General features: G+C 70.4%; 56 protein-coding genes and 1 pseudogene (2 of these 57 only partly in view). 27 read left to right on the top strand and 30 right to left on the bottom strand.

Going from position 1 to position 54,833, the window contains the following annotated elements; translation table 11 throughout:
* Window positions 1-8, bottom strand: the 5' end (the start) of a protein-coding gene (locus ACWGKJ_RS01295; protein ID WP_385020432.1) for a type III effector protein. It extends 655 nt beyond the left edge of the window; the window shows 8 of its 663 coding nt (coding positions 1-8); it begins with the start codon at window positions 6-8; the stop codon falls past the left edge of the window.
* Between the two features lie 127 nt (window positions 9-135).
* Here ACWGKJ_RS01295 and ACWGKJ_RS01290 point away from each other — a divergent pair, with 127 nt between their 5' ends.
* Complete coding sequence (locus ACWGKJ_RS01290; protein WP_385020430.1) at window positions 136-573, top strand: Hsp20/alpha crystallin family protein; 438 nt, start codon at window positions 136-138, stop codon at window positions 571-573.
* A 399-nt stretch (window positions 574-972) separates the two neighbouring features.
* On the top strand, window positions 973-1,368 hold the full coding sequence (locus ACWGKJ_RS01285) for a DUF2267 domain-containing protein (RefSeq protein WP_385020427.1): 396 nt from the start codon (window positions 973-975) through the stop codon (window positions 1,366-1,368).
* 103 nt (window positions 1,369-1,471) lie between these two features.
* Here ACWGKJ_RS01285 and rocD read toward each other — a convergent pair whose 3' ends face one another.
* Window positions 1,472-2,677 (bottom strand): ornithine--oxo-acid transaminase, encoded by a 1,206-nt coding sequence (gene rocD, locus ACWGKJ_RS01280; RefSeq protein WP_385020424.1) that lies wholly within the window; start codon window positions 2,675-2,677, stop codon window positions 1,472-1,474.
* 753 nt (window positions 2,678-3,430) lie between these two features.
* Window positions 3,431-4,282, bottom strand: a complete 852-nt coding sequence (locus ACWGKJ_RS01275; RefSeq protein ID WP_453315651.1) for an RNA polymerase sigma factor — start codon at window positions 4,280-4,282, stop codon at window positions 3,431-3,433.
* On the opposite strand from ACWGKJ_RS01275, the gene trpS reads away from it, so the two are divergent.
* Both trpS and ACWGKJ_RS01265 read left to right on the top strand, forming a co-directional pair.
* Complete coding sequence (trpS, locus tag ACWGKJ_RS01270) at window positions 4,281-5,294, top strand: tryptophan--tRNA ligase (RefSeq protein ID WP_385031890.1); 1,014 nt, start codon at window positions 4,281-4,283, stop codon at window positions 5,292-5,294. The two genes, ACWGKJ_RS01275 and trpS, sit on opposite strands and share 2 nt — an antisense overlap.
* A gap of 122 nt (window positions 5,295-5,416) precedes the next feature.
* Window positions 5,417-6,004: a 2'-5' RNA ligase family protein gene (locus ACWGKJ_RS01265; RefSeq protein WP_385031893.1), complete on the top strand. Its 588-nt coding sequence runs from the start codon at window positions 5,417-5,419 to the stop codon at window positions 6,002-6,004.
* A 62-nt stretch (window positions 6,005-6,066) separates the two neighbouring features.
* Here ACWGKJ_RS01265 and ACWGKJ_RS01260 read toward each other — a convergent pair whose 3' ends face one another.
* A complete protein-coding gene (locus tag ACWGKJ_RS01260; protein WP_385031896.1) occupies window positions 6,067-6,822 on the bottom strand; it encodes a decaprenylphospho-beta-D-erythro-pentofuranosid-2-ulose 2-reductase in 756 nt (251 codons plus the stop codon).
* A gap of 120 nt (window positions 6,823-6,942) precedes the next feature.
* On the bottom strand, window positions 6,943-8,289 hold the full coding sequence (locus ACWGKJ_RS01255) for an FAD-binding protein (protein WP_385031957.1): 1,347 nt from the start codon (window positions 8,287-8,289) through the stop codon (window positions 6,943-6,945).
* A gap of 318 nt (window positions 8,290-8,607) precedes the next feature.
* Here ACWGKJ_RS01255 and ACWGKJ_RS01250 point away from each other — a divergent pair, with 318 nt between their 5' ends.
* The 4 genes from ACWGKJ_RS01250 to ACWGKJ_RS01235 all read left to right on the top strand — a co-directional run bounded on the left by ACWGKJ_RS01250 (window position 8,608) and on the right by ACWGKJ_RS01235 (window position 11,660).
* Entirely contained in the window at window positions 8,608-9,138 is a 531-nt protein-coding gene (locus tag ACWGKJ_RS01250; RefSeq protein WP_385031899.1) for a phosphatase PAP2 family protein, read from the top strand.
* Entirely contained in the window at window positions 9,122-10,219 is a 1,098-nt protein-coding gene (locus ACWGKJ_RS01245; RefSeq protein ID WP_385031902.1) for a decaprenyl-phosphate phosphoribosyltransferase, read from the top strand. The genes ACWGKJ_RS01250 and ACWGKJ_RS01245 overlap by 17 nt, the downstream gene beginning before the upstream one ends.
* Before the next feature lie 71 nt (window positions 10,220-10,290).
* The gene (locus ACWGKJ_RS01240) at window positions 10,291-10,713 is read left to right on the top strand and encodes a GtrA family protein (protein WP_385031905.1); all 423 of its coding nucleotides are present in this window, start codon (window positions 10,291-10,293) and stop codon (window positions 10,711-10,713) included.
* Window positions 10,701-11,660: a YihY/virulence factor BrkB family protein gene (locus tag ACWGKJ_RS01235; RefSeq protein WP_385031908.1), complete on the top strand. Its 960-nt coding sequence runs from the start codon at window positions 10,701-10,703 to the stop codon at window positions 11,658-11,660. The genes ACWGKJ_RS01240 and ACWGKJ_RS01235 overlap by 13 nt, the downstream gene beginning before the upstream one ends.
* Here ACWGKJ_RS01235 and ACWGKJ_RS01230 read toward each other — a convergent pair.
* The gene (locus ACWGKJ_RS01230; RefSeq protein ID WP_385031911.1) at window positions 11,563-12,951 is read right to left on the bottom strand and encodes a D-alanyl-D-alanine carboxypeptidase family protein; all 1,389 of its coding nucleotides are present in this window, start codon (window positions 12,949-12,951) and stop codon (window positions 11,563-11,565) included. The two genes, ACWGKJ_RS01235 and ACWGKJ_RS01230, sit on opposite strands and share 98 nt — an antisense overlap.
* Window positions 12,952-13,025: 74 nt before the next feature.
* A complete protein-coding gene (locus ACWGKJ_RS01225) occupies window positions 13,026-13,268 on the bottom strand; it encodes an SCO4848 family membrane protein (RefSeq protein ID WP_385031914.1) in 243 nt (80 codons plus the stop codon).
* Between the two features lie 282 nt (window positions 13,269-13,550).
* Between ACWGKJ_RS01225 and ACWGKJ_RS01220 the strand changes: the two genes are divergently transcribed.
* Entirely contained in the window at window positions 13,551-15,104 is a 1,554-nt protein-coding gene (locus ACWGKJ_RS01220) for an ABC transporter substrate-binding protein (protein WP_385031917.1), read from the top strand.
* 21 nt (window positions 15,105-15,125) lie between these two features.
* On the opposite strand, the gene ACWGKJ_RS01215 is transcribed toward ACWGKJ_RS01220, so the two are convergent.
* The 8 genes from ACWGKJ_RS01215 to ACWGKJ_RS01180 form a co-directional block, all read right to left on the bottom strand.
* Window positions 15,126-15,830 (bottom strand): TetR family transcriptional regulator, encoded by a 705-nt coding sequence (locus ACWGKJ_RS01215; RefSeq protein ID WP_385031919.1) that lies wholly within the window; start codon window positions 15,828-15,830, stop codon window positions 15,126-15,128.
* Window positions 15,831-15,841: 11 nt separating this feature from the next.
* The gene (locus ACWGKJ_RS01210; protein ID WP_385031922.1) at window positions 15,842-16,243 is read right to left on the bottom strand and encodes a thiol-disulfide oxidoreductase DCC family protein; all 402 of its coding nucleotides are present in this window, start codon (window positions 16,241-16,243) and stop codon (window positions 15,842-15,844) included.
* Between the two features lie 6 nt (window positions 16,244-16,249).
* Complete coding sequence (locus ACWGKJ_RS01205) at window positions 16,250-16,657, bottom strand: hypothetical protein (protein WP_385031925.1); 408 nt, start codon at window positions 16,655-16,657, stop codon at window positions 16,250-16,252.
* A 268-nt stretch (window positions 16,658-16,925) separates the two neighbouring features.
* On the bottom strand, window positions 16,926-17,702 hold the full coding sequence (locus ACWGKJ_RS01200; RefSeq protein ID WP_385031928.1) for a succinate dehydrogenase iron-sulfur subunit: 777 nt from the start codon (window positions 17,700-17,702) through the stop codon (window positions 16,926-16,928).
* On the bottom strand, window positions 17,702-19,456 hold the full coding sequence (gene sdhA, locus ACWGKJ_RS01195; protein ID WP_385031931.1) for a succinate dehydrogenase flavoprotein subunit: 1,755 nt from the start codon (window positions 19,454-19,456) through the stop codon (window positions 17,702-17,704). Before sdhA ends, ACWGKJ_RS01200 begins: the two co-directional genes overlap by 1 nt.
* A gap of 26 nt (window positions 19,457-19,482) precedes the next feature.
* Complete coding sequence (locus ACWGKJ_RS01190) at window positions 19,483-19,959, bottom strand: succinate dehydrogenase hydrophobic membrane anchor subunit (protein ID WP_385031934.1); 477 nt, start codon at window positions 19,957-19,959, stop codon at window positions 19,483-19,485.
* A 7-nt stretch (window positions 19,960-19,966) separates the two neighbouring features.
* Window positions 19,967-20,347 carry a succinate dehydrogenase, cytochrome b556 subunit gene (gene sdhC, locus ACWGKJ_RS01185; protein WP_385031936.1) on the bottom strand — a complete coding sequence of 127 codons (381 nt, stop codon included), beginning with the start codon at window positions 20,345-20,347 and terminating at the stop codon, window positions 19,967-19,969.
* A gap of 167 nt (window positions 20,348-20,514) precedes the next feature.
* Window positions 20,515-21,129, bottom strand: coding sequence for a 2-oxo-4-hydroxy-4-carboxy-5-ureidoimidazoline decarboxylase (locus ACWGKJ_RS01180; RefSeq protein ID WP_385031938.1), 615 nt, complete (start codon window positions 21,127-21,129; stop codon window positions 20,515-20,517).
* A gap of 172 nt (window positions 21,130-21,301) precedes the next feature.
* On the opposite strand from ACWGKJ_RS01180, the gene ACWGKJ_RS01175 reads away from it, so the two are divergent.
* Both ACWGKJ_RS01175 and ACWGKJ_RS01170 read left to right on the top strand, forming a co-directional pair.
* Complete coding sequence (locus tag ACWGKJ_RS01175; protein WP_385031940.1) at window positions 21,302-22,915, top strand: beta-N-acetylhexosaminidase; 1,614 nt, start codon at window positions 21,302-21,304, stop codon at window positions 22,913-22,915.
* Between the two features lie 60 nt (window positions 22,916-22,975).
* Entirely contained in the window at window positions 22,976-23,230 is a 255-nt protein-coding gene (locus ACWGKJ_RS01170) for a hypothetical protein (protein WP_385031942.1), read from the top strand.
* 62 nt (window positions 23,231-23,292) lie between these two features.
* On the opposite strand, the gene ACWGKJ_RS01165 is transcribed toward ACWGKJ_RS01170, so the two are convergent.
* Window positions 23,293-23,529, bottom strand: a complete 237-nt coding sequence (locus tag ACWGKJ_RS01165; protein WP_385031945.1) for a hypothetical protein — start codon at window positions 23,527-23,529, stop codon at window positions 23,293-23,295.
* An 8-nt stretch (window positions 23,530-23,537) separates the two neighbouring features.
* Window positions 23,538-24,233 (bottom strand): TNT domain-containing protein, encoded by a 696-nt coding sequence (locus ACWGKJ_RS01160; protein WP_385031948.1) that lies wholly within the window; start codon window positions 24,231-24,233, stop codon window positions 23,538-23,540.
* Window positions 24,234-24,605: 372 nt separating this feature from the next.
* Between ACWGKJ_RS01160 and ACWGKJ_RS01155 the strand changes: the two genes are divergently transcribed.
* Window positions 24,606-25,082 (top strand): lamin tail domain-containing protein, encoded by a 477-nt coding sequence (locus ACWGKJ_RS01155; RefSeq protein ID WP_385031951.1) that lies wholly within the window; start codon window positions 24,606-24,608, stop codon window positions 25,080-25,082.
* A 349-nt stretch (window positions 25,083-25,431) separates the two neighbouring features.
* Here the strand turns inward: ACWGKJ_RS01155 and ACWGKJ_RS01150 are convergent, their stop codons facing one another.
* The 4 genes from ACWGKJ_RS01150 to ACWGKJ_RS01135 all read right to left on the bottom strand — a co-directional run bounded on the left by ACWGKJ_RS01150 (window position 25,432) and on the right by ACWGKJ_RS01135 (window position 28,313).
* Window positions 25,432-25,587 (bottom strand): DUF6131 family protein, encoded by a 156-nt coding sequence (locus tag ACWGKJ_RS01150; protein ID WP_385025283.1) that lies wholly within the window; start codon window positions 25,585-25,587, stop codon window positions 25,432-25,434.
* Between the two features lie 260 nt (window positions 25,588-25,847).
* Window positions 25,848-26,198, bottom strand: coding sequence for an STAS domain-containing protein (locus ACWGKJ_RS01145; RefSeq protein WP_385025286.1), 351 nt, complete (start codon window positions 26,196-26,198; stop codon window positions 25,848-25,850).
* A 1-nt stretch (window position 26,199) separates the two neighbouring features.
* Window positions 26,200-27,510 carry a PP2C family protein-serine/threonine phosphatase gene (locus tag ACWGKJ_RS01140; protein WP_385025138.1) on the bottom strand — a complete coding sequence of 437 codons (1,311 nt, stop codon included), beginning with the start codon at window positions 27,508-27,510 and terminating at the stop codon, window positions 26,200-26,202.
* Complete coding sequence (locus tag ACWGKJ_RS01135) at window positions 27,510-28,313, bottom strand: alpha/beta fold hydrolase (RefSeq protein ID WP_385025141.1); 804 nt, start codon at window positions 28,311-28,313, stop codon at window positions 27,510-27,512. The genes ACWGKJ_RS01140 and ACWGKJ_RS01135 overlap by 1 nt, the downstream gene beginning before the upstream one ends.
* A 167-nt stretch (window positions 28,314-28,480) precedes the next feature.
* Here ACWGKJ_RS01135 and ACWGKJ_RS01130 point away from each other — a divergent pair, with 167 nt between their 5' ends.
* Complete coding sequence (locus tag ACWGKJ_RS01130; RefSeq protein WP_385025144.1) at window positions 28,481-28,723, top strand: DUF5133 domain-containing protein; 243 nt, start codon at window positions 28,481-28,483, stop codon at window positions 28,721-28,723.
* Window positions 28,724-28,841: 118 nt separating this feature from the next.
* Here ACWGKJ_RS01130 and ACWGKJ_RS01125 read toward each other — a convergent pair whose 3' ends face one another.
* Window positions 28,842-29,420 (bottom strand): GNAT family N-acetyltransferase, encoded by a 579-nt coding sequence (locus tag ACWGKJ_RS01125; protein ID WP_385025147.1) that lies wholly within the window; start codon window positions 29,418-29,420, stop codon window positions 28,842-28,844.
* 355 nt (window positions 29,421-29,775) lie between these two features.
* Here ACWGKJ_RS01125 and ACWGKJ_RS01120 point away from each other — a divergent pair, with 355 nt between their 5' ends.
* From ACWGKJ_RS01120 to leuE, 4 genes are all read left to right on the top strand, one after another.
* A complete protein-coding gene (locus tag ACWGKJ_RS01120) occupies window positions 29,776-31,281 on the top strand; it encodes an AAA family ATPase (protein ID WP_385025150.1) in 1,506 nt (501 codons plus the stop codon).
* 476 nt (window positions 31,282-31,757) lie between these two features.
* Window positions 31,758-32,414, top strand: coding sequence for an RNA polymerase sigma factor (locus ACWGKJ_RS01115; RefSeq protein ID WP_385025153.1), 657 nt, complete (start codon window positions 31,758-31,760; stop codon window positions 32,412-32,414).
* A complete protein-coding gene (locus ACWGKJ_RS01110; RefSeq protein ID WP_385025156.1) occupies window positions 32,414-33,589 on the top strand; it encodes a hypothetical protein in 1,176 nt (391 codons plus the stop codon). Before ACWGKJ_RS01115 ends, ACWGKJ_RS01110 begins: the two co-directional genes overlap by 1 nt.
* A 366-nt stretch (window positions 33,590-33,955) precedes the next feature.
* Window positions 33,956-34,678: a leucine efflux protein LeuE gene (gene leuE / locus ACWGKJ_RS01105; RefSeq protein ID WP_385025158.1), complete on the top strand. Its 723-nt coding sequence runs from the start codon at window positions 33,956-33,958 to the stop codon at window positions 34,676-34,678.
* Here the strand turns inward: leuE and ACWGKJ_RS01100 are convergent.
* Window positions 34,665-36,098, bottom strand: a complete 1,434-nt coding sequence (locus ACWGKJ_RS01100; RefSeq protein WP_453315656.1) for an FAD-dependent oxidoreductase — start codon at window positions 36,096-36,098, stop codon at window positions 34,665-34,667. The two genes, leuE and ACWGKJ_RS01100, sit on opposite strands and share 14 nt — an antisense overlap.
* 74 nt (window positions 36,099-36,172) lie before the next feature.
* Here ACWGKJ_RS01100 and ACWGKJ_RS01095 point away from each other — a divergent pair, with 74 nt between their 5' ends.
* Window positions 36,173-36,835 carry a TetR/AcrR family transcriptional regulator C-terminal domain-containing protein gene (locus ACWGKJ_RS01095; RefSeq protein ID WP_385025164.1) on the top strand — a complete coding sequence of 221 codons (663 nt, stop codon included), beginning with the start codon at window positions 36,173-36,175 and terminating at the stop codon, window positions 36,833-36,835.
* A gap of 336 nt (window positions 36,836-37,171) precedes the next feature.
* Here the strand turns inward: ACWGKJ_RS01095 and ACWGKJ_RS01090 are convergent, their stop codons facing one another.
* The 4 genes from ACWGKJ_RS01090 to ACWGKJ_RS01075 form a co-directional block, all read right to left on the bottom strand.
* The gene (locus tag ACWGKJ_RS01090) at window positions 37,172-38,290 is read right to left on the bottom strand and encodes a hypothetical protein (protein ID WP_385025168.1); all 1,119 of its coding nucleotides are present in this window, start codon (window positions 38,288-38,290) and stop codon (window positions 37,172-37,174) included.
* A gap of 289 nt (window positions 38,291-38,579) precedes the next feature.
* Window positions 38,580-39,923, bottom strand: a complete 1,344-nt coding sequence (locus ACWGKJ_RS01085; protein ID WP_385025171.1) for an acyltransferase family protein — start codon at window positions 39,921-39,923, stop codon at window positions 38,580-38,582.
* Complete coding sequence (locus ACWGKJ_RS01080; RefSeq protein ID WP_385025174.1) at window positions 39,920-41,308, bottom strand: alpha-2,8-polysialyltransferase family protein; 1,389 nt, start codon at window positions 41,306-41,308, stop codon at window positions 39,920-39,922. The genes ACWGKJ_RS01085 and ACWGKJ_RS01080 overlap by 4 nt, the downstream gene beginning before the upstream one ends.
* The gene (locus ACWGKJ_RS01075; RefSeq protein WP_385025177.1) at window positions 41,305-42,288 is read right to left on the bottom strand and encodes a glycosyltransferase family 2 protein; all 984 of its coding nucleotides are present in this window, start codon (window positions 42,286-42,288) and stop codon (window positions 41,305-41,307) included. The genes ACWGKJ_RS01080 and ACWGKJ_RS01075 overlap by 4 nt, the downstream gene beginning before the upstream one ends.
* A 187-nt stretch (window positions 42,289-42,475) precedes the next feature.
* On the opposite strand from ACWGKJ_RS01075, the gene ACWGKJ_RS01070 reads away from it, so the two are divergent.
* The 6 genes from ACWGKJ_RS01070 to ACWGKJ_RS01045 all read left to right on the top strand — a co-directional run bounded on the left by ACWGKJ_RS01070 (window position 42,476) and on the right by ACWGKJ_RS01045 (window position 50,177).
* Entirely contained in the window at window positions 42,476-43,822 is a 1,347-nt protein-coding gene (locus ACWGKJ_RS01070; RefSeq protein ID WP_385025180.1) for a DUF6716 putative glycosyltransferase, read from the top strand.
* Entirely contained in the window at window positions 43,822-45,114 is a 1,293-nt protein-coding gene (locus ACWGKJ_RS01065; RefSeq protein WP_385025183.1) for a cytidylyltransferase domain-containing protein, read from the top strand. The genes ACWGKJ_RS01070 and ACWGKJ_RS01065 overlap by 1 nt, the downstream gene beginning before the upstream one ends.
* 11 nt (window positions 45,115-45,125) lie before the next feature.
* Window positions 45,126-46,049 carry an N-acetylneuraminate synthase family protein gene (locus ACWGKJ_RS01060; protein WP_385025186.1) on the top strand — a complete coding sequence of 308 codons (924 nt, stop codon included), beginning with the start codon at window positions 45,126-45,128 and terminating at the stop codon, window positions 46,047-46,049.
* 192 nt (window positions 46,050-46,241) lie between these two features.
* A complete protein-coding gene (locus tag ACWGKJ_RS01055) occupies window positions 46,242-47,276 on the top strand; it encodes a hypothetical protein (protein ID WP_385025188.1) in 1,035 nt (344 codons plus the stop codon).
* 233 nt (window positions 47,277-47,509) lie between these two features.
* Complete coding sequence (locus tag ACWGKJ_RS01050; RefSeq protein WP_385025191.1) at window positions 47,510-49,321, top strand: LamG domain-containing protein; 1,812 nt, start codon at window positions 47,510-47,512, stop codon at window positions 49,319-49,321.
* A 256-nt stretch (window positions 49,322-49,577) separates the two neighbouring features.
* Window positions 49,578-50,177, top strand: coding sequence for an RDD family protein (locus tag ACWGKJ_RS01045; protein WP_385025194.1), 600 nt, complete (start codon window positions 49,578-49,580; stop codon window positions 50,175-50,177).
* A gap of 109 nt (window positions 50,178-50,286) precedes the next feature.
* Here ACWGKJ_RS01045 and lspA read toward each other — a convergent pair whose 3' ends face one another.
* The 3 genes from lspA to ACWGKJ_RS01030 form a co-directional block, all read right to left on the bottom strand.
* Window positions 50,287-50,898, bottom strand: a complete 612-nt coding sequence (gene lspA, locus ACWGKJ_RS01040) for a signal peptidase II (RefSeq protein ID WP_385025197.1) — start codon at window positions 50,896-50,898, stop codon at window positions 50,287-50,289.
* A gap of 70 nt (window positions 50,899-50,968) precedes the next feature.
* Entirely contained in the window at window positions 50,969-51,274 is a 306-nt protein-coding gene (locus ACWGKJ_RS01035; protein ID WP_385025200.1) for a helix-turn-helix domain-containing protein, read from the bottom strand.
* Window positions 51,271-51,624, bottom strand: a complete 354-nt coding sequence (locus ACWGKJ_RS01030) for a type II toxin-antitoxin system RelE/ParE family toxin (protein WP_385025203.1) — start codon at window positions 51,622-51,624, stop codon at window positions 51,271-51,273. Before ACWGKJ_RS01030 ends, ACWGKJ_RS01035 begins: the two co-directional genes overlap by 4 nt.
* A gap of 277 nt (window positions 51,625-51,901) precedes the next feature.
* On the opposite strand from ACWGKJ_RS01030, the gene ACWGKJ_RS01025 reads away from it, so the two are divergent.
* From ACWGKJ_RS01025 to ACWGKJ_RS01015, 3 genes and pseudogenes are all read left to right on the top strand, one after another.
* A complete protein-coding gene (locus ACWGKJ_RS01025; protein ID WP_385025289.1) occupies window positions 51,902-53,224 on the top strand; it encodes an amidohydrolase in 1,323 nt (440 codons plus the stop codon).
* 151 nt (window positions 53,225-53,375) lie between these two features.
* On the top strand, window positions 53,376-54,434 hold the full coding sequence (locus ACWGKJ_RS01020; protein WP_385025206.1) for a BMP family lipoprotein: 1,059 nt from the start codon (window positions 53,376-53,378) through the stop codon (window positions 54,432-54,434).
* A gap of 221 nt (window positions 54,435-54,655) precedes the next feature.
* Window positions 54,656-54,833: pseudogene (locus tag ACWGKJ_RS01015) on the top strand (ABC transporter ATP-binding protein) (its annotated part continues 1,385 nt past the right edge of the window); the annotation flags it as partial.

The raw sequence follows: 54,833 nt of genomic DNA, 5'->3' as shown, positions 1-54,833 counted from the left end.
GCTGTCACGAGAACCCCTTCCGGGTTGTCATCCTTTCGACGACACTTTGTTTGTCATCCATTGGATGACATGTTACAACAGTGTCAGTGAAGCGCATTGGCGGGTACAACCCGAACCTTCTGGAGGTGTTTCGCGATGTTGATGCGCACCGACCCTTTCCGCGAACTCGACCGTCTCGCCCAGCAGCTGACCGGCACCGGCAGCGGCACCTGGACGCGGCCCTCCGCGATGGCGATGGACGCCTACCGCGAGGGTGACGAGTACGTAGTGGCCTTCGACCTCCCCGGTGTCGACGCGGAGGCGATCGACATCGACGTCGAGCGGAACATGCTGACCGTCAAGGCCGAGCGGCGGCCCATGGCGAAGAGCGACGACGTGCAGATGGAACTGTCGGAACGGCCTCTGGGCGTCTTCTCCCGCCAGCTCGTGCTGGCCGACACATTGGACACCGAACGCATCGCGGCCGACTACGACGCCGGAGTGCTGACTCTGCGCATCCCGATCGCCGAGCGCGCCAAGCCCCGGAAGATCTCCGTCGGCGGGGAGTCCTCCCGCAAGGAGATCTCCGGCTGAGCAGCCGGCGACCCGAGCCGGCCTACGGCGCAGAACGGGCCCCGATCCCCCTCCGCCCGTTCTGCGCCCGCCGGACAGCACATCTGAAGCAAGCTCAAGCGGCCCCTCGTAAGGCGGAATCGGCTTCAGCCACCCGCAGGCCACGGTTTCCTCTCCGGCCCGCGCGCACCTGACTGCCTGTCCGACCGGCCCACTCGCTTGGCCCACTCGCTTGGCCCGCTCGCTTGGTCCACTTGCCTGGCCCACTCACCTGTCCATCCAACCTGGCCATCCAACCTGGCCCACCCAACCTGGTGTGCGCTCGGCCTTGCCGGGCACACGCACGATGTGCTCAAGACGAGAGAGGCGACTTTCGCAGTGATGTCCGACCCGCGTGAACCGCTCCCGCACCTTCGAGCGATGACTTTCGATCAGATGCTGGAGAAGGTCCGCTACGAAGCGGCCTATCCGACCCGGGAACGGGCTGAGGAAACTGTCCGGCTGGTCCTCTCCGGACTCGGACGCCAGCTGACCGGTGACGAACGGGTCGAACTGGCGGCCCGCCTGCCCTTCGAGGCCGCCCGCATCCTCACCGGACAGGCCCCCGCCATCGAGCCCCTCACCGGCTGGGCCTTCGTCAAGGACCTCGCTGCCCGCAACGGTGCCTCCCTGGCCACCACGCGCTGGGACACGGGCGCCGCCCTGTCCGCCGTCGCCGCCATCGCCGGCCCCGACCTCCTCACCCGCATCCTGGACCAACTCCCCACCGGCTACGCCCTCCTGTTCGGCCGCGCCGAACTCACCCAAGCCGCCTGAGGCCCCCGCACAGCACCCGGTGCGCACGTCACCGGGTGCTGTGCGGCACCCAGCCACCCCTGGCCGTACAGCGGTCCATCGGTTCAGGGGTTCAGAGGTTCAGTCAGGGGTTCAGGACGCTCCGGAGCTGAGTGAGCCCCCAGTCCAGGTCCTCTTTGCTGATCACCAGCGGCGGGGCGATCCGGATGGTCGATCCATGGGTGTCCTTCACCAGCACTCCGAGATCCATCAGCCGCTCCGAGATCTCCCGGCCGGTGCCGAGCGCCGGGGCGATGTCCACACCGGCCCACAGCCCCCGTCCGCGTACGGCCTGCACCGCGCCGCCGCCCGCCAACAGCCCCAGTTCGTGGTGGAGATGGTCACCCAGCTCGGTCGCCCGCTGCTGGAACTCGCCGGACCGCAGCATCGCCATGACCTCCAGGGCCACGGCGCACGCCAGCGGGTTCCCACCGAAGGTCGAACCGTGCTCGCCGGGGCGGAAGACGCCGAGCACCTCCGCCGACGACACCACCGCCGACACCGGAACCACCCCGCCGCCGAGTGCCTTGCCCAGGATGTACATGTCGGGCACAACACCCTCGTGCTCACAGGCGAACGTCTTCCCGGTCCTGCCCAGTCCGGACTGGATCTCGTCGGCGATGAACAGCACGTTCCGGGCGCGGGTCAGCTCCCGTACGCCCGGCAGATAGCCGGCCGGTGGCACCAGCACGCCGGCCTCGCCCTGGATGGGTTCGAGCAGCACCGCCACCGTGTTGGCGTCGACGGCCGCTTCCATCGCGGCCAGATCCCCGTACGGCACGATCTCGAATCCGGGGGTGTACGGGCCGAAGTCCGCGCGGGCCTCGGTGTCCGTCGAGAAGCTGACGATCGTCGTCGTCCGGCCGTGGAAGTTGTTCTCGGCGACGACGATCTTCGCCTGCCCGGCCGGTACGCCCTTGACCTGGTAGCCCCACTTACGGGCGGTCTTCACCGCTGTCTCGACCGCCTCGGCCCCGGTGTTCATCGGCAAGACCATCTCCATGCCGCACAGGTCGGCGAGCTGAGTGGAGAAGTCGGCGAACCGGTCGTGGTGGAAGGCCCGGGAGGTGAGTGTGACCCGCTCCAGCTGGGCCCTGGCCGCGTCGATCAGCCGGCGGTTGCCGTGGCCGAAGTTGAGTGCCGAGTAACCGGCGAGCATGTCGAGGTAGCGGCGCCCCTCGACGTCGGTCATCCACGCCCCGTCCGCAGATGCGACGACCACGGGCAGAGGGTGGTAGTTGTGCGCGCTGTGCGCTTCGGCGGACGAGATCGATGTTTCCGTAACTGACACGGGTTCTCCGTTCATACGGCGTACGGCTTTTACGGCGTACCGGCCTTACCGGCGCGGGTCCTACGGCGTTCGGCTCATCGGGTGCTCATTCCTATCGTCGGCCACGGCGGGCTGGAAGAAACCTGGTGGACCGGCGCGCCGGGTGGGTGTGAGGCGCCGGGGCGTACCGCACGTCGATTCCGTCGGTGCCGGCGCCAGGCCCGCCCGGCCCGTCGAACCAGTCGAACCGGCCGCGGGCCCAGGCACGGGCCCTTCCGAAGAGGCCCGGCTCCGGAGGCCGGGCCTCTTCCCGGCCCGGGACCGGCACCCCCTCGGCCACGATCCGCGCCAGCACCCGCTCCGCCATCGACTCCCCGGGCCACGCCCCACCCGGTCCACCCGGCCTGCCCGGCACCCTGTCCGACTCGACCCGCCGCGATCCGCCCGGCCCTGTCCGCCCACGCTCGTCCGACACACCGCCCGGCCCGGCGGGCTCTCCGCTTCCGTTCCGGCCGTCGAGCGTGCGGCCCAGGGCCCGCAACTCGGCGGTGAGCCGCGGATCCGGATCACGCCGTCCGCACGCACCTTTGTCGCGCATGTCCCGCGTCACTTCTGACACCGCCTCACGCCCTGACATTTTTCACGCCCTGGCATCCCTGACACCCTTCACGTTCACGGCTCCCTTCACGTTCACGACTCCGTCCACGTCCACCACTCCGTCCACGTCCCCGCTCAGTCGTCCGTCCCGGGACCCCTCTACGTCCCGGACCCCCTTCAAGTGCTTCGCGCCCCTCGCGCGCTGCCGCTCCTCCGCTCGCTCCCGCGTCCGTTCCCACGCACCGTCCCGTTCCCGTGCCCGTTCCCCTCCTCGTCCGGCGGACGGCTGCTCTCCGGTGGCGGAAGCAGTTTGCTCAGCTTCTTCAGGGCTCGGTTCAGCCGGGACTTCACCGTGCCCCGTGGCCAGCCCAGCGCCTGCGCCGTCTCCGCCTCGTCCATCTCCAGCAGATAGCGGTACGTCACAGCGAGCCGCTGCTCGGTGCTGAGCCGGTCCAGTGCCGCCAGCAGCAGCGCACGGCGCTCCTGCCGCAGCGCGGCCACTGCGGGGTCCGCCGACTCCGGTATCAGTGGCTCCGCCTCCGCCAGTGCGGCCTCGCGGCGTGCGGCTGATCGCAGTCGTCCCGCCGAGCGCAGTGTGTTCCGCGTCTCGTTCATGACGATCCGTAGCAGCCAGGGACGGAACGACGCGCCCGGCTTGAAGTCCGCCAGTGCCCGGTAGGCCTTGAAGAAGGCCGACTGCACCACGTCCTCCGCCTCCGCGCCCGCCCCGAACGCGGTCGCCGCGCGTAACGCGATCCCCGTGTACGCGCGCACCAGCTCGGCGTACGCCTGGGCGTCTCCTGCCCGCACGCGCGCGATCACTCCGGCCTCGTCCACCGCTGCGGTGTCCGTGCCGGTCCCGTCCACCACTGTGGTGTCCGTGCCGGCCTCGTCCACCGCCGTGTCCGTGGCCGTGTCTCTCTCTGTGGCCCCGTCGGCAACGGCGACGTGGCTCCCCTCCCGCGTTCTCACATCTTTCATACACCGCGCGACGGAGATCGGTTCCGCACCTGAGAGAATGCTGTACATGGCCTCAGACCGTCCCCGGGTGCTCTCCGGGATCCAGCCCACGTCAGGCTCGTTCCACCTCGGCAACTACCTCGGCGCCGTGCGCCAGTGGGTAGCCCTGCAGGAGTCGCACGACGCGTACTACATGGTCGTCGATCTGCACGCGATCACCGTCCCGCAGGACCCCGCCGAACTGCGGGCGAACACCCGGCTCGCCGCCGCCCAGCTCCTCGCGTCCGGTATCGACCCCGAGCGGTGCACGCTCTTCGTGCAGAGCCATGTGCCGGAGCACGCCCAGCTCGGCTGGGTCATGAACTGCCTGGCCGGCTTCGGCGAGGCCAGCCGGATGACCCAGTTCAAGGACAAGTCGGCCAAGCAGGGCGCCGACCGTGCGACCGTCGGCCTCTTCACGTACCCCATCCTTCAGGTCGCCGACATCCTGCTCTACCAGGCCAACCAGGTCCCCGTGGGTGAGGACCAGCGCCAGCACGTCGAGCTGACCCGGGACCTCGCCGACCGGTTCAACAGCCGGTTCGGTGCGACCTTCACGGTTCCGGAGCCGTACATCCTCAAGGAGACGGCGAAGATCTACGACCTCCAGGACCCCTCGGCCAAGATGAGCAAGTCGGCTGCCTCGCCCAAGGGCCTGATCAGCCTGCTCGACGAGCCGAAGGTCTCCGTGAAGAAGGTCAAGAGCGCGGTGACCGACACCGACACGGTGATCCGCTACGACCCGGTGGCGAAGCCCGGCGTGTCGAACCTGCTGACCATCAACTCGACGCTCACCGGCACGAGCATCGCCGACCTGGAGCAGCAGTACGAGGGCAAGATGTACGGCGCGCTCAAGACCGATCTGGCCGAGATCGTCGCCGACTTCGTCACACCGTTCAGGACCCGCACCCAGGAGTACCTGGACGACCCGGAGACGCTGGACTCGCTTCTCGCCAAAGGGGCGGAGAAGGCCCGTACGGTCGCCGCCGAGACGCTGGCCCAGGCGTACGAACGACTGGGGTTCCTGCCCGCCAAGCACTGACCCCGGGGCCTGTGACCTTGGACTCTGGTCAGAGGGTCGGGGGCCCGCCACACTGCTCGCATAATGGTCCGGCAGGCATCCGGAAGCATCAGGCAGCGCATCCGACAGCGGAGGAGAACGACGTGGGGACCGTAACGCTCGGCGTTTCGATCGCGGTCCCGGAGCCGTACGGCAGCCTGCTCCAGAAGCAGCGCGCGGGCTTCGGGGACTCTGCCGCGCACGGCATCCCGACCCACGTCACCCTCGTCCCGCCCACGGAGGCCGACGCCGCGTCGCTGCCCGCGATCGAGGCCCATCTCGCCTCGGTCGCCGCCGCCAACCGGGCGTTCCCGATGCGGCTGTACGGGACGGGCACGTTCCGCCCGCTCTCACCGGTCGTCTTCGTCCAGGTGGTGACGGGCGGTTCGGCCTGTTCCTGGCTTCAGCAGCAGATCAGGGACGCCTCGGGGCCGCTCGTGCGTGAGCTGCAGTTTCCGTACCACCCGCATGTGACGGTCGCGCACGCCATCTCGGACGAGGAGATGGACCGGGCGTACGAGGCGCTCGCCGCTTTCGAGGCGACCTGGACCTGCGGCTCCTTCGCGCTGTACGAGCAGGGGGCGGACGGCGTGTGGCGGAAGCTGCGCGAGTACGTGTTCGGCGGCGGGGGTGGTGTGGTCCCCGGGCCGAGCGTCTCGCGCGAAGCACCCGCCGCGCCGTCCATCCCCTGAGGCCCGCGCCGCCCGTTTCCTGAGGTCCGCTCCGGCCGGGGCTCCGGACGGACGGGCTCCGCTCAGACCGGGAGCCGCCTGAACAGCGGCCTCGGGACGTGCCGGACGGCCGACATCACCAGCCGCAGCGCACCCGGCACCCAGACGGTCTCCGACCGGCGGCGCAGCCCCGTCTCGATGGCCAGCGCCACCGCCTCCGGCGTGGTGGCCAGCGGAGCCTCCTCAAGCCCCGTCGTCATCTTCGAGCGGACGAAGCCGGGGCGCACCACCATCACATGGACACCGGTCCCGTGCAGGGCGTCGCCGAGTCCCTGGGCGAACGCGTCGAGGCCCGCCTTGCTCGATCCGTAGATGAAGTTGGCCCGGCGGGCACGCTCGCCCGCCACCGACGAGAGCACCACCAGGGAGCCGTGGCCCTGTCCCTGGAGCGCTTTCGCGCAGATCAGGCCGGCGGAGACCGCACCGGTGTAGTTGGTCTGCGCGACTCTGACCGCCGACAGCGGGGCGCTCTCGTCGCGTGCCTGATCGCCCAGCAGGCCGAAGGCGAGCAGCACCATGTCGATGTCGCCCTCCGCGAACACCTTGCCCAGCGTCTCCTCGTGGGAGGCCGGGTCCAGGGCGTCGAAATCGGCCGTACGGACCTCCGCGCCCAGGGTGCGGAGGTGTTCGGCCGCCGCGTCGAGTGCGGGGGACGGGCGGCCGGCCAGCCAGACCGTCCTGGTACGGCGGGTCACCAGGCGGCGGGCCGTGGCCAGCGCGATCTCGGACGTACCGCCGAGGATCAGCAGGGACTGGGGGGCACCGAATGCGTCTTTCATGGCTGCTTCCTCGGGTCGGGTTACGGGTTACGGGAGTCGGGGTTCGGGAGTCGGGGTTCGGGCTCGCGGTCGGAGGGTGTGGGGCAGGGGCTGAGGGGCGGGGCAGGGCGTGGCGCTCCGTCAGAGGCCCAGGCGGCGGGAGAGGTCGGATGTGAACACCGCACCCGGGTCGAGTTCCGCACGCAGCGACCGGAACTCCCCGAGCCGCGGGTACATCGCGGCCAGCAGCTCCGGGCGCAGCCGGGAGTCCTTCGCCAGGTAGACACGGCCGCCCGCCCCCGCCACCTCCTCGTCCAGGGTGTCGAGGAACGCCCCGAGTCCGCCGAGGTTCGCCGGGATGTCCAGGGCGAGCGTCCACCCCGGCACCGGGAACGAGAGCCAGCCCGGGTCGGCCTCGCCGAAGCGCTTCAGCACCGCGAGGAACGAGGGGCAGCGGCGCCGGGAGATACGCCCCACGATGCGGCGCAGGGTCTCCTCCTGCCCGTACCCGACGACGAACTGGTACTGGACGAAGCCGCCGCGCCCGTAGACCCGGTTCCAGTGCGGGACCCCGTCGAGCGGGTGGAAGAAGGAGGCGAGCCGCTGGATCTGCCCGGTGCGCAGCCGGGGCGCCCTGCGGTACCAGAGTTCGTTGAAGAGCGAGACGGAGGTACGGCCCAGCAGGCCTTCCGGGACGAAGGAGGGGGGCGCGGGGAGTGTGGCGGGGCGGAAGGCCAGCGGCGCGCGCCGCAGGCGGGCCGGGAGCGCGTCGAGGGGCGCGTGGTCGCCGCGGGTCAGCACCGAGCGCCCGGTGGCGGCGCCGCGGGCCAGCAGATCGATCCAGGCCACCGAGTAGCGGTAGCGGTGGTCGGTCGCCGTGAGACGGGCCATCAGGTCGTCGAGATCGGTGGCCCGCTCGGTGTCCACCGACATCAGGGACGTGCCCACCGGCAGAAGCTGCACCGTCGCGGTGAGGATGGCGCCGGTCAGCCCCATCCCGCCGGCCGTCGCGTCGAACAGCGCGGTGCCGGGTACGGCCGTGTGCACCGTGCCGTCCGCCGTGAGCAGTTCGAGCGAGCGGACATGGCGGGTGAAGGAGCCCGACACATGGTGGTTCTTGCCGTGGATGTCGGCGCCGATCGCGCCGCCCACCGTGACATATCTGGTCCCCGGGGTCACCGGCACGAACCAGCCCAGCGGCAGCAGCACCTCCATCAGCCGGTGCAGGCTCACCCCCGCGTCGCAGACCACGGTGCCGGTGTGGGCGTCGATGGAGTGGATCCGGTCGAGACCTGTCATGTCGAGCACGGCGCCGCCCGCGTTCTGCGCGGCGTCACCGTAGGCCCGGCCCAGCCCGCGCGGGATCGAGCCGCGTGCCCCGCAGCCGAGCACCGCTGCCGCCGCCTCCTCGTACGTACGCGGGCGGACCAGCAGCGACGTCGTCGGCGCGGTACGGCCCCAGCCCGTCACCGAGCCCACCGAACTCATGGCCCCCAGGGAGCGGACCGGGCTCCCGCCGCGCACCGGGTTCCCTCCGCGCGCCGGGCTCCCTCCGCGCACCGCGGTCACGGAGTGTGCCGGATTGGTGGGGCTCGCCGGGCTCGCGGGCGTGGTGCCGCGCGCTGACGCGGTGGTTTCGGCAGACATGGAAGAGACCGTATCGCCCGGATGCGAGGGGAAATGGGTGATTGAGGGAGTGTCAACCAGTATGGCCGTGATTATCGGGCAATGTCATATAAGAGCCTTCCCGTCGTGGAGAGGGCTGTGCGGAAGTCAGCGGAACCATCAGCGGAGAGAGGTGAGGCAGTGCGGTCCATAGAAACCGATCGCCGGCTTCTGTCGGCGATACGCGACTGCGGTACTGATCCACGGGTGGGCGGCGCCGCGCGCGCCCTCTCCCTCAGCGGGGAACACGGCGCGCTCTGGCTCGCCGCCGGACTCACCGGCGCGGTCGCCGACCGTGAGCGGCGCACCGCCTGGTTACGGGCCACCGCGCTGATCGGCACGGCCCATCTCGTGAGCATGGGCGTCAAGCGGGTGGTGCGCAGACCCCGCCCCCGGCCCGCGGCAGGGCCGCCGCCCCTCGTCCGCACCGCCGGACGGCACTCCTTCCCCAGCTCGCACGCCTCGTCGGCGGTGGCCGCCGCCGTCGCCTTCGGCGCGCTGCGCCCCGCGGGCCGCCGTCTCGTCACGCCGCTCGCCGCCGCGATGTGTGTCTCCCGGCTGGTCGTCGGCGTCCACTACCCGACCGATGTCGCCGCGGGGGCACTGCTCGGCGGGGTCACCGCCGGGCTCGGCGCCAAATGGATGCGAGGCACCTATGTCCGACCTCTCTGACGTCTCCCGGATCACCCAGTTCCCCGAGCGCGAGCCCGTCGCCCAGCTGCCGCTGCTCCCCGAGCGCGAGCCCGTCGCCCAGCTGCCGCTGCTCCCCGAGCGCGAGCCCGTCGCCCAGCTGCCGCCGCTCCCCGAGGGCGGCCCCGTCGCCGAGGGCCCGCCGAGACCTCCGCCGCTCGCCGTTCCCGGCCGGCCCGGGGCGCTCGGGCTGCCGCTGGGGCTGCTCAGGACCGCCCGCCCCCGGCAGTGGGTCAAGAACGTCCTGGTCGCCGCCGCGCCCGCCGCCGCCGGAGAGCCGCTCTCCCGGGGTGCCGTCACCCAACTGGGTCTCATATTCGTGCTGTTCACGGCCGCCGCGTCCGCCGTGTACCTGGTCAACGACGCCCGGGACGCCGAGGCCGACCGGGCCCATCCGGTCAAGTGCCTGCGCCCGGTGGCGGCCGGACAGGTGCCCGTACCCGTCGCCTACGCCGCCGGCGCCCTGCTCGCCGTGGCGGCCACCACCGCAGCCGCCGTCCTCTGCAACGGCATGACGGCCGCGCTGCTCTGCGCGTACATCGTGATGCAACTCGCCTACTGCGTCAGCCTGAAGCACATCCTGGTCGTCGACCTGACCGTGGTCACCACCGGATTCCTGATGCGCGCCATGATCGGCGGGGTGGCGCTCGGCATTCCGCTCTCGCGCTGGTTCCTGATCACCGCCGGGTTCGGCGCGCTCTTCATGGTCGGCGCCAAGCGCTACTCCGAGGCCGTCCAGATGGAGGGCGACGGACGGACCCGCGCCCTGCTCTCCGAGTACACCACCGGATATCTGCGCTTCGTCTGGCAGCTGGCCTCCGGTGTCGCCGTGCTCGCCTACTGCCTCTGGGCGATGGAGAGCAGCGGACCGCCCGGCGCCGGTCTGCTGCCCTGGCGCCAGCTGTCGATGGTCCCCTTCATCCTCTCCATCCTGCGGTACGCCGTCTTCGCCGACCGCGGCGCCGCCGGAGCCCCCGAGGACGTCATCCTGGGCGACCGCGCGCTCGCCGTGATCGCAGTCGCCTGGATCGCCATGTACGCGCTCGCGGTCGCCCGTCTGTGAGGGACGGCCCGGACGGCCAGCCGGACGTGAGGCGGTACGGGAGGGGTGGACCATGACCGGAAGGGTGCGCCATGACTGTCGGACGCCGTGAGATCGCGGGCTTCGCGCTCGCCGGACTCTGCGCGTACGCCGCCGACCTGGGCCTCTTCGTCGCCCTGCGGAGCGGCGCCGGATGGGGGCCGATCAGCGCCAAGTCGGTCTCCTTCCTGGCCGGCTGCACGGTCGCCTACCTCGGCAACGCCTTCGGCACCTACCGCGGGCGGCGGGTCGGCTGGCGCGAGTACACCGTCTTCTTCGGGGTGAACATCGCGGGCGCCGCCGTCCAGCTGCTCTGTCTCGCCGTCTCGCACTACGTGCTCGGGCTGACGTCCCCGCGCGCGGACACCGTCTCCGGGGCGGTCGTCGGCATGGCACTCGCCACCTGCCTGCGCTTCTGGGGGACGAGGACGCTGGTTTTCGGTGGTGAGGGTAGGCGTACGCCATGGACTGGCTGACGAAGCTCCCCGGAATCGGCCCATGGGTGGCACGGGCGACGCGCACCCATGCGTGGCGCTCGTACGAGACCCTCGGCAGGGTGCACTGGACGAGGCTCGCGGCCGCGATCACCTTCACCAGTTTCCTGGCGCTCTTCCCGCTGATCACGGTCGGTGCCGCGATCGGCGCCGCCCTGCTCACCCCCTCCCGGCTGCACTCCCTGCAGAGCGCGCTGGCCCGCCAGGTGCCCGGGATCTCGGACCAGCTGGACCTCAACACGCTGGTGCAGAACGCGGGCACGGTCGGAGTGGTCGCCGGAGCGGCGCTGCTCTTCACCGGTATCGGCTGGGTCGGCTCGATGCGGGACTGTCTGCGTGCGGTGTGGGAGCTGGACAACGCGGACGAGGGCAACGTCATCGTGCGCAAGCTCAAGGACGGGGGGATCCTGCTCGGGACGGGCGGCGCCGTGCTCGTCTCGTTCGGCGCGTCGGCCGTCGGTTCCAGCGCGGTCCACTGGACGGCCCGGCACATCGGCATCACGGACACCGGCTGGGGCAGCGTGCTCCTCCAGGGCGTGGCGTTCGCACTGGCCGTACTCGCCGACTTCCTGGTGCTCCTGTACGTACTGACCCTGCTGCCCGGGGTCGAGCCGCCCCGCCGCCGGCTGATCACCGCGGGACTCATCGGCGCCTTCGGCTTCGAACTGCTCAAGCTGCTGCTCAGCGGCTATATCCAGGGCGTCGCGTCGAAGAGCATGTACGGCGCCTTCGGCGTCCCCGTCGCGCTGCTGCTGTGGATCAGCTTCACGGTGAAACTGCTCCTCTACTGCGCGGCCTGGACCGCGACGGGGCACTCCGACGACGAGGAGATCAGCGACGTGGAAAACGTCGTACCAGATCCGGCAGCGGCCAGCGGCGGTTCACCAGGAACACCCCGGCCGCCAACAGGAGCAACGCCCCTGCGCTGATCGCCAGGGCGGTGCCCATCCCGCTGGAGCCGCCCTTCTGCGCTCCGGCGGCCGGTGCGGAGCCCTTGGTGCCCCCGGTCCCGGCGCCGTCCCTGCCGTCGTGTCCGGCGCCGCCGCTCTTCGCCGCGCCACCGGACTGCCCCGCCGCGGAGCTGCCGGGCGCGACCAGTTCGCCGACCGGCGTGACCTTGCCCTCGGACGCGAAGCCCCAGTCGAGCAGCCGGGCCGCCTCCTTGTAGACCGCCTGGCTCTCGGTCGGACGGGGCTTCATGACGGTGACGAGCAGCACATGGCCGCCGCGCTCGGCGACCGCGGTGTAGGTGGCGCCCGCGTGGGTGGTGTTGCCGTTCTTGACGCCCGCGATGCCCTTGTACTGGGTGACGCCGTCGGCGCCGGTCAGCAGGCGGTTGGTGTTCTGGATCCCGAAGGTCTCGCGCTTCTTGCCCTTCTTCTGCTCGCCGGGGAACTGCGCGGTCGCCGTCGAGCAGTAGGTACGGAAGTCCTTCTTCTGCAGCCCGCTGCGGGCGAAGAGCGTCAGGTCGTACGCGCTGGAGACCTGGCCGGGCTCGTCGTACCCGTCCGGCGAGACCACATGGGTGTCGAGGGCGCGGAGGTCGTCGGCGTGCGCCTGCATGTCGCGGACGGTCTTCGGTACGCCGTGGTTCATCGCGGCCAGCACATGGACGGCGTCGTTCCCGGAGCGGAGGAAGACCCCGAGCCACAGGTCGTGGACCGTGTAGGTGAGGTTCTCCTTGATGCCGACCAGGCTGCTGCCCTCGCCCATGCCCGCGAGGTCGGACGGCGCCACCTTGTGGGTCATGTCCGCCGGGAACTTCGGCAGGAGGGTGTCCGCGAGCAGCATCTTGAGGGTGGACGCCGGGGCGAGCCGCCGGTGGGCGTCGTGCGAGGCGAGGACATCGCCGGACTCGGCGTCGGCCACGATCCAGGACTCACCGGAGAGCTTCTTCGGCAGGGCAGGTGCGCCGGGGCCGGGCTCCACCTGGGTGCCGGTCCTGGCGAGCCGCGCCCCGCCGATCTCCGACCGTGCGGTCTTCGCGTCCCCGGAGGTCTTTCCGTCCCCGGAGGTCTTCGCGTCCCCGGAGGTCTTCGGCGTACCGGTGGCGGACGGTTTCGGGCCCGTCGCGGTCGCGGCCGACGCGGGCACGGCGCAGAGGGCGGGCAGCAACGCGGCGGATATGAGCGTCAGTACGGTCCTTTTCGCGCTCTTTCCAGCGCTCTTTCCGGCGGATTTCTGAACGGAATTGTCAACGGACTTCTCAGCGGCAGGCACGGTGGTGAAATTACAGGCAGATCACAGGGGACCGACACCGTGGGGTGGCCCGCCCGGCCGCGCGCGGGTAACCCCTACGCGGCGGCCCGCCGGTGCGCCCGGACACCCCGGAGACCCAGCACCCCGATGACCGTGCCCAGGATGAACGAGACGATGGCGAGCGCCAGGTGGATCCAGAGGTAGGCGGTGGGTTTGCCGTCGTCGAACGCGAGCCCGCTCGCGTCCTTGAACAGGTTCTTCGCGAAGGTGATCCAGACCACCCACGACCACACGCCGAACGCTGCGAGGAACCAGGAGGCGGTGCGGTTGAGTTTCATGGGGCGTCGTCCTTCGCGGCCGGTGGGGGTGTTCCTGCCAGTATGTGACCCCGCCGCGAGCGGCCGGCCGATGGGGTACGCCCGGGGGTACGGAGCACGTCCCGCCGGGCCCGGACCTGCAGGCCGGAGCAGGTGCGGCCCTTGATGAAAGTTGCCTAACAACTTGGCCTACGTGAAGATTTTCTCTTCCACGTGTGAAAGTCGTGTGGTTGGGTTGGCGCCGACTTGGGTCTGACGTGCGCCGGTCCGCGCGTCCACGGGTGGGTTGAGGGGTACAGCACAATGCGTTCGATCCGAATGCGGATTCTGGCGATATGCGTCGTTCTGGCGTGTGCCGGTGTCGGCGCTTGGCAGTTGCTTCCCGACGACGGCGGCAAGAAGAAACCCATTGTCATCGGAACCACCGACGTCGTCTCCTCGCTGGACCCGGCCCAGGCGTACGACGCCGGCTCCTGGGCCCTCTACAGCGGGCTCTTCCAGTCGCTGATGTCGTTCAACGTCGGTTCCTCCACCCCGGTCCCGGATGCCGCGCGCAGCTGTGAGTTCACCGATGACGCGCTGCGTACCTTCACCTGCACCATGCGTGACGACCTGACGTTCTCGAACGGCCACAAGGTCACGGCGGAGGACGCGGCATTCTCCTTCAACCGGGTGCTGCGGATGAAGGGGAACGGCCCGGCCCCGCTGTACCCCACGCTCAAGAACGTCGACGCGTCGGGCGACAAGGTCGTCTTCCACCTCAAGTCCCGTGACGCCACCTTCGCGTCGAAGATCGCGACCGGCGGCGGCGCCATCGTCGACCACACCGCGTACCCGGCGGACAAGGGCCGCAAGGGCGGTACGGTCGTGGGCTCCGGGCCCTATGTGCTGAAGTCCTACAAGAGCGGCGTCAGCGCCGTCCTGGAACCGAACCCGAAGTACAAGGGCCTGATCAAGAAGACCGGCGTTCCGGTCGAGATCCACTACTTCAAGCAGCCCGCGCAGCTCGACGCCGCCTGGAAGCACAAGACCATCGACGTCGCGCACCGGGTGATGACGCCCGACACGCTGGCGAAGCTCTCGCCCAGTGACCCGGACGCCCATGTCAGCGAGGCGACCGGCAGCGAGACCCGCAACCTGGTCTTCAACGTCCGCAAGAGTTCGGCGCTCGCCGACACCAGGCTCCGCCGGGCGGCGGCCGACCTGGTCGACCGGGCGCAGCTGTCCGAGAAGGTCTACAACGGCACGGTCGAACCGCTCTACTCGCTGATCCCGCAGGGCTTCACCGGCCACACCACCGCCTTCTTCGACGCCTACCCGAAGGTCGATGTGGCGGCGGCCCGGCAGCTGGTCCAGCAGGCCGGTGTGCAGACCCCGGTGCACTTCACCTACGCGTACTCCAGCACGAACGTCACCGACGAGGAGGCGCGGATGCTGAAGACGCAGCTGGAGAAGGGCGGCCTCTTCAAGGTCGAGCTCAAGGGGATGACGGACTGGACGAAGTTCCAGGACGACTACCGGCTCGGCAAGTTCGACGCGTACGCGGTCGGCTGGATCGCGGACTACCCGGACGCCGACAACTACGCGCAGCCCCTGGTCGGCACCGGCAACAGCCTCTTCAACGGCTACAGCAGCAAGGCCGTCGACGGACTGATCAGCCACACCCAGCAGTTCACCGACCGGGGCCGTACCTCCGACGACTTCAAGGCGCTCCAGGACGACGTCGCGCAGGACGTACCGCTGATCCCGCTCTGGCAGCGCAAGGACTACGTGCTGACCAGCGACGACGTGTCGGGCGGGCAGTATCTGTCGGACGGTACGGGCGTCTGGCGGATCTGGGAACTGGGCTGGCTGTAGGGGCCCGGGCGGGGCGCCCCTTCAGGACCTCTTGCGGGCCGTCGCTGTCTCCGCCATCCCCGGCAGGAAGTCCGTGAACAGCTCGTGTACGTCGTGGACCAGCGGGCGCAGCACCCGGAACCGGGCCAGCGCGATGCCCCGGGTGGTGAGCCGTGCCCCGCGCGCGGCGAGCCGCCTGCTGCGCTCCCGCTCGGGTGACCGGTCGAAGACCCAGTACAGGACCAGCCCCATCTGCGACAGCCACATCAACTCCGGCAGTACGTCGGCCAGATCGCCGGGGATCTTCGCCTTCGCGCCGGTGAGCACCTCCCGGTGGAGGGAGATGGCCAGCTCGCGGGCGGACTCCGACTCCGCCGAGAAGGGGCTCAGCGGGCTCTCCGGATCGGCCGCGTTCTTGAAGAACTGGGCGGCGAACTCGTGGTACGGGGCGGCGACATCGAGCCAGGCCGTCAGCACCCCGGTGAGCCGCTTCTCCAGATCGGTCTCGTGGTCGAGCACAGGGCGCACCGCGGCCCGGTGCTCGGCGCCGATACGGTCGTAGAACCCCTGGATCAGGTGTTCCTTGCCGGAGAAGTAGTAGTACGCGTTCCCGACGGAGACCCCGGCCTCGCGGGCGATGACCCGCATCGTCGTCCCGTCGTAACCGCGCTCCTGGAAGAGCCGGAGCGCGGTTTCGAGGATGAGCGTCCGGGTCTGCTCGCTCTTCGGGGGCTTCGCATCAGTCACGGTGCCCGAGCCTAACCGGGCACCGCACACCGCTCCTCGCAGGGCGGTGCTGTGGCCTCGCGGTACTTGGCGGCCGTGAGCATCGCGGCCCTGATGAAGGGCGCCCCTGCCGGGGTGGCGAGCCAGTAGGACTTGGGCCGGTGGGCGGCGAGCGCCCAGAGGCAGACGATCCAGGCGGCCGGCCCCCGGTAGATCTGGCCCCGGTCGCCGATCACCGTGATCTCCCGGAGGGTGCTGCCGTGGTCGAGTCCGGGGAACCGCTCCCTGGCCGCGGCCGACGCGGCGGGCACCAGATCGAGCGGGACGAGCTGGCGCTGTCCGCCCAGCCAGTGCCGCAGATGGGCGCAGAGCGGGCACTGTGCGTCGTACAGCACGGTCAGGCGCCTGACGGAGAGGTCATGGGGCTGACTCATCGCCGTTCAGGCCCCGGCGCCCGGCGCGACCCACCCCTGCGGCGGCACCGGCGGAGTCTGCTCGCGCTCCATGATCCCGCGCCGGCGGAACTTGTTGAGCGCGTAGACGTTGCCGAGGTGCATCCCGCCGAGTACGAGCAGTACGACGCCGAGTTTCGTCGACAGCGCCTCGAAGACCCCCCGGGCGTCGGCGACGGTGCCGCCGTCCTGGAGGTACAGGGCCACGAAGCCCAGGTTCACCAGGTAGAAACCCACCACCAGAAGGTGGTTGACGGCCTCGGCGAGCTTCTCGTTCCCCTTCAGCACATCGGCGAGGAAGATCCGGCCGTGGTGGCTGAGTGTGCGGGCCACCCAGACGGTCAGCGCGACGCTGATGACGAGGTAGACGACGTACGCGACAACTGTGAGGTCCATGCCCCACCCTCCCTTGAACGCGTTCAAAAGCTGACGTCATGAACTGTAGACCTGCTTTTGAACATGTTCAACACAGGGGTGTGCGGCAGAAGGCACCGATGAACTCACTCCGCCGGGACGGCACATGGCGACGGGGCGCCGGCCGGGCGCCCGGCGACAGGGGACCCGCACACGGCGACGGGACACCCGGCGGAAAGCCCGAGGGCCCCGCCGCCCGGAAACCGGGTGACGGGGCCCTCGTGGTGGCCGCTGAGGGCGGCCGGAAGGGTCAGAAGCGGCGGGTGATGAGCGCGCGCTTCACTTCCTGGATCGCCTTGGTGACCTCGATACCGCGCGGGCAGGCGTCCGTGCAGTTGAACGTCGTACGGCAACGCCACACGCCGTCCTTGTCGTTGAGGATCTCCAGGCGCTGCTCGCCGCCCTCGTCACGCGAGTCGAAGATGAAACGGTGCGCGTTGACGATCGCGGCCGGGCCGAAGTACTGGCCGTCGTTCCAGAACACCGGGCAGGACGACGTGCACGCGGCGCAGAGGATGCACTTGGTGGTGTCGTCGAACCGCTCGCGGTCCTCGGCGGACTGCAGACGCTCACGCGTCGGCTCGTTGCCGCTGGTGATGAGGAAGGGCATCACATCGCGGTACGCCTGGAAGAACGGGTCCATGTCGACCACGAGGTCCTTGAGGACCGTGAGGCCCTTGATGGCCTCGATCAGGATCGGCTTCTCCGGGTTGATGTCCTTGATCAGCGTCTTGCAGGCGAGCCTGTTCTTGCCGTTGATCCGCATCGCGTCCGAACCGCAGACCCCGTGCGCGCAGGAGCGGCGGAAGGTCAGCGTGCCGTCGAGCTCCCACTTGATCTTGTGGAGGGCGTCGAGCACACGCTCCTTCGGGTCGATCTCGACCTCGAAGTCCTGCCACTGCGCCTCGTCCGAGATCTCCGGGTTGAACCGGCGGATCCGGAAGGTGGCCGTGATGAAGGGGGAGTCGGCGAAACCGGCCTCCGCCTTGCCGGCCGATTCGGCCTTGTCCATGGTCGGGGTAGCCATCAGTACTTACGCTCCATCGGCTGGTAGCGGGTCTGGACGACCGGCTTGTAGTCGAGCCGGATCGACTCGGAGCCGTCGTCGCCCACCTCGCGGTACGCCATGGTGTGGCGCATGAAGTTGACGTCGTCGCGGTTGGGGAAGTCCTCGCGGTAGTGACCGCCGCGGGACTCCTTGCGCGCCAGGGCGGACGTCGCCATGACCTCGGCGAGGTCCAGCAGGTTGCCCAGCTCGATCGCTTCGAGGAGGTCGGTGTTGAACCGGCGGCCCTTGTCCTGCACCGACACGTTCAGATAGCGCTCGCGCAGCTCGCCGATCTTCTCGACGGCCGTCTTGATCGTCTGCTCGGTACGGAACACCATCACATTGGCGTCCATGCACTCCTGGAGCTCGGTGCGCAGCACGGAGACCCGCTCGGTGCCGGTCGAGTCACGCAACCGCTCGACCTGCGCCTCGACCAGCGCGGCCGGGTTCTCGGGAAGCTCGGTGAAACCGTTCTTCGCCGCGTACTCGGCGGCCGCGATGCCCGACCTGCGCCCGAAGACGTTGATGTCGAGCAGCGAGTTGGTGCCCAGGCGGTTGGCGCCGTGCACCGAGACGCAGGCGACCTCGCCGGCCGCGTACAGGCCGGGCACGACCGTGGTGTTGTCCGCGAGGACCTCACCCTGGACGTTCGTCGGGAGGCCGCCCATGGCGTAGTGCGCGGTGGGCTGGATCGGGATCGGGTCGGTGTACGGCTCGATGCCCAGGTACGTACGCGCGAACTCCGTGATGTCCGGGAGCTTGGCGTCCAGCTGCTCCGGCGGGAGGTGCGTCAGGTCGAGGTACACGTGGTCGCCGGCGGGACCGCAGCCGCGGCCCTCCCGGATCTCCGTGTAGATGGAGCGGGAGACGACGTCACGGGAGGCGAGGTCCTTCATGACCGGCGCGTACTTCTCCATGAAGCGCTCGCCGTCCTTGTTGCGGAGGATGCCGCCCTCACCGCGGGCGCCCTCCGTCAGCAGGATGCCCATGCGCCAGATGCCCGTCGGGTGGAACTGGAAGAACTCCATGTCCTCCAGGGGCAGACCGCGGCGGTAGCAGGCGGCCTGGCCGTCCCCGGTCAGGGTGTGCGCGTTCGACGTGACCTTGAAGAACTTGCCGGTGCCGCCCGACGCGTAGATCACGGACTTCGACTGGAAGACGTGGATCTCGCCGGTCGCCAGCTCGTAGGCCACGACGCCCGCGGAGGTCTTGACGCCGTCCACCTCGACCAGCAGCTGGTCCAGGACGTAGAACTCGTTGAAGAACTCCACACCCTCCTTGACGCAGTTCTGGTAGAGGGTCTGGAGGATCATGTGGCCGGTGCGGTCCGCGGCGTAGCACGCACGGCGGACCGGGGCCTCACCGTGGTTGCGGGAGTGACCGCCGAAGCGGCGCTGGTCGATCTCCCCGGCGGGCGTCCGGTTGAACGGCAGGCCCATCTTCTCCAGGTCGAGGACCGCGTCGATGGCCTCCTTCGCCAGGATCTCGGCGGCGTCCTGGTCGACCAGGTAGTCGCCGCCCTTGATCGTGTCGAAGGTGTGCCACTCCCAGTTGTCCTCCTCGACGTTGGCGAGGGCCGCGGCCATGCCGCCCTGGGCGGCACCGGTGTGGGAGCGGGTCGGGTAGAGCTTCGTCAGCACGGCGGTGCGGCTGCGCTTCGTCGACTCGATGGCCGCGCGCATACCGGCCCCGCCGGCCCCGACGATGACGGTGTCGTACTTGTGGATCTTCATGATGAAAGCGCCTCGGTCCCGGGCTTCTAGGAGATGTTCGGGTCGAAGGTGAAGATCACCAGCGTGCCCAGCAGGATGGTGAACACCGTGGCGGTGTACAGCAGGCCCTTGAGCCACAGGCGCGTACCGACGCGCTCCGCGTAGTCATTGATGACGGTACGGAGGCCGTTGGCGCCGTGGAGCATCGCCAGCCACAGCATCAGCAGGTCCCAGCCCTGCCAGAACGGCGAGGCCCAGCGGCCCGCCACGAAGGCGAAGCCGATCTTGGTCACACCGCCGTCGAGCACCAGCTGGATCAGCAGGTGACCGAGGACCAGCACGACCAGGACGATCCCGGAGAGGCGCATGAAGAGCCAGGCGTACATCTCGAAGTTGCCGCGCGTGGACTTCGGCGTCTTCTTGGTGCGCTGGCGCGGGGCCTCGATGAGCGGCGCGGGGTGGTCGGCGTCGAAGAGCGAGACGCCCTCGACGGGGCCGACAGCGGAAGAGGTCTCAGCAGACATTCAGTCCTCAGCTCCCGAACAGTTCGCGTGCGGCGTGGCCGAGTACGGGGTAGATGGCCCCGATCATCAGCAGGACCCAGATGCCCACGACCGACCACAGCATCTGCTTCTGGTGGCGCGGGCCCTTGGACCAGAAGTCCACGGCGATGATGCGCAGGCCGTTCAGAGCGTGGAAGAGGATCGCTGCGACAAGGCCGTACTCAAGAAGGCCGACGATCGGCGTCTTGTAGGTAGCGATGACCTTGTCGTAGTCCTCGGGGGAAATACGGACGAGAGCAGTGTCCAGGACGTGTACGAACAGGAAGAAGAAGATGAGGACGCCGGTGACTCGATGAGCCACCCAGGACCACATACCTTCCCGGCCGCGGTACAGCGTTCCAGCCGGCACGGAAAAACCCTCCGGGAGCGGGGGACGGGGGTCATGCCGCCAGCTCTCCCGCTGGGAGAAACTGTGTCGGTCTGGCCCGGCCGGGTACGGTCCACCGGCCCCGGCCATCGTAGCGACGACTTGTCGGTTCCTTCGCCCGGGGGGTTCCGGTGTGATCAAACAGGCAATCAAACAGCCACGGACGGGCTACCGGCATGGCCCGTATCCGCCACAAGCCGGGCGATTCGCCCCCGGGCGAGTCTGCGCAGCTCGTCGGCGGCGACCGACCGCTCCTCGTCGGGCTCGTGCGAGAGCCGGGAACGGATGCCTGCGAGCATCCGGTCCAGGTGTTCCGACGGGCGGACGTCGTCCAGGCAGATCACGAAGGCGTGGCCGAAGCGGCTGCGGTACGCGGTGTGCGCGGCGCTCAGTGCGGTGTGCGCGGCCCGCGGCGCCCGGCCGTGCAGCGGCCCGGCGGCCGGTTCCCCCGCCAGGGCCTGGGCGAGCTCGGCCGGTGACAGGTCGTAGCTCGCCTCGTCGCAGGCGGCGAGCAGCGCCGTCAGGTCCGGGTAGGGGCGGTGGGCCGCCAGCCGCCGGGCCCAGCGGGGACTGGCGCAGCAGCCCAGCAGGGCGCTCTCTGCATGGCCGGCGGGTGCGGAGTTGAACCGGTGGAGTCCGGAGGTGCCCCGCTTCTGCGCGGGTATGGCTGGGCGTGCCGGACCGTCCGTTCTGTGGTGGAGTGACGGCGGTCGCTTCGGAGGGCCGGCGTGGGACTCGCTGGACAGCGTGAGCTCCTCGAACACGACAGGAGGGTCGGATGACGGCGGTGAATGAGCCGCAACGTTATCGAGGCGCAGACTGGAGCGTCCGACGGGTGCGCGATTTTCACCCGGAAGGGAGAGTTTCAAGGCGCGTGATGGACGATCTGGCTGGCATGTCACCCCGGCTCAGCCGTGCACGGGAGGTTTCGGACTGATGAAAAAACTCAACGCACCGGTCCCCATCGCCGTGGGCCTGACCGTCACGGCCGCCGCCGTCGCGCTCGCCGTCACGGTCTGGCCGGACGATGACACGTACGGGGGAAGCGGCCCGGTGGGCCGCGGCTCGGCGGTGACCTCTCCGTCGTCCGACCCGTCGGCGAAGAACTACCCGCTCTCGGCCGCGCCCCGCGCCATCCCCGCGGTACGCCGGCACGGTCCGGCCCGCGGCCCCGGCTGGCACCCGGGGAAGAGCTCCCGCGTCCTGGTCGACAAGGGCTGCAAGGGCCTCACCGACGAGGGCAAGCTCCTCTCGCACGAGCTGAAGATCGGTTACGCGTACGGGGGCAAGGCCCGCGCGGGCGACATCGAACTGGCGCTGAAGCCGGACAAGAAGGCCCCGCCCGAGTCGTACACGCTCAGCGCCCGCGACAGCCGGGTCCTGATCACCGGGCCCGACGAGGCCGGCGTCTTCTACGGCACCCGGACCGTCAAGCAGTCCGTGCAGGCCGACGGGAAGGTGCCCGAGGGTGTCGTCCACGACCAGCCGGCCACCGCGCAGCGGCGGTTCAACCTGGACATCGCCCGCAAGCCGTTCGACGCCGCCTGGATCGAGGACCGGCTGCACGAGATGGCCGACCTCAAGCTGAACCAGCTGGGGCTGCACTTCTCGGACGACCAGGGCTTCCGTATCGCCTCCACCTCCCACCCCGAGGTGGTCTCGCCCGACCACCTCACCACGGCGCAGGTCCACAAGATCGTCTCGCTCGCCTCCAGCCTGCACATCACGGTCGTCCCGGAGATCGACTCGCCGGGGCACCTGGGCGCGGTGATCAAGGCGCACCCGGACCTCCAGCTGAAGACGGCGGACGGCACGCCGGTCAAGGGTGCGGTCGACGTGTCGAACCCGAAGGCCGCGCAGATCGTCGACTCGCTGCTGCGCGAGTACATGAAGCTCTTTCCCGGCCAGTACTGGAACGTCGGCGGCGACGAGTACCAGGCGCTGACGGTGAAGAACCCGGAGGCGTCCTTCCCGCAGTTGGCCGCACTCGCCCGGAAGAAGTACGGCGCGAAGGGCACGGTCCAGGACCTGGCGGTGGCCTGGCTGAACGACCGGGCCGCGGTCGTCCGCAAGGCAGGCAGGACACCGCAGGCGTGGAACGACGGGTTCTTCCGCGGCGGAGTGGCCAAGGCCGACAAGAACATCCAGGTGGAGTACTGGACGGGCAAGGAGTTCGGGGCCCGGCCGCCCGAGGAGTATCTGAGCGAGGGGCGCCAGGTGGTGAACCTCAACGACGAGTACCTGTACTACGTGCTCGGCCAGCCGAACGACTTCACCTACCCGACCGGCAAGCGGATCTACGAACAGTGGACCCCGCTGGTGGTGCGCGGCACCAAGGCGGTCCCCGCCAAGTACGCGCACCTCATCGTGGGCGGGGGCTTCGCCGTCTGGGGCGACTTCCCGAACGCCCAGACCCCGGCGCAGGTCGCCGCGGGGATCAGGATGCCGCTGCGGGCGACGGCCCAGAAGCTCTGGGACCCGGGCAAGCCGAAGCTGACATGGACGCAGTTCACCGCGCTGGCGGCCAAGCTGGACCACCCGGCCGGCTGAACCGGGACGGGTTCACCCCCTCCGGGGGCGGTGGCGCCCGGAGGGCCGTAGCGTCCAGGGATGGACTTCAATATCACCGCGCGGGAAGAGGCACTGCTCCTCCACCTCCGCGAGCAGCTGCACGCGGGCAGCGTGCCCCGGGAGGACGACCTCGCGGCCGAGCTCGGCGACGAGGTGCGGGGGCAGGTGCGCAGCCTGGGCGCGCGTGGCTGGCTCGTCGTACGGCCCTCGCCGGACGGCACGGTCTACGTCGAGGGCCTGTCGTCCCTCGCGGAGTCGGCGCTGTCCAACCGGCGGGACGTGGGCGATCAGTAGGCGGCGACCTGGTCACCGGCGGCCCGCACGGCGCCTGCCCCGGGCCCGGGGGAGGGGCGGGGTCAGACGAGCAGCCGCAGCAGATGCGCGCAGGCCTCCGGTTCCGATGCGTACCGGCCGATGACTTCGGAGAGGCCGCGTTCGTACGCGCCGGTCTCCCACGCCCCACCGTCCTCGGTCCGTTTGAGATAGAGGAAGTCGGTGGGGGTGGGGGCCGGTTCATGGACCCCCTCGATCCGGTAGTAGCCGTCGGGTACTCCGGCGTCGCGCAGCGCGGCACGCAGTTCGTGGCGGTCCATGGGCGGCGCTACTCGCCTGCCGGGGCGGCGGCCTGGGCGAGGTAGTGGTGGTCGAGCAGCCACTTCACATTGAGGCGCTGGCCCTCGCCCGGGTTCAGGAAGACCGGGTCGAGCTTGATCTGCTGCCCGTTGCCGGGCTGCTCGAACCACGGCGCGATACCGCCCTGCCACACCCAGAACGGCTTGGCCACCCGGTAGACGTGGTAGTCGCAGGGCACCGCGGTGTCCCGGGTGCTGAGGCTCTGCGGGGGCAGCGCGCGCTTGGCGTACGCGTCGCCGGCGGGCGCCAGATAGGCGCCGTACTCGGAGCCGAAGCGGTCCAGGCGCTCACCGGTGCGCAGCTTCTCGGGCTCCTTGTCCACCTGCCCGTTGACCTCCTTGAAGCCGTCGTTCGGCGGGTACTTCCAGCCGCCCGACTCCGCGGGGCCGTCCCAGTACTTCTTGAGGAAGTCCGCGGACGACAGCTTCCCGGTCCGGTGGTAGCCCTTGAGCAGGGGCCCCACCGGCTTCTCGTGCTTCGACGGGAGCCACTGCGGCCCGAGCCGGGCGTCACCCCGGAACTCGCCCGAGCAGGGCGCGTGCTGAGGTCCTGAGGCCGCTGTCCGGTCCTGGTGCTCCGGTGGGGCGGTGCTCGCGGCGGCGGGCGCCGCGGCGGTTGCCGCCGCGACGGTCAGCGCGGCGAGAACGGTGCGCGTTCGGTTCACTCAAGGTCCCCTTGTGTCCTGAGTCGTGTCCTGAGGCCCGGCTGGGCCGCATTACGCACGGTAGCCGACCGGTCACCAAATGCGGGGCGGAATGCCGGTGTTGCCCGCTGTGCGACGACCGGGGGCGCGGGGGTGGGGGTCAGGGGGTGCGGGCGGGGCTCGCGAGGAGCGCGCCGTCCGGGCGGGCGCGCGGGGGCGTATGCGCCGGATGATCTGACGGTGTGTGTTTTGTCCGGTTTCGGTAAAGTCGCGAAGGTTCTCCGGACATCGGAACCAGCTCGGTTCAGAGTGTGGATGTCCGGCACAGAGCCGGAAGTTCATCTGCACCATGCGTGGCCGAACGGTCCGCGCATGCCCTGATCTGGGGGTTCCATGTCGTCTTTGTCTTCAGGTTCCCGTCTCGCCGCAGCTGTTCTGGCCTCCGGGGCCCTGCTGGCCGCCGCTGCCTTCCCGGCGGCGGCCACCGGTCACCACCACCCCGCCCCGCGCCCTGAGCGCTCGGCCGTGGTGGTGGGCGCCGTACACCACGTCGACAGCCACGGCCGCGGGCACCACCGCGACAACCGGGCGAACGCGGAGTGGATCACCGTCACCAACCAGTCCCGCAGGGCGGTGGAGCTGCGCGGCTGGACGCTGACCGACGCGCAGCACCACTCCTACCGCTTCCCGGCGCTGCGGCTGGGTGCCCACAAGTCGGTCAAGGTCCACACCGGTCACGGCCGTAACACCTGGACCGACGTCTACCAGAACCGGCGCGCGCCGATCTGGGACCGCGTCGACACGGCGACCCTGCGCGACGCGCGCGGCCGGGTCGTGGACGTCGAGCGCCTGGGGCACCGTCACCACTGACGGCTGACATGACATCGGATGCGCCGCGAGTGGGCCCGCTCGCGGCGCATCGCCGTGTTCCCGGGGAGTTGCCTGCCGGTGCGCGTTCCGGTGCCCCGACATGGAAACGCGGCGGCCAGAAGTGAGTGCATTCGGAAAGGACTTGTCTCGCCGGGGAGCGTGAATTCCCCGTATGTGCACTCGTCCTGGAGCCCTGCCTTCCGGCGCTGCGCCGGTGGTTCGAGAAAATGCGGCCGGGTCCTGCGGAGGATCATTGTCCGCAGGACCCGGCCGCAACTGGGTCGGGGGTGCGTTCGCATGGGCGAGCACGCACGTTTTTCCGCCGAATCCTGAAAGTTTCACCGACTACTCAGAAGTAGTGCTTACGTCCACCGACCGCGCGTCCACTCGCGCCGAGAATCCACAGCAGTGCGCCGACCACGAGGAGAATCCCGCCGACCGTCGACAGCAACGGGACTCCGACAAACAGTCCGATAAGGAGCAGGATGACGCCGAGGATGATCATTATGATTCCGATCTTCAAGTCTCTTCGTGCGCGCAGGATTCCCTGTATCGGACCTGCGGCACGCTTGCCGGTCTACTGCGTAATTCGGACCGGGTGAAATTCCGGCTGACCGCGCTTCCGGCGGTTTCTTGATTCCGTCTTGCACCCACCATGTGCCCCGGACTTCCCTGGGCATGCGCGTGAATCTCATCGACCTCCCGGATTCATGAGCCGGGCACGGGGATGCCCGCATTCGGGGGTCGTGCGCTTCAGGGGCCCGATCAGCAGGCGGCGTCCCGGGAGGTGGCCGCTGAGGCGTACGGGTGGATGGTGAAGACCCGGTCCAGGCCCACGACGCGCAGGACGCGGGCGGTGTTGGCGGGAATCGCGGCCAGGGCGATCTCCGCTCCCTGTTCGATGGCCAGGTTGCGGGCCGCCAGCAGAGCGGTGATGCCGCTGGAGTCGCAGAACTCCAGGCCGGCCAGATCCAGGACCAGCACCTGACCCGCGTCCAGCGTGAGGTCGTCCAGGAGCGTGCGGAGCTCGGATGCCGTCACGTGGTCGAGGTCACCGGCGATCTCCAGTACGGGTCCGGTGGCGGCGTCGCGGGAGGTGATCGTCAGCGGGGCCATCTCAGGTTTCACTCACGGGAACGGGAACGGGAACGGGAACGGGAACGGGAGCGGAGGCCGGAGGCGGGGCGGGTACGCCGAGCGCCAGCAGCGCGGTGTCGTCGTCGAGTCCGTCGCCGAACCCGGCGATCAGTGCGGTCAGGGCGGCGATCAGGGCCTGGGGCCCGGCGGGCGGCCGGCCGGCGGTGAAGGCGCGCAGGGCGTCGTCGCCGTACAGCTCGCGCTCGGGCCCGGTACGGGCTTCGGTAAGGCCGTCGGTATAGAGGAGCAGGGTGTCGCCGGGCAGCAACTGGGTGCGGGCGGCGCTGAACTCGGCCTGGGGAAGGATGCCGATGAGCATCCCGCCCGGGGTGGGGAGGTAGTCGGCGGTACCGTCCGCGCGCTGGATCAGTGCCGAGGGGTGTCCGCCGGAGGCCAGGTGTACGCCGACACCGTCGCTGCCGGGTTCCAGGACACCGAATATGGCCGTGCAGTAGCGGGGGTCGCCGCTGGTGTACCGCTCGTGCAGCACCGTGTTCAGGGTGGTCAGCACCGTGACGGGGTCGGGATCGTGCAGGGCGGCGGTGCGCAGGGTGTAGCGGGTCAGCGAGGTGACGGCGGCGGCTCGTGGGCCCTTGCCGCACACGTCGCCGAGGAAGAACGCCCATCGGTTCGCGCCCAGCGGGAACAGGTCGTAGAAGTCTCCGCCCAGCAGGTCGGGGGAGGCCGTGTGGTAGTACGAGTCGGCCTCCAGGCCCGGAATCGCGGGCAGTTCGGCGGGCAGCAGATTCTGCTGGAGGACGGCGAGGGCCTCCTGGAGCCGTTCGCGGTCGGCCTCGGCCTGCCGGCGTGCCTCCTCCGCCGCCTTGCGGCCGCGCAGCAGCTCGGCCTCGTAGGCACGGCGGTCACGGGCGTCGAAGACCGAAGTGCGGATGAGCAGCGGCTCGCCGTCCGCACTCACCTTCACCTTCGACGTGACCAGCACCGGCATGCGCTCTCCGCCGGCCCTGAGGTCCAGGGCGATACCGCTGGCCTCGCCCTTCATCTGCAGCAGCGGCGCGAAGTGGGTCTCGTGGTAGAGCCTGCCTCCCACGGTGAGCAGATCGGTGAACCGCTTTCGCCCGACCACCTGGGACCGCTCCAGGCCCAGCCAGTCCAGCAGAGTCTCGTTGATCTTCGCGATGGTGCCGTCCATCAGCGTCGACAGATAGCCGCACGGCGCCTGCTCGTACAGCTCCTCGGCGCTGTCCTCAAGGAGTGAGGTGAACGCCGCGTCCATGGCGGCCTTCCCCCGCTCCTGGCCGGGCTCGGGTGCCTGATCCGTGCGGCACATCACCGGCCTGCTCCGGTGAAGTCGATCACCGCTGCGGCGGTGGCCTGCGGTGCGCTGAGCTGCGGGCAGTGCCCCGTCGCCTCCAGAGTGACCAGCCGGCTGCCGGGGATCGCGGCGTGGACATAGGCGCCGACCTCGCGGGGTGCGATCACGTCCTGCGCGCACTCCAGCACGAGCGTCGGTACGGCCACGGTGCCGAGGTCCTCCCGGCTGTCGGACAGGAACGTCGTGCGGGCGAAGACCCGGGCCATGTCCGGGTCGGTCGCGCAGAAGGAGGCCGTCAGCTCCTCGCCGAGCTCCGGGCGGTCCGCGTTGCCCATGATGACCGGGGCCATCGCCGCCGACCAGCCCAGATAGTTCGAGTCCAGGGACTCCAGCAGCTCATCGATGTCGTCGGCGCTGAACCCGCCCCGGTACCCGTCCTCGTCGATGTACCGGGGTGACGGAGCCACCATGACCATGCGGGAGAAGCGTTCCGGCGCCCTGGCCGCCGCGAGCACCCCGACCATGGCGCTGACCGAGTGCCCCATGAAGATCACGTCCCGCAGATCCAGCTCCTCGCAGACATCCAGCACATCGCTGGCGTACCCCTCCAGCGAGCTGTAGCGCCGCTCGTTCCAGGCCGACACGTCCGAACGGCCGGATCCCACATAGTCGAAGAGAACCACCCGGAAGTGTGCGGACAGCGCCGGGACCACCAGGCGCCACATGTTCTGATCACATCCGAACCCGTGCGCCAGCAGAAGCACGGGCCCGTCCGTACGGCCCGTGACAGCGACGTTGTTCCGGCTGCGGATATCCATGTCCGGCAGTCTCCCACCACCCTCCGCCGAGCGGAGAGGGCGTCCGGCGCCCGGCCGGAGCGCCCACGGCTCCCTGTGGCTCTCGCGGGTGGCCGAATGCGGTGCGATTGGTCTACGCCTTCGGGGGCACGAGGACGGTGACACCCCATAAATCGAGAGGGACTTCTGTGTTGATCGCGCACCCCATGGTCCTGCGGAACCTCGTCGACCGGTACGAGGCGCTCCAGCTTCTTCCGTCCGAGCGGCGCACACCGCAGACGGAGCAGGAGAGGGAGGACGTGTCCTACACGCTGTGCGTGACCACCGGCACCCGCACCGTCGAGGACGCGCTCGTGGCCGCGGAGCAGCAGTTGCGCGCCTCGTCGGCCGACCCGGCTGCCACTGCCCCGGACGTACGGCTCACGGCCTGACGCCGACCGACGCGGTCCACGCGGGCGTCGGCTGACGCCTCCCGGTGGCGGGTGGCGCCGACGAGGCCGGTGACCCAGTGGACGGGAAGGCGGCTCAGCGGGTGGGAGGGAAGGCGGCTCAGCGGGCGGGAACCGGCTCGGACGACGGCTGCCACTCCCGCCCGATCAGCCCGAAGACCCATGAGTCGGAGACCTCGCCGTTCACCACACAGTCTTCCCGCAGCGTCCCTTCCCGCACGAAGCCGAGCTTCTCCAGCACGCGGGCGGAGGCCACGTTGCGTGTATCGGTCTCGGCCTGGACGCGATTGAGGTCCAGTGTGCCGAATGCCCACCGCAGCAGAGCCCGCGCGGTTTCGGTCGCGTAGCCGTGTCCCCACGCCGCGGCGTCGAAGCAGTAGCCGAGTGACGCGCTGCGGTACTCCGGATTCCATCTGCTCAGGCCGCACCAGCCGATGAACGCTCCGTCGGAGACACGATCGACGGCCAGCCGCGCCCCGGTGCCCTCCTGCGCCATCTGCCGGCAGGCCGTGATGAACCTCTCGGCGCGCACGCTTTCGGTCCACGGTGGCGCGTCCCAGTAGCGCAGCACGTGGGCGTTGCTGTGCAGGGCGAAGAGGCCGTCCGCATCCGTGTCCTCGAAGGGGCGCAGCCGAAGGCGGGCGGTGTGCAACAAGGGGGTGGGCAGCAGTGTGTTCATGTTTCCCCGGTGATCGGCGACCGGTCAATCAGACATCCGATGCGGGCCACTCGCAACGGGCTTTCCCGGCGGGCCCGCAGACGTGTCCGCTCAGCCGACGTGTCCACTGACCGGCGCGGTACCGCACCCCTCAGCAGGTGTACGAGTACCAGGGTCGCCGCCCCTGGCCGGTTCGGCCGTAAAGCTCCTCTGGCCAGGCGCTTTACGGCGTGGGTGCCAGATCTCGTCATCCTGTCTGCCAGAACATCACGCCGGATCCGCTCGCTCGGGCGCCACGGGAGCCAAATCGAGTAGGACGCATTCTGTCGAAGTAGACTTAGACACATTCCGTTGCCCACAGCACGTAGGAGCGTGAGTGGTGAAAAGCCTGCCGTCCAAGCCGGACGACGTGGTCGACCGCGACCGGGAGTGGGGTCTGCTCGCGGAGTTCCTTACGGATCCGGACCCGGCGATGCGGCTCGGCATCGTGTCGGGGCGGCGAAGGCACGGGAAGTCGTACCTTCTGCAGGCCCTTTCCGAGCAGGTCGGCGGCCTCTACGTCACAGCGGTCCGGGAGGAGGGGCGGCTGCCCGCGATCCAGCGGTTCAGTGACGCTGTCGCCGTCCACGCCGGCCTCCGGCCTGGGAGCCTGCGTCTGACCGACTGGCGTGACGTCCTGTCCAATGCCCTTGATGTGACCGCCCGTTCGGCCCGCCCGCTCCTGGTGATCGACGAGTTGCCGTACCTGCTTCAGCACTCGCCTGAAGTCCCGGGGCTACTGCAGCAGCTCTACGACGAACGTCAGCGGGGTGCCCGTTCCGGTGCCGGGCCGGGGCCGAGGCTGATCCTGTGCGGCTCCGCGATGAGTGTCATGCACGAATTGCTCTCGGGTACCAAGCCGCTGCGGGGGCGTGCGGTGGTCGATCTGCGGCTGGGTGCCTTCAACTACCGTGACAGCCGGACCTTCTGGCAGATCGCCGATCCGCTGACCGCGCTGAAGGTGCACGCCGTCCTGGGCGGAGCCCCGGGCTACCGACCGGTGGCTGCCCGGCCGCACCCGGACGACGGCTTCGACACCTGGCTCACCCGGACGCTGCTCGACCCGGGGCGAGCGGTGTACTCGCGTACCGAAACCGAGTACCTGCTGCGCGAGGACCCCAGGATCACGCAGCACACGCTGTACTACGACATCCTCACCGCGATCGCGCAGGGCGCCTCCACCCCCAGCAAGATCGGTGCCGCCCTGGAACGTCCGCGCAATGCCGTCGCCCACCCGCTCGGAGTGCTGGAATCCACTGGCTACATCCGGCGGGATCAGGACATCCTCCGCTCCCGGCACCCCGTCATCACGCTCGCCGACCCCGTGATCCGCTTCAATCAGCTCATCACTCTCCCGCAAGCCGCCGCAGTGGAGCAGGGGTTCGCCGAGCAAGTGTGGCGGCAGGCCGCTCCGACCTTCAACTCCAAGATCCTTGGACCGCACTTCGAGGATCTGGCCCGCGACTTCACCCGCCGCTACGCCCACACTCTGTTGCCTGACGGAGTGCCTGGCCCAGTCGGCACCACCGAGGTTGCCGACCAGGCTGCCCGGACCAAGCACGAGGTCGATGTCATCGCCCTGGCCGCTGGTGAGCGCCCGCAGGCTCCTCGCGCAAGGATCGCGCTGCTGGGCGAGGCCAAGGCGACGGCTGCCCGCCGCGGGACCGGCGATCTGGAGCGCTTGGAGCGTATCCGTGCTCTGCTTGCCGACCAGGGGTACGACACCGCTGCCACCACTCTGGCCCTGTACTCCCTGCACGGGTTCTACCCCGACCTGATCGATCTGGCAGATCGTCGTGATGACCTCCTTCTGGTCGATCTGGCCGCCCTCTACGGTGACTGAAACCAAGAGAGCGGCCGGTCTCCGCGGGAGGGGGGCAAGGATCACCGCAGCAGCCGGTAGGGAGGTACGCCCTGGTGGCTCGGGCGGCGTGCCCGGGGCGGGCGGGGCCTCTTCCGTACGTTGAGGGGCCGACGCGGTGCGCGCGTCGCTTCGAGCGACGCGTTGGTCATGCGGAAACCCTGTGTGCCGCGTATCGCAGGCGGAGCCAGGAGCGACGGGGCGACGACCGGGGCCGCCACCCCCCACAGGAGAGGCCCCGGTCGCCGTCCGCGGGAGCCGCGGTACGGCCCCGTATCTCTCTCAGCGCCGGGCGTGCGTTTTCTGTCACACCGCGCAGAGTCAGCGCGTTGTCGCAGGTCGTACAAGACATGGACGCGGGCGGGCGCAGGCCGTAGCGTGACGGACTGCGCACAGTGGCGCGGCAGTGGCGACCAGTTGCACAGCGGGGGTGCGGTGCGGCGGGACAGGTTAGGGAAGTGCTGGGGGACGACGCGGAGCTGACCACCGCGGTGCTCGCGGCGCAGGACGGAGACGAGGACGCCTTCCGGACTGTGTACCGCGCGGTGCACCCGCGACTGCTCGGGTATGTGCGGACGCTGGTCGGCGATCCGGACGCCGAGGACGTCACGTCCGAGGCGTGGCTGCAGATCGCCCGCGATCTCCAGCGGTTCAGCGGCGACGCGGACCGGTTCCGCGGCTGGGCGGCCCGGATCGCCCGTAACCGTGCGCTCGACCACATACGGATGCGGGGCAGGCGCCCCGCGGGCGGCGGCGACGAGTCCGAACTGGCCGCGGAGCCGGGCGAATCGGACACCGCGGGAGAAGCCATCGAGGCTCTGGCCACCGGCCGCACGATGCGGCTCATCGCCCAGCTCCCGCAGGACCAGGCCGAAGCGGTGGTGCTGCGGGTCGTCGTCGGGCTCGACGCGAAGAGCGCGGCCAGGACGCTCGGCAAGCGGCCCGGTGCGGTACGGACCGCGGCGCACCGGGGGCTGAAAAGACTCGCCGAACTGCTCGGCCCCGAAGCGGGTCCGCACGGACTCGACGCCGTCCCGTCGCAGCGCTCGCGCGAGGGGGCGGAAGCCGCGGTCGGTGTGACGCATTCGCGTCCCTCGACGCAGAAGGACATGTGATGGCCGACGAGCAGTGCGAATGGCTTGACAAGGACACCGCGGACCGGTTGCTGAGCGGTGGGCCTGTCGGTGCCGTCGACGGTCACGCGAGGGCGCAGGCTGCCCGGCTGCGCGCCGCGCTGGACGGTGCCGTCCCCTCGGCCGGCTGGTCCGATGACAGTGAACTGCCCGGCGAGAAAGCGGCGTTGGAGGCATTCCGGCTGGCCAGGGACGGCAGCGACGCCGAGCCTCTCGTGGCGGCGCTCGGTACGGAGGGGACGGCCCCGGGTGCGGAGCGGCGGGTGTTCGGTACGGGCCCTTCGGTGCGTGGTACGGGCCGGTCGGTGTTCGGTACGCGTCGGGCGGTGTTCGGTACGCGTCGGTCGGTGTTCGGTACGCGTCGGGCGGTGCGCGGTACGGAGGGGACGCCCGGCGCCGGACGGTGGGGGCGGCCGGTGCGGTTCAGCGTCGCCGCCGTGGTGGCGGGCTGTGCGCTGAGCGGGGTGGCGGTCGCCGCGGGCGCCGGCATGCTGCCCTCGCCCTTCGGCAGCAGCGAACCGATGCCCGCCTCGTCCGTGTCGTCCGCCGCGACGCCGCGTCCGCTCGCCTCCGGATCCCCCTCCGGTACGCCCGGCAGCGCCTCGCCGGGACCGGACGGCCGTACCCCCGCCGATGTGACGCCCGGCCCCGGCGCGCGCAGTCCGCGGATGTCGCCCCCGGCGAGCGAGGCCGGCGGCGACGTCGGCGACCGCGACAGCGACCGGGGGCGGAGCAGCGGGGAGGGCGGCGCGGACCGGCAGCCGACAGCGGGCGCGGGGGCCGGTGCCGGGAGCCAGGACAGGCCGACGCCGTCCGGCCACGATCGCCGCTCGGCCGCCGATGTGCTCCGCAAGGTGACCGCCGCCTGCCGTGACTACCGCGCGGGCCGGATCGTCGGTGAGCGCAGACGGAGTCTGGAGGCGAAGGCCGGAGGCGCGGAGAACATCGAGAAGTTCTGCGGCCGGGTGCTGGGCAGCAGCGGCTCCGACGGCAACCACCGCATCTCCTTCGTACCCTCGTCCCCTCTTCGCCCGGCTTCCCCCGCCGGACCCTCGCCCTCGCGGTCGGCCGGTGCCTCGCCTTCGCCGTCGCTCAACTCGCCCGCGTCGCCGTCACCGGACGCGGGGAACGGCGCCGCGACAGGTGTGGACGGCTGAGATGTCCGCCCGGATCCGGCCTCGTCCGGTGGCTGCGGCGTGGGTGTGACACTTTCCGGGGGCCCGGCGCAGTAGAGAGTGAGCCGACTGGTCATCGGCCGCGCGTGAGCCGGGGTTCCCCCCGTACCTTCGGCTCCGCGCACCGGCGCGGGTGGGTTACGTTCCCCCGGACCCACCCGCGCCCCCTTCACTTCACCCTCCCGTGGCTCTCTCCGGGGGACACCGCGTAGCCTCCGGACTCGGTCCCGGGCCGCCCCCGCGTGCTGAGGTCCGGGCACTGAGGTCTGGGCGCCGAGGTCTGGGCGCCGAGGGCGGGGTGCCCAGGGTCACCCCCTGAGTGTCGTACCCGCGTGCGAGACTCGGTCCATGCTCGGTGTCACGGATCTCCCGACCTATCTCGCCGGCCTGGTGCTGATCGTTCTGCTGCCGGGCCCCAATTCGCTGTACGTGCTCTCGGTCGCCGCCCGGCGCGGCGTACGCACCGGATACAAGGCGGCCGCCGGGGTGTTCTGCGGGGACACCGTGCTGATGACGCTCTCCGCCGCGGGGGTCGCCTCGCTGCTCCAGGCCAACCCGCTGCTGTTCGGCCTGGTGAAGTACGCGGGAGCCGGCTATCTCACCTATCTGGCGTTCGGCATGGTCCGCACCGCCCGGGCGCTCTGGCGTGACCGCAGTGACCGCAGTGACCGCAGTGACGGGGGCGAGCGTGGCGACCGGACCGCGGAGAGCACCGGCGGGGCGGCGGGCGGTGCGGTCGGCGGGGCCGCCGGAGAGCCGGCGTCGCCGCCGGAGCGGCCCTACCGACGGGCCCTGGTGGTCAGCCTGTTCAACCCGAAGGCGATCCTCTTCTTCATCTCGTTCTTCGTGCAGTTCGTCGACCCGCACTACGCCTACCCGGCGCTCTCCTTCGTGGTGCTCGGCGCGATGGCGCAGCTGCTGAGCTTCCTCTATCTCACCCTGCTGATATTCGGCGGCACCCGCCTCGCTGCCGCCTTCCGCCGCCGCAGGCGCCTCTCGGCCGGGGTGACGACAGCGGCGGGTGCGCTCTTCCTGGGCTTCGCGGTGAAGCTCTCGCTCAGCAGCGTGTGAGGTAGCCGGCCAGCCCGGTGGCGTCGTCGCCCGCCCAGCCGATGTACCCGTCCGGCCTGACGAGGAACAGCCCCTTGCCGTACGGCTCATAGGCGTCGAGCCGGTGGACGTGCACCGTACCGGCGTCCAGGGGCGGCAGTTCGGCGTCGGTGCCCACCACGAGCAGGGTGAAGTGCGGGCCCCGGAAGGCGTCGAAGAGCCGCCCGCCGTCCGGCCGCCCGCTGTCCAGCGGTCCGCCGTCCAGCGGTCCGTCGGGTGCGCGGTCGCCCGACTCCAGTGCGCCCGCCGCCCCTTCGGAGAGCGGCCCGCCGCGGTAGCCGATGCCCAGCTGCTGGGTGGCGGCGCCGCGCCGCTGCTCGCCGCGGTGGACCCGGGTGGAGAGGTTCAGCATCTCGGCCGCGTTGGGCCGCCGCTCCTCCTCGTACGAGTCGAGCAGCGCGGCGGGCGCTCCGCCGCGCAGCACCCGGCCGAGCTTCCACCCCAGGTTGTAGGCGTCCTGGATGCTGGTGTTGAGCCCCTGCCCGCCGGCCGGTGAGTGGACATGGGCGGCGTCGCCCGCCAGGAAGATCCGGCCGTCGCGGAACCGGTCGGCGAGGGCCGCGCGCGGGCGGAAGTCCGAGGCCCAGAGCACCTCGGTGACATCGGCCGCTTCGAGATGCGTGCGGGCGGCGATCAGGGCGCGTACGGCGTCGGGGGAGAGATCGGGGCGCTCCCCGTCGGGGAAGCGCGCGGCCAGCTGGAAGTCCTGGCTGCCGGGCAGCGGACAGAGCACCAGGAATCCCTCGTCGACCGGGAAGACATGCCAGTTCAGCCGGTCCAGGGCCGGGATGCGCACATCGGCGACCAGCATGGACGAGGGGTCGACGGACTCACCGGTCATGGTGATGGAGAGCGCGGCGCGGACCGTGCTGCGGCCCCCGTCGGCCGCGACCGCGTACGCCGCGCGGACGGTGGCCCCGGTGGAGAGCGTCGCGGTGACCCCGGACGCGTCCTGGGTGAGGGAGGTCAGTGCGGTGTCGAACGAGACTCCGCCGCCCAGTTCGGTCAGCCGCTCGTACAGGATCTCCTGGGTGCGCCACTGCGGGAGGATGCGCGGCAGTCCCGCGTACGGCGCCGCCGGGGTGGACTCGACCGGGTCGACCATGAGGTGCTCGCCCTGCCGCTCCCCGTCCTTCCAGATCATCTGGACCGGGATGGGCCCGCTCGCCGCGAGCACCGCGTCGATCACCCCGAGGTCGTCGAAGACCTCAAGCGTGCGGGGCTGGAGGCCCTTGCCGCGTGAGCCGCGGAAGAGCCGGTCCGTCTTCTCGACCACGACCGTGCGCACTCCGCGCCTGGCCAGATCGGTGGCCAGCGCGAGCCCGGTGGGGCCCGCGCCGACGATCAGCACATCGGTCTCCCGCACGCCGCTGGTCTCCATCACACCGCCAACTTCCTTAACGCTGTTAAGTTCCATGGTTCCGAGCCTGCCCTTAACGCTGTTAAATTGTCAAGGTGGGTACAACGAAGATCGACCGGGCGCGCGTCGCGGAGACCGCGCTGCGGCTGTTGAACGAGGTCGGGCTCGACGGGCTGTCGCTGCGCGCCATCGCCAGGGAGCTGGACGTCAAGGCGCCCGCGCTCTACTGGCACTTCAAGGACAAGCAGTCGCTGCTGGACGAGATGGCGACGCTGATGTACGGGCGGATGCTCGCCGGTCACCTGCCGGACGGCGGCGGTGAACAGGGCCGCCGGAGCTGGCAGGAGGAGCTGGTCGCCCAGCAACGGGCCCTGCGCGCCATGCTGTTGCGCCACCGCGACGGCGCCAGGGTCTACAGCGGCGCGCGGTTCACCGGTACCGACCACGCGGAATCGCTGGAACGGCATCTGGGCGGGATGACCTCACGCGGGTTCGAGCTGACGCAGGCGGTCCAGGCGGGCACCACCGCGTACGCGTACACGGTGGGGTTCGTCATCGAGGAGCAGGGCGTCCAGCCCATGCCGGGCGAACGCCGCGAGGGGTACGAGATCGAGGAGCGCGCCCGGCGGTTCGCCGACTACCCGCTCACGGCGGCGGCGGGCTGGGAGATCTTCACCGACTACGACCGGCGCTTCGACGAGGGGCTGCGGCTGATCGTCGCGGGGATCGAGGCGGTGTACGGGCCGCGCGGCGGATGAAGCGGAAGGGACCGGCCGCGAGGCGGAAGGGTCGGCCGCGAGGCGGAAGGGGCCGGCCGCGCCGGTCCGGCTGGCCCGAACCGGCCCGGCTGGCCCGAACCGGTCCGGCCAGACCGCATCGGTCCGGGATGATTCAGGCTGGTTCTGGCTGTTTCTGACTGGTTCTGGCTGGTTCGGCCCCATCCAGGCCGGCCCCATCCAGGCCGGCCCCATCCAGGCCGGCCCCCTCCAGGCCGGTCCCGGCCCGTCCGGGCCGCGCCTCCTGTTCCTCCCGGTCAACGCGTCCGCCCTGCCCGTGCGGGCGTGGGTCACCGTTCCGTACCCGCCGGCCTCCGGTCACGCGATCGACGGGTCCGACTCCTCGTTCACCGTCCAGGCAGGGCCGGTCGGGAGGGCCTGGCTCGCCACTCCGACCCCCTTCAGTGCGGACATGGCGACCGCGACCGCGGCCAGCGCGCAGAGGAGCCAGTCGAGCGCGGTCGGCAGATTCTCCTGGCCCCAGTAGAGAACGGGGGAGGCCAGCAGCGCGGCGAGCAGGGCGCCGCCGAGGATCGGACCGTGCACGGGCGCGGAGAACTTGGCGGTGCGGGGCACCCGCCGGACGGTGCGGGACCGGCGCCGGCCGCCGGAACGCAGCGGCTCGGTGCCGCTCAGATAGCGGCGTGCCTCATCCGGGTCCGAGAGCCCCAGGAACACCTCGCCGCTGTCGGCGACGAAGGCGGCAGGCAGTTCCGCCTCGATCAGCTTCCACCGCAGCGGCCAGCAGATCCATCCCTCCTGGCCCGCGAAGCGCGCCGCCGCCCGGCCCACATCGCCGGGAGGACCGGACAGCCTGATCTCGTGGTCACCGTCCCGGAGCACGAGCCAGTGGAACTGCGTGACGTCCTGCTCGCCCGGCTTGTCGCCCCGCTCCAGGAACCGCATCCGGACGGGCTCTCCCGCCACGACGCGCGCGGCGTGCAGTTCACCCCCGGCGGCATCGGCGGCCAGCACCCGCAACTTGCTGTGCGCCTCGGCCTCGCTCGCCTGCCGACGGGCGAAGAGCAGCGCTTTCAGTGTCGCCAGGATGACCAGGAGCATCACGATCCCGCCGAGCACGCCGCCGGAATCGGCGACCAGCCGGGCGAGCGACACCGGGGTCAGCAGGAGGACGACCGCCCCGATCGTACGGCCCCTGTCACGGGCCGGAAGCGGGAGCCTGCCCGGCAACGGGGGTATCGGGGAAGGCTGTTGCGCCGCAGAGGGCGATGCGAAGGGCGCCGCGGTGAGGCGGGGTGCCACGCGGCAGGCAAGTGCCCATCCTCCGGCGGCGACAGCGGCCGCCCCGAGCGCCGACAGGATGTCCCAGCGCGGGGCGGGCGCGTCGAAACGTACGAAGACCAGAGCCAGGGCCAGAGCCGCGCAGGCCAGGGCCGTGCTGCCGAGAGCACGGGTGATCAGGGTGGAGCGTCGCATGGGTGTCCTCACCGGGGCGGGGGAGCCGGGGTGGGGACCGTCTCGCGGAACGCGCCTCCGTACGGACCGGCGGCTTCCACGGTGGAACGTGGGGCGGCACACGTGCGCCGGGCCGAACAAGGCGTATCAGTTTCACCTGTGTTCCCGGATAAGTAAAGGCGCGTCTCCGGCCACCCGAGCAGCGTGCCGGTCCGCGCCCCGACAGACCGGCCGGGGTGCCCAACCAGCCTGTCGGAGAGCGCTGTTGACGGAGCGTTCGCCGTACGGCGCCCCGGGCCTCGCCGACCCGTCACCGGCTCCCGGACACCCCGGCCCTTCCGGACAGGGCGCCGCGCAGCAGAGGCGTCAGCCTGTTCTCGACGCAGCGGTTGAGCAGCTGGGCGAGGCCGAGCATCAGCACGACGGTCAGTACGAGCGTCCCGTACGAGGGGATGCCGAGCTTCCGGTGGAGCACCGCCACCACCACCCAGCCCAGATGCTCATGGACCAGATAGAACGGATACGTCAGCGCTCCGGCGACCGTCAGCCAGCGCCAGTCGGCCCAGCGGAAGAGGCCGAGTGCCACCGCGCCCACCAGGACGAAGCCCAGCGTGACCACGGCGATGATCACCGAGGTGTGCCGGTAGGAGAAGAACGCCGGATCGGCCCGGTGCCACAGGCCGGTGACCGCGTAGTGCTGCCCGATCGCCCAGCTGACCCCGACCACACCCCAGGCGGTGGCGTCGCGCCGGTCGCGGTGCAGGAGGTAGAGACCGATCCCGCCGACAAAGAACGGCGCGTACTCCGGCATCAGCACCATGCTCAGCATCGGCTGGTGCACCGCGTCGGTGATCGCGGCGGCCAGCGTCCAGACCCCGCAGAAGACCAGTACACGCTGCCGGTTGGCGCCGGGCAGGACCACACAGAGGGCGAAGAGCGCGTAGAAGCGCAACTCGGCCCAGAGGGTCCAGCACACGCCGAGGACCCGGTCGGCGCCGATCGGCTGCTGGAGCATGGTGAGGTTCACCAGCGCGTCGCTGGGCGAGACCGTCCGGTACGCGACCCAGGGCAGCGCGAACGTCACCGTGACGATCACGATGGCCGCCCAGTACGCCGGGTAGAGGCGGGAGACCCGGGACGCGAAGAAGGAGCGCAGCGGCCGGCCCCAGCCGCTCATACAGATCACGAAACCGCTGATGACGAAGAAGATCTGCACACCGAGGCAGCCGTAGGCGAACCACTCGGAGAGCGTCGGGAACTGGTGGCGGGCCGACCCGCCCCAGGCCGCGCTGATGTCGCCGCCCCGGCCGCCGTAGTGGTACGCGGCGACCATCAGGGCGGCGACCAGCCGCAGCCCGTCGAGCGCACGCAGCCGGCCGCCTGTGCGTGCCGGGCCGCCCGTATGCGCCGCGCCCCTCGCGCGTACGGGCCGTCCCGCCCCCGTACGCGCGTCGGATATCGGCAGCGGCGGTGCGTCGGCCGCCTCGGACCCGCCCGAGCCGCCCGGGGCGCCCGAGCCGCCCGGGACAGACGGGGCGCCCGGGACGGACGGGGTGAGCGGGGCAGCCGGGGCAGAAGAGACGGCCGGCGGGACAGGAGAGACGGCCGGCGGGGCCGGTGCGGTGGCCCGTGGGGTAACCCCTGGGGCGGTCATCCCAGGGCAACTCTCTTGAGGGTGCGGGCCCGCCGGGCCACCCGCCGTACCGTCGCGTTGCGCGGGATGAAGGCGAGCTGCGCGGGCAGCGCACCCGGCAGCCCCAGCACGGTCAGCCGTCGGCGCTTGAAGTAGCGCCAGGTGTGGGCGTCCAGACGGCGGGTCAGGTATGCCTCGGCCGCCGGGCGCAGATCGGCTCGCAGCTGCGGCTGCATCGCGAAGCCCACGGCGGCGACGAGCCCCGGCAGATCATCGGCGGGCGCGCTCCCGGCACCCTCCAGATCCGGCAGCAGCGCGTCTACGAGGGTGACCGGGACGCGGTTGCTGTTCTGGTACGGGGCGAGCCGGTCGAGCAGCAGCTCCGTACCGGTGCGGGCGACCGGGATCCCGTAGAAGGCGTGCGCCGTCAGCAGCGCGGTCGAGAAGCAGCCGACCACCAGCGCGGGGCGCATCCGCTCGTACAGCGTCTCGGCGAGCAACGGCTTCTCCACCACGGTCAGTTCGGCGCCCAGCGCCTCCGCCTCCCGTTCCAGCAGCCGCGACCAGCGGGCCGGGGCCGTCGGGTGCGGCTTGAACACGACCGTGCGGTGGCCGAGCGCGACCGCACCCCGCAGCATCCGCACATGCAGCTCCTCCTCTTCCTGCGGGGTGAGGATCTCCAGCGCCGAGAGGTACTGGCCGAGCAGCAGCGCCGGGGGCTCCGCACACGCGGGCAGCCCGTCCGCCGACGCGGCCACCTCGCCCAGCACCCGCCGGAAGGCGGCATCCGGCACCACCTCCGGCACGGCCCCGAACTCGGCGAGCAGCAGCGGCTTCAGCCCCGGCACCAGATCCAGATGGAGCAGCCGCCGGATCCGGGTGCCGACCAGCGGATCGATCTTGTTGCGGGTCGGGCCGTACGACATCAGCCCGTCGGCGTACACCGTGACCGGCGCGTCCTGGAAGAGCAGCGCGAGCGCCTGCGCCGGGTTGACCTGCACGGACTCGACCGCCAGCTCGATCAGGTCGTCACCGAGATCCCAGAGCAGCCGCAACTGCCGCTCCCACAGCGGGATGTCGTCGGTGCGCGGCGACCAGCCGCCCGGGTGCAGCGGGGCGATGGTGTCGTTCCACGAGAGCACTCCGTCGAACCGGTCGCGCAGCGGTGCGAAGCCCGGCATCGCGTCCAGCGCCGGGGTGGTCTCCGGGATCGCCGCGTTGTTGCTGACCAGCAGCAGCCGCCGGTCGGCCGCCCCGAAGCAGCCGCTGTCGATCGCGGCGGCCAGCGTGGCGGCCCCGTACAGCGTGGAGGCGTAGAAGATCTGCGTCGTACGGGGTGCGCTCGACGCAGTGGATGCGGCGGGCGTGAGGGGCGCAAGGGCGTCGGGGGCGGGCGGCGGTGTCACGCTGCGGCCTCCGTCGTCAGCGGGGCCGGGCGGCGGCGCAACCGCCGCAGCCGCGATGCGCGCGGGGTGTCCATCGAGTCGAGCGCGTCGCTCAGCAGATCCTGCGGCATCCGTTTCAGCGCGGCCGCGCTGAGCGTCCGCAATTTACGTGCCACGGCAGGTTCGAACCTTTCGATGGAGCCCAGATGGTGCGAAATGATCGCGCAATAGGTGCGCACGGCCTTGGGCAGAAGAAGATCGGCTTCCGGGTCTTTCGATGTCTCATCGATAACCTGGTCGAATGCGCGGATGAAATCGAGCTGGCGTACATCGCCGATCTGTGTGAGGGACGAGGCGACACCACGCCGGTAGAAAATTCCGAGCAGGCCGAGCACGGCGAAGGAATCCGCTTCCCTGTGCAGCCGCCAGATCCACGGGCGGTCCTCCGCGGTGCGCAGCCCATGGGTGAAGTGCAGCAGCCCCCGGTCCAGCAGTCTGCGGTGGTACATACCGGCCCAGGCGTACGCGTAGTCGACAGGTGTGGAGCGGTCGGCGGGCAGGATCACCTCACGCGGACGGATCACCTGGCCCCTTCTGCCGTACGGGACCCGGTGGACCGTACGGGTGCTGCCGGTGCACTGCACATGGTCGGTACGGACGAAGTCGCAGCCCAGGGCCTCCATGCCGGCGAGCAGCCGCTCGTAGTGGCCGGGGGCGAGCCAGTCGTCGCCGTCGAGGAAGGTGAGGTATTCGCCGTTCGCCGCTTCGAGCCCGGTGTTGCGGGCGGTGGCGAGTCCTCCGTTCTCCCGGTGTCTCAGCAGGACGGCCCCGGGAAGCTCGCGCGCCGCACGTTCGAGGATCTCCGGAGTCCCGTCCGTCGAACAGTCGTCGACGAGCAGGAACTCGAAGTCGTCGCGTGCGTTCGCGCGCAGGCTTCTGAGGGTGTCGGGGGCGTATGTCTGCACGTTGTAGAACGGCACGATGACGGAGAGCTTGACCACCTGCGCGACGCTAAAAGGCTCCCCGGCATTCGCCCTGAAGGGCGGTGGGATGGCAGGTGAACTGAGTATGGCGGAATGGTGAACCGGTCGGCCCCGCGTACCGCTTCTCTCTTCGTCGGCCCGCTGTTAACCCTTTGTTGCGGCTGAGTTGGGCCGCCGAACGGAATGCCTTTCTACCTTCGTCGGTGTGCCAGCAAGTACCAGCGATGTTCTCCGCGTAGCCGTGATCGCCGATTCCGACACCCGTTGGAAATGGGGCGCGCTCACCGCACGCCGTCTCTCCGTCGGGGACACCCGGCTCAGCGGCTTTCTGCTGCGAGGCCGGGCCACCCCCACCCCGCGCCAGCTCGCCGAGGCCGGGTCCGGCGTGGACCCGGGCGCCGTCCGGGAGGTGACCGGGGCGGAATTCCTGCGGGCCGTCGAGAGCGACGGTTACGACGTGGTGGTCCTCGCCCTCGTCGGCGGCGCTGTCCAGGCGATGCTGCACGGCCTCGCCGCACTGGGACAGGGTCTGTCCGGCCCGGGACGACGGCCCGTCGTCGTCACCGGCTATGTCGGCGTGGTCTACGAGAAGCTGGCCGACGGCCTCCTGCTGCGGCACGGCGCCGATGTGGTCCTCGCCAACTCGCTGCACGACGCGGAACGTTTCCGCGCGGTGTACGAGGGGGTGGGCGCCGACGCGTCCGCCGTGACCGGGGCCGCGCTGCCCTTCCTCGGCGGGGCGCCGTACGCCGGGGGAGCGCTGCGGACCGTGGTCTTCGCCGCCCAGCCCTCGGTCCCCGCATCCCGCGAGGGCCGTACCTACCTCCTGCGCCGTCTGGCCGAGCACGCCCGGCTGCACCCGGACCGCGAGGTGCTGCTCAAGCTCCGCTCGCAGCCCGGCGAGCACACCACGCACATCGAGGAGCTGCCGTACCAGAAGCTGGCCGAGAAGCTCCCCGGCGGACTGCCCGCCAACCTCCGTCTGGTGTACGGGCACATGGGCGAGGTGCTGGACCGCACGGACCTGCTGGTCACCGTCTCGTCGACGGCCGCCCTGGAGTCCCTGCACCGCCGCATCCCCACCGCCGTCCTCACCGACCTCGGCATCCGCGAGGCGCTCGGCAACCACCACTTCCTCGGCTCGGGCTGCCTCGTCTCCTGGGACCAGCTGGACTCCGGTACGAGCCCGGAGCCCGACCCCGCCTGGCTGGCCCGGCAGGGGGTGGCGGCGGGGGGCCCCGCCGCGGCGGGAGATTCGTACGGTTCCGCGGGCGCTTCGTACGACACGGCCTTCGACGCCGTACGCGAACGGGTCGCACGGCTCCTCCTGGACCCCCGGCTGCCACCGATCGAGCCCTACTACACCCTCACCACCGCGCCCGGGTACCTCCCCGGCATCCTCGCCCGCTACCGCCTGGACGCGGCCCCGGCCGCGGAGCCCGGCGGCGTGCGGCGGGTGGTGCGCGACGCCGTACGGGACGCGGCGCGCGGGGCGTACCGCCACGGCGTCCAGCGCGTGGCCCCCGTCATCCGCCGTATGGGAGAACTGTGATGCCCACCGAGGCCACCGACCGGACCACCACCACCGAAGTCACCACCGGAACCGCACCGGCCGGAGCCACCGCGACCGCCGCCGGGTCCGCCCCTGCCGGAGCCGCCCGTACCCCCCGGGTGCTGGCCGTGATCCCGGCCCGGGGCGGATCCAAGGGCGTCCCCGCCAAGAACCTCGAAGCGGTCGGCGGTGTACCGCTGGTGGCCCGTGCGGTCCGCGCCTGCCGGGGCGCGCGCCAGGTCACCGACATCGCCGTCTCCACGGACGACGAGCGGATCGCGACGGCGGCCCGCGAGGCCGGCGCCGATGTGGTGCTGCGCCCCGCCGAGATCGCCGGGGACACGGCGACCAGCGAGGCCGCCGTGCTGCACGCGCTCGACGCCTACCCCGGAACGGATGTCGTCCTCCTCGTCCAGTGCACCAGCCCCTTCCTGACCAGCGAGGAGATCGACGGCGTCGCGGACGCGGTCGCATCCGGCGGCGCCGACACCGCGCTCACCGTCGCCCCCACCCACGGCTTCGTCTGGCGCGAGGAACAGCGCGCCGACGCCGACGGCGGCGGTACGGACACCATGGGCGTCAACCACGACAAGGCGTTCCGCCCCCGCCGCCAGGACCGGCCGCAGGACTACCTGGAGACCGGCGCGGCCTACGCCATGGACGCCCGGGGCTTCCGTGCCGTCCGGCACCGCTTCTTCGGTGAGACCGCGCTGGTCCGTACCGACCCGGCCCGGGTCCTGGAGATCGACGACCCGCACGACCTGGCCCGCGCCCGCGCCCTCGCACCGCTCCTGGACGTCCGTACGCTGCCCACCCGCGACGAAGTCGACGCCGTCGTCCTCGACTTCGACGGCACCCAGACCGACGACCGTGTCCTCATCGACTCGGACGGCCGCGAACTCGTCGCCGTCCACCGCGGCGACGGCCTGGGCATCGCGGCGCTCCGCGACTCCACGGACCTGAAGCTCCTCATCCTCTCCACCGAACAGAACCCGGTCGTCGCGGCCCGCGCCCGCAAGCTGCGGATCCCCGTGCTGCACGGCATCGACCGCAAGGACCTCGCACTCAAGCAGTGGTGCGAAGAACAGGGTGTCGCGCCCGAGCGCGTGCTCTACGTCGGCAACGACGTGAACGACCTGCCGTGCTTCGGCCTCGTCGGGTGGCCCGTCGCGGTCGCCCAGGCCCACGACGCCGTACGCGGCGCCGCACGCGCGGTCACCACCACCCCCGGCGGCGAGGGCGCGATCCGCGAGATCGCCGCCTGGCTCCTGGGCCCCACCCTCAACAAGTAAGGAACCCCCTCATGAGCACCACCCGCCTCCGTACGCTCGGCGCCAAGACCGCGGGCCCCGGCCACCCCGTCTACATCACCGGCGAGATCGGCATCAACCACAACGGCGAGCTGGACAACGCGCTCGCCCTGATCGACATCGCCGCCGAAGCGGGCTGCGACGCGGTCAAGTTCCAGAAGCGCACCCCGGAGATCTGCACCCCGCGCGACCAGTGGGACATCGAGCGCGACACCCCCTGGGGCCGGATGACGTACATCGACTACCGGCACCGCGTCGAGTTCGGCGAGGACGAGTACCGGGCGATCGGCGAGCACTGCGCCCTGCGCGGCATCGACTGGTTCGCGTCGCCGTGGGACACCGAGGCCGTCGCGTTCCTGGAGAAGTTCGACGTACCGGCGCACAAGGTCGCCTCCGCCTCGCTCACCGACGACGAGCTGCTGCGCGCCCTGCGCGCCACCGGCCGTACGGTGATCCTCTCCACCGGTATGTCGACGCCGAAGCAGATCCGGCACGCGGTCGAGGTGCTCGGCAGCGACAACATCCTGCTCTGCCACGCCACTTCGACGTACCCGGCCAAGGCCGACGAGCTGAACCTGCGCGTCATCAACACGCTCCAGGGTGAGTACCCGAACGTCCCGATCGGCTACAGCGGCCACGAGACCGGCCTCCAGACCACCCTCGCCGCCGTCGCGCTCGGCGCGTCCTTCGTCGAGCGCCACATCACCCTGGACCGCGCCATGTGGGGCTCCGACCAGGCGGCGTCCGTCGAGCCGCAGGGTCTTCAGCGGCTGGTGCGAGACATCCGCACCATCGAGGCGTCGCTCGGTGACGGCGTCAAGAAGGTCTACGAGTCGGAGCTGGCCCCGATGAAGAAGCTGCGCCGGGTCGCCGGTGTCGTGGCCGAGGGCGCGGACCGCGAGCCGGCGTCCGTCTGATCCCCGCGCCCAGGACCGGGCCCAGGGCCGGAGTTCTGTGAACCGGAGTTCTGTGAAACGGAGTCCCGTGAAACGGAGTCCCGCGAAACGGAGTTCCAGCACCCCGGAGGCCCCTGACCCGGAGCCCGGCGACCGGAGTCCCGTAGCCCGGAGTCCCGTAGCCCGGAGAACCGAGACCGGAGAACCGCCACTGTGAAGAGCGCCCCCACCACGCTCGCCTTCGTGGAGAGCCCCGTCCAGCTGCTCAACCTGCTGGAGTGGGCCCACACGACGACCATGGACCTGACCGTGGTCGTCCTCTCACCGCTCGACCCCATGTCCCGCGGCCAGCTGCGCCGGATGGCCGAACTGGCCCGGGGCGAGGGCGTCACGGTGCGCTGGGAGGAGGCGCGTGGCGGGATGGCGGCGCCGTTCCAGACCATCGGCGGCCTCGCACCCCTGCTGCGCAGGGCGGACCGGATCGTCATCGGCGACCCGTTCTCACGGTACGTACAGCTCCTCCTCGCCCTGACCGGCGCCCGCGACCTGACGGTGGTGGACGACGGCACCGCCACCATGGAGTTCATCGCCCAACTCGCCTCCGGTACACCCCTGGTCCGCTGGCACCGGCGTGGCCGCCGGGGCCCCCGCGATCTGCTCTTCGCCCCCATGGCCTCCGTGGCCCGCCGCCGCCTCACCCCGTCCGGCCGGCGCGCGGTCGAGGTCTTCAGCTCGATGCCGGTGACGGACGCGCCGCCCGGACTGACCGTCACCGCCAACGACTTCGCCTGGACCCGCGCCCGCTTCGGCCCGCCGAGGATCACCCGCACATCGGACCTGGTGGGCACCTCACTCGTGGAGACGGGGGTGGTGGACCAGGACCGCTATATCGCGGCGGTGGCAGGGCTGGCCCGTACCCACCAGGTCACGCGGTACTTCGCCCACCGCCGCGAGTCCACCGAGAAGCTCCACCGCCTGCACGCGGAGACGGGCCTGGAGATCGTCCGCCCCGACCTCCCCCTGGAACTGATCGCCCGCCGCGGCCCGATCGGCCGCACGATCGTGAGCTTCCCGTCCACGGTCGTCCACACCCTCCCGCTCGCCCTGACGGGTACGGAGGTCCGCGTCGCGGTCTGCGACATCGACCCGGCCTGGCTCACGGAGACGGCGTCCCCGCGGGCGCAGGGATTCCTGGCGGGGGTGACGGGGACGGCACGTGACGTGCAGCGGCTGGCGCCCGGAGTGTGAGCGTCCTGCGCACACCGCGCACCAGATGTGAAGTCCGGTCACATTCAGACCTTATTACCTTCACATGATCTTTTCTTGGTCATTTCCTTGCCCTGCCACTGACGAAGCCCTGACAAGATCCAGAGGCGATAGCTGTGGGGGCCAACTAGCTTGGCGTACAGGGGTGGAGCGGGGCTGTGGGGAAATCCGGACGCGATGACAGACAGGGGTCCGCACGGACCAGATGCGCGTGGTTGCTGAGTGCCGCACTGCTGGTGAGCGGCCTCGGGGCCACACCGGCGTTCGCGGGCACGGGAGGCACCGCGCACGCGTCCCACCCCACCGTGACCGCACGAAAGGGCCGAGCCGGTGTCACGCTCGACACCCCGAGGGTCACGTCCACCGACTACCCGGAGTGCGGGGCCGACGACTGCACCGCACACGGGAGCGTCGGCGCACCCGGTGTGTTCACCGTGACGACCACGTCCGCTGACGTCGTGAAGCTCACCTATACGCTCAACTCCGGTACGCAGCACACCAGAACGGTTCCGCCCGGGGCCACCGCCACCGACCTCTCGCTCGTACCGGACGGGCGCGGTGTCAACCATCTGGTGGTGACGGCATGGGATGCGGCGGGCCACACGTCGGCCGGCGCGACCTACAACTTCAACGTCGCGCCACCCAGCCCGCCGACCGGCGTCTGGTCGTTCGACGAGGGCAAGGGCAACGCGGCGGCGGACAGCGCGGGTTCGCACCCCGCGACCCTCCTCGGCGGAGCAGGCTGGTCCAGCCGTGCCCGGCTCGGCAAGGCGCTGGACACGGATGGCGCGAAGGGCTACGCCTCGGTTGCCGGAGCCGGCCCCGACACCTCCGCCTCCTTCACCGTCTCGGGCTGGGCGCGTCTGACCGGTACCTCTCACAACGCGGTGGTGGCGGCCCAGGCAGGCACAGCGGGTTCGGCGTTCGCGCTGTACTACTCGGCCTCCTCCAAAGCGTGGGTCTTCAACCGGTACGCATCGGACTCGGCCTCACCCACCATCGTCCGCTCCGTCTCGAAGGCGACCCCCGTCGCGGGGGTGTGGACCCATCTGACCGGCGTGTACGACGCGAGCGCACGCACCATTCAGCTGTACGTCAACGGCGTACCCCAGGGGCACGCGGTCGCTTTCACGACGCCGTGGAAGGCGACCGGAGACCTGCAGATCGGACGGGGGCAGTACGGCTCCGCGTACACCGACTACTTCCCGGGGCAACTCGACGAGATCCAGACCTGGAGCCGGGCGCTCAGGCCGGACGAGGCCGCCGGCCTGGAGGCCGAGGAGGACCCGGCCACCGGAAACCCGCGTCCCGCCCTCGCGGCGGACTGGGAGATGGACGAGCCCTCGGGCCGCACTGCCGCTGATGCCTCCGGCTACGGGCACCCCGCGACCCTGTCCACCGGTGCCGCCTTCGCCACCGACGACGACGGAGGCAAGGGAGGGGTCCTCTCCCTGAACGGCACGACCGGGCACGCCACGGCGCACGGCCCGCTCGTCGACGCGCAGGGCGACTTCACCATCGCCGCCTGGGTGAAACTCGATCCGTCGGCGCTGAGTGACACGAGCAGGGCCCACACGATGCGGATCGCCGGGCAGGGCGGCGCCCACAGCGATTCCTGGGGCCTCTGGTACACCCAGAGCGCCGGTGTGTCGGAGGGCATGTGGACGTTCGGGCGTACCAGCGAGGACGCCGCCGACGCCACCACGGTGACGGATCCGACGAGTACGGCAGCAGCGCAGTTGGTCACTCCCGGGGAGTGGACTCTGCTCACGGGGGTCTACGACAGCGCGCACCGTCAGCTGCAGCTGTATGTGGACGGAGTCCGTCAGGGTGGGGAGGACGGTGTCACCTTCGACTCACCGTGGCAGGCCACCGGCGACTTCGCCATCGGCCGGGGACACGTGCCGGGTGGCGGTTATGGCGACGCGACGGCAGGTCTGGTGGACGGTGTACGGGTCTGGACCGGAGTGATGGGCGCGCCTGACATCAGCCAGATGTATGTGAACGAGCTTCCGGTCCCTCTGTAGAACGGATGGGGGTCCGGAGCGTATGGGGCCCCGCGGAGTGCAGATGGGCGCCCCGGAGTGGACGGGACGCCCCGCCCGGCGCCTGACGGCGATGACCGGGGCGAGTCGGCGCCTCTGGGCTATGGGCGCGGCCATATTTCGCGCCCCGTAACGTGCGAACAGTGCCCTTCATGGCAATGCAGGACGAAGGTCCGGCCGATTTCGATGTGTGGACGAATCCGCCATTGAATCGGTCGACCGAAATAGGGGAAATGTGATGGATCAGGTGCTCTTTGGTGCGCCTCCGGAAGCGGCAACTGTCCACTACGTCGCGGTCGGTGAAGCGGCTGGTCCGGGCACGTTGGCGCTGGCGGGCCCGCTTCGGCGGATCGTGGCGCGGTTGGTCGACTTCGTCGTGCTGACGGTGTTCGCCGGTGCCTTGTGTGTCGTGGCGGCTGTCGTCTTCGACAGCATCTCTCCGGATGCTTCGGACGGTGCGGCGTTCCTGCTCTGTGTTCTTCTGCTCGTGGGTGTTCCCCTCGTGACGATCCGGGTGCATGTACGCGTGGTGCAGCGGTGGGGCCGTTCGCTGGGCAAGCGGTTGTGCGGGCTGAGGGTCGTCCCGCTGTGGACCGATGGAACGGTGCCACTCACCCGTCGGGAGGCCGCGGTCAGGGAGGCTGCGCTCTGTCTGGCCACGGTGGTCCCGGTCGCCAATGTCCTGATCGGGGCGGCCCTTCTCGTACAGCTGCTCTCGAACCGGCCGTACTGGCAGAGCAAGTTCGACCGGGCGGCGGGAACGGTGGTGGTGCGGTGGCCCGGCGGTGCGGGGGCTCCGGCCGCCAGTTCGGGTGAGCCCAGCCCGGTCGCGCAGTAGCCATCCTCTGTCGGCGGGGCGGAGGGTTTGCCGGACTTCGAAAGCTGGGGGGGGTGCACTCAAGCCCGGCTGGAGCCGGTCGGCGATGGGCCGGCCAGGCACAGGCCCGTCAGCCGGCCTCGTCCTCCGGGGCCGGCCGCTCGCTGCCGCTGACCGACCCGTCCAGTCCCCGCCCCCGGAACGCCAGAACCACCATCAGGGCGCCCCCGCAGGAGATCGCCCAGTCGGCCAGGTTCATCACGCTGAAGTCGCGGACCGCGATGAAGTCGACCACGGCCCCCTGCAGGCCGCCCGGGGAGCGGAAGAGGCGGTCGGTCAGATTGCCGAGGGCGCCGCCGAGGAGCAGGCCCAGGGCGATCGCCCACGGGCCGCTGTACAGGCGGCGCGCCATCCGGATGATCACCAGGGCGATGGCCACCGCGATCACCGTGAACAGAATGGTCGTCGCCCCGCCGATCCCGAACGCCGCACCGGGATTGCGGATCGCGCTCAGCTCCAGCCAGCCGCCGATCACCTTCACGGGGGCGTGGTGCTCCAGCTTCGCGACCACGGCCAGTTTGCTGCCCAGGTCGAGCGCGTACGCGATGCCCGCGACGACCAGCAGGAGCGTCGTCCGCCGTCTGCCGCGTGCGCCCTGTCCTGGTCCTTCCTGGACTTCCCGCTCTGCTTCCGCCTGCTCTTCCGCGCCCGGCACCGGATTCGTCACGCTCAGCCACCTCATGTCTGCCACCCGGTCGTGTCCCGGCTCGCGGTTGCGGGTCCTGTGTACGGGGCCCTGTGTTCCCTGGTGATCAGAGTCGCACCGAGACGTTACCCACGGTCGCCAGTATCGTCAGTTCGCCCCCGATGGCCTGCAGGTATGCCGCCATGGTCGACGTATCGAGGCGGACACCACCCCGTTCGATCTGACTGATCCTGCCCTGCGTCAAGCCCATCGCTGCCGCGACCTGTACCTGTGTCATTCCCTGTGCTTTGCGGAGCGCCGAGAGTTCATGACCGCGCTCGGCGTCGACCATGTCCTGCTTGATGGCCTCGATACGGGCGCGCTTCTCAGGACCGATGTCGGCGGTGAGATCCGCCATGCTGCCGAGCTTCATCCCTCGTTCTCCTCCTTCAGTGCTTCCAGATAAGAGGTGTACTTGGCGTCCGCTTCTCTGATCACCTTGGGGTACCAGGTTGCCCACTGGCGTCTGCTCGCCTTGTTGCCCGCGACAAGGAAGACCGCTCTGCGCACGGGGTCGAAGACGAACAGCATGCGGATGCTGATGGTGCCGCCATTGCGCGGGCGTAACTCGCGCATGTTGCGGAACTGGCTTTTCTCGACAGCTCCCACGGTGGGGCGCCGAAGTGCTGGGCCCGACTCCTGGAGCCGTTCGAGTGCGGCGATGACGTGGTCGTGGCTATCAGGATCCTCCTTGGCGAGACCCTGGATCCAGTCCCAGGACATCGGCAAAAAATCTCAGTTCGTACGGTCCGTCCACTGCTTGATATTAGCACGAGCTAATATTTGGGTGATGGTTGCAGTGGGTGGCATCCGGGAGGGGGGGGAACAGGTTTCGTTCCCCCTGCGCCTCGGCTCCCGCGCGCAGCACACTGCTATACCCACCAAACCTTCACCTGAAGCCCGTGCCGCCATGATTTTTTCGCCTAAGCGGCTGAAGTTTTGTTGATCGATGGTTAGTTGAGCAGTGAAGGGGCCTAACCTTGAACGGGTGAACCAGTTGATGTCCCGTGAGTCCGATGCCGACCAGCCCGGTCCCTCCGACGGTGCCGGTGAGGCCCCCGACGGCGGTCGTCCCGGTGCCGCCGGTGCGGCCCTGCCCGGTGTGCTGCCCGCCGATCTCCGTGCCGAGCTGATCGCCTTCCGGCGTGACCTGCACCGCCACCCGGAGCTGGGGAATCACGAGTTCCGTACCACCGCCGCCCTCAAGGCGCGGCTGGAGCTGGCCGGGCTCGCGCCCCGTGTGCTCAATACCGGGACCGGCCTGGTCTGTGACATCGGTGTCGACGGGACCGTGGAGGCCGGTGGCACCGGGAGGGGCGGAGAGGCCGACGCTCCCGCCCCCCGCCCCATGCTCGCCCTCCGCGCCGACATCGACGCGCTGCCCATCCCGGACACCAAGGTCGACTGCGACTACCGCTCCACCGTGCCCGGTATGGCGCACGCCTGCGGGCACGACGTGCACACCACCGCCGTCCTCGGGGCAGGTCTGGTGCTCGCCCGGCTGCACCGGGCCGGGCAGCTGCCGTATCCCGTACGGCTGATCTTCCAGCCAGCCGAGGAGGTGCTGCCGGGCGGCGCCCCCGACGCCATCGAGTCCGGGGTGCTCGAAGGGGTCGGCCGGATCATCGGTGTGCACTGCGACCCCAAGGTCGACGCCGGGCGGATCGGGCTGCGTACCGGGCCCATCACCTCCGCCTGCGACCGGCTCGAAGTCAGCCTCGACGGACCCGGCGGGCACACCGCGCGCCCCCACCTCACCACCGATCTGGTGACCGCGGCCGCCAAGGTCGTCTCCGATGTGCCCGCGCTGCTGGCCCGGCGGATCGACGCCAGGGCCGGGCTCGCCGTGACCTGGGGGCGGATCGAGGCCGGCCACGCCTGCAACGTCATCCCGCAGCACGCCGAACTCTCCGGCACCGTGCGCTGCCTGGACCTGGACGCCTGGCGGGCCGCCCCCGACCTGGTGCACGCGGCCATCGCCGAGGTGGCCGACCTGCACCGGGCCAAGTCGGTGATCAACTACGTACGCGGGGTGCCGCCGGTCGTCAACGACGGTGCCGTGGCCGAGCTGTTGCGGGACGCGATGACCGCGCGCCGCGGGCCGTACGCGATCGAGGACACCGAGCAGAGCCTCGGCGGCGAGGACTTCTCCTGGTATCTGGAGCAGGTGCCGGGCGCGATGGCCAGGCTCGGGGTGCGGACGCCCGGCGACAGCGCCCGGGGCGACCTGCACCGGGGGGACTTCGACCCGGACGAGGCGTCGATCGAGGTGGGTGTGGAGCTGTTCACCGCGGCCGCGTTGCTGGATGGACACCGGATGTAGGGGGACGGGTCACCGGGCGGGCCCGCCCCGTTCGCGTCGATCCGATAACAGGTTCCGAACAGGCCTTTACCTGACATCTACGCGCGTTACGATCCTCGCGAAAACCAGCGCCGGAAGAGGCGCTCCAGGTTTGGTTTGAAGGGACCTCCTCTTGCGCCGGGTAACCAAGATCGCTGCGTCTGGCATAGCCACCGCGGCCCTCGCTCTCTCCGTATCCGCCTGTGGCAGCACGTCGACCCAGCAGGAAGACTCCAAGTCTTCGTCGTCCGGGTCCTCCAAGGGCGTCAAGGTCGGTGTCGCGTACGACGTCGGCGGCCGTGGCGACCACTCCTTCAACGACTCCGCCGCCCGCGGCATGGACAAGGCGAAGAAGGAGTTCGGGGGCAGCATCAAGGAGCTGACCGCGAAGACCACCGACACCGAGGCCGACCGCGTCCAGCGGCTCACCGACCTCGCGGACGCGGGCTACAACCCGATCGTCGGCATCGGCTACGCGTACGCGAACTCGATGAAGCAGGTCGCCGCGAAGTACCCGAAGGTCACCTTCGGCATCGTGGACTCGGTCGTCGACGCCAAGAACGTCGACAACATCGTCTTCACCGAGGAGCAGGGCTCCTACCTCGCGGGTGTCGCCGCGGCGCTGAAGTCCAAGACGCACCACGTCGGCTTCATCGGCGGTGTGGACGTCCCGCTGATCAAGAAGTTCGAGGCGGGTTACGTCCAGGGCGTCAAGGACACCAACAGCAAGATCAAGATTGACCGGCAGTACCTCAGCCACGGCTCGGACACCTCCGGCTTCGCCAGCCCCGACAAGGGCAAGGAAGCCGCGCAGGGCATGCTCGACAAGGGGGCGGACGTCGTCTACTCGGCGGCCGGCTCCTCCGGCAACGGTGCCATCGAGGCTGTCAACGGCAAGAAGGGCGCCTGGGCGATCGGCGTCGACTCGGACCAGTACAACATCGCCTCGCTGGCGAAGTACAAGTCCTCGATCCTGACCTCGGTCGTCAAGAACGTCGACATCGGCGTCTACGACCTGGTCAAGTCGGTCCGCTCCGGCAAGCCGATGACCGGTACGCACACCTACTCGCTCGCCGAGGGCGGTGTCTCGCTGGCCACCAGCGGTGGTTTCATCGACGACATCAAGTCCCAGCTCGATGCCGCGCAGAAGAAGATCGTGGACGGCAAGGTCAAGGTCAAGACGACCCCCTGACCGGCCCCGCATGGGCCCGGTGCGAGGGTGCGTACCTTCCGCCGGGCCCATAACAATGTGTCAACTCTACGCGTGTAGCGCGGAGTTGACGGGTTACCGTCTTCCGTTCGGATCAGGCCACATCCCGCGGGCCCGGCCCGGTCCGGACGAAGCCCCAGTGTCACCGCATCCTCCCGCCTCCGCCGGGACCTCCACCGCTCCTTCTCCGAGGAGAGTGCGCCATCAACGCGTCCAGCCCTCCCGCCGTCGAACTGCGCGGCATCACCAAACGATTCCCCGGTGTCGTCGCCAACCGCGATATCGACATCACCGTCCGCAAGGGCACCGTGCACGCCCTGTGCGGTGAGAACGGGGCCGGCAAGTCGACCCTGATGAAGATCCTCTACGGCATGCAGAAGC

It is taken from the genome of Streptomyces sp. NPDC054757 (assembly GCF_053612185.1).
The sequence above is the reverse complement of the archived record's forward strand: the minus strand, read 5'-3'. Positions and strand labels throughout refer to the sequence as shown.

Bases quoted from the DNA above. Each gene is read 5' to 3' on its own strand.
- ACWGKJ_RS01290 (WP_385020430.1), top strand. From the start codon at position 136: ATGTTGATGCGCACCGACCCTTTCCGCGAACTCGACCGTCTCGCCCAG.
- ACWGKJ_RS01285 (WP_385020427.1), top strand. From the start codon at position 973: ATGACTTTCGATCAGATGCTGGAGAAGGTCCGCTACGAAGCGGCCTAT.
- trpS (WP_385031890.1), top strand. From the start codon at position 4,281: ATGGCCTCAGACCGTCCCCGGGTGCTCTCCGGGATCCAGCCCACGTCA.
- ACWGKJ_RS01275 (WP_453315651.1), bottom strand. From the start codon at position 4,282: ATGTACAGCATTCTCTCAGGTGCGGAACCGATCTCCGTCGCGCGGTGT.
- ACWGKJ_RS01260 (WP_385031896.1), bottom strand. From the start codon at position 6,822: ATGAAAGACGCATTCGGTGCCCCCCAGTCCCTGCTGATCCTCGGCGGT.
- ACWGKJ_RS01255 (WP_385031957.1), bottom strand. From the start codon at position 8,289: ATGAGTTCGGTGGGCTCGGTGACGGGCTGGGGCCGTACCGCGCCGACG.
- ACWGKJ_RS01245 (WP_385031902.1), top strand. From the start codon at position 9,122: ATGTCCGACCTCTCTGACGTCTCCCGGATCACCCAGTTCCCCGAGCGC.
- ACWGKJ_RS01240 (WP_385031905.1), top strand. From the start codon at position 10,291: ATGACTGTCGGACGCCGTGAGATCGCGGGCTTCGCGCTCGCCGGACTC.
- ACWGKJ_RS01235 (WP_385031908.1), top strand. From the start codon at position 10,701: ATGGACTGGCTGACGAAGCTCCCCGGAATCGGCCCATGGGTGGCACGG.
- ACWGKJ_RS01225 (WP_385031914.1), bottom strand. From the start codon at position 13,268: ATGAAACTCAACCGCACCGCCTCCTGGTTCCTCGCAGCGTTCGGCGTG.
- ACWGKJ_RS01220 (WP_385031917.1), top strand. From the start codon at position 13,551: ATGCGTTCGATCCGAATGCGGATTCTGGCGATATGCGTCGTTCTGGCG.
- ACWGKJ_RS01210 (WP_385031922.1), bottom strand. From the start codon at position 16,243: ATGAGTCAGCCCCATGACCTCTCCGTCAGGCGCCTGACCGTGCTGTAC.
- ACWGKJ_RS01205 (WP_385031925.1), bottom strand. From the start codon at position 16,657: ATGGACCTCACAGTTGTCGCGTACGTCGTCTACCTCGTCATCAGCGTC.
- ACWGKJ_RS01200 (WP_385031928.1), bottom strand. From the start codon at position 17,702: ATGGCTACCCCGACCATGGACAAGGCCGAATCGGCCGGCAAGGCGGAG.
- sdhA (WP_385031931.1), bottom strand. From the start codon at position 19,456: ATGAAGATCCACAAGTACGACACCGTCATCGTCGGGGCCGGCGGGGCC.
- ACWGKJ_RS01190 (WP_385031934.1), bottom strand. From the start codon at position 19,959: ATGTCTGCTGAGACCTCTTCCGCTGTCGGCCCCGTCGAGGGCGTCTCG.
- ACWGKJ_RS01175 (WP_385031940.1), top strand. From the start codon at position 21,302: ATGAAAAAACTCAACGCACCGGTCCCCATCGCCGTGGGCCTGACCGTC.
- ACWGKJ_RS01170 (WP_385031942.1), top strand. From the start codon at position 22,976: ATGGACTTCAATATCACCGCGCGGGAAGAGGCACTGCTCCTCCACCTC.
- ACWGKJ_RS01165 (WP_385031945.1), bottom strand. From the start codon at position 23,529: ATGGACCGCCACGAACTGCGTGCCGCGCTGCGCGACGCCGGAGTACCC.
- ACWGKJ_RS01155 (WP_385031951.1), top strand. From the start codon at position 24,606: ATGTCGTCTTTGTCTTCAGGTTCCCGTCTCGCCGCAGCTGTTCTGGCC.
- ACWGKJ_RS01150 (WP_385025283.1), bottom strand. From the start codon at position 25,587: ATGATCATCCTCGGCGTCATCCTGCTCCTTATCGGACTGTTTGTCGGA.
- ACWGKJ_RS01145 (WP_385025286.1), bottom strand. From the start codon at position 26,198: ATGGCCCCGCTGACGATCACCTCCCGCGACGCCGCCACCGGACCCGTA.
- ACWGKJ_RS01140 (WP_385025138.1), bottom strand. From the start codon at position 27,510: ATGTGCCGCACGGATCAGGCACCCGAGCCCGGCCAGGAGCGGGGGAAG.
- ACWGKJ_RS01135 (WP_385025141.1), bottom strand. From the start codon at position 28,313: ATGGATATCCGCAGCCGGAACAACGTCGCTGTCACGGGCCGTACGGAC.
- ACWGKJ_RS01125 (WP_385025147.1), bottom strand. From the start codon at position 29,420: ATGAACACACTGCTGCCCACCCCCTTGTTGCACACCGCCCGCCTTCGG.
- ACWGKJ_RS01110 (WP_385025156.1), top strand. From the start codon at position 32,414: ATGGCCGACGAGCAGTGCGAATGGCTTGACAAGGACACCGCGGACCGG.
- leuE (WP_385025158.1), top strand. From the start codon at position 33,956: ATGCTCGGTGTCACGGATCTCCCGACCTATCTCGCCGGCCTGGTGCTG.
- ACWGKJ_RS01100 (WP_453315656.1), bottom strand. From the start codon at position 36,098: ATGGAGACCAGCGGCGTGCGGGAGACCGATGTGCTGATCGTCGGCGCG.
- ACWGKJ_RS01090 (WP_385025168.1), bottom strand. From the start codon at position 38,290: ATGCGACGCTCCACCCTGATCACCCGTGCTCTCGGCAGCACGGCCCTG.
- ACWGKJ_RS01085 (WP_385025171.1), bottom strand. From the start codon at position 39,923: ATGACCGCCCCAGGGGTTACCCCACGGGCCACCGCACCGGCCCCGCCG.
- ACWGKJ_RS01065 (WP_385025183.1), top strand. From the start codon at position 43,822: ATGCCCACCGAGGCCACCGACCGGACCACCACCACCGAAGTCACCACC.
- ACWGKJ_RS01060 (WP_385025186.1), top strand. From the start codon at position 45,126: ATGAGCACCACCCGCCTCCGTACGCTCGGCGCCAAGACCGCGGGCCCC.
- ACWGKJ_RS01045 (WP_385025194.1), top strand. From the start codon at position 49,578: ATGGATCAGGTGCTCTTTGGTGCGCCTCCGGAAGCGGCAACTGTCCAC.
- lspA (WP_385025197.1), bottom strand. From the start codon at position 50,898: ATGAGGTGGCTGAGCGTGACGAATCCGGTGCCGGGCGCGGAAGAGCAG.
- ACWGKJ_RS01035 (WP_385025200.1), bottom strand. From the start codon at position 51,274: ATGAAGCTCGGCAGCATGGCGGATCTCACCGCCGACATCGGTCCTGAG.
- ACWGKJ_RS01030 (WP_385025203.1), bottom strand. From the start codon at position 51,624: ATGTCCTGGGACTGGATCCAGGGTCTCGCCAAGGAGGATCCTGATAGC.
- ACWGKJ_RS01025 (WP_385025289.1), top strand. From the start codon at position 51,902: ATGTCCCGTGAGTCCGATGCCGACCAGCCCGGTCCCTCCGACGGTGCC.